The organism is Tabrizicola oligotrophica, assembly GCF_011008935.1.
Lineage (GTDB): Bacteria > Pseudomonadota > Alphaproteobacteria > Rhodobacterales > Rhodobacteraceae > Tabrizicola_A > Tabrizicola_A oligotrophica.
Genome location: NZ_JAAIVJ010000007.1, coordinates 1 through 54,783, shown reverse-complemented (window position 1 = coordinate 54,783; position 54,783 = coordinate 1). Strand labels below are relative to the sequence as shown.

Here is a 54,783-nt window from a genome sequence, read left to right as displayed (position 1 = left end):
TGATCGCTCCGGCCTTTTCGGCCGATTGCATCGAAACGCTGGAAGAGATCAACGGCGAGATTCGGGAAGCGTTTGAACACGCGGGCGGCGAGGAATTCACCTATATCCCCTGCCTGAACGACGACGCGGCGCATATCGCGGCGCTGGCTCAGGTGATCGAGGCCAATCTGGCAGGCTGGGTCTGACCCGGCCTTTCCCTGGCACAAAAGAAAAGAGCGGCAGGAAACCCTGCCGCCCCTATCTTGAACAATCCCGAAAGGATTAGTTCGACGCCACAGCGGCGGCAACAACCACCAGCAGCAGCAGCGGGAGCAGGATGCCGCCCGACGACGAGGTGCCAGCTTCGACAACAGCCGGCTCCATCACGGGCTCAGCCATGCCGCCAGCGAAAGCGGTGGTAGCAGCAACCGACAGAGCGGCAGCGAGAGCGATCTTTTTCATAGTGACCTCCAGATTTCGCATGGCGCCGAATTTTTCAGAGGCGACGCCACACACCCAAGATTATTCCTCATGCCGCCTTCCTAAACAGCTTGCCGGGTGATTTGCAATGCACCCCAAAGCTACCGGCGCGGCGAGACCAGCGGTGTCGTCAAATAAGCAACACTTGCGTGCCAACTTGCGCCATATCGAACAACTCTTGAATGTGTTCGTTGTAAAGGCCGACACAACCGTTTGACGATCGGCGCCCGATCTTGCGGGTGTCATGGGTGCCATGGATGCGGTAATAGGTCCAGCTGAGGTAAAGCGCGCGGGTGCCAAGCGGATTGTCCGGCGCACCGCCTTCGACCACCTCCGGCCATTCCGGGTTGCGCTCGCGCATCGACGGCGTGGGCCGCCAGCTCGGGTTCACCACCTTTTCGACAACCTCGGTCCGGCCCCGGCGGGTAAGTTCCTCGGACAGCGGCACCGAAGTCGGGTAAAGCCGATAGATCGACTGGTCTTCCGACCAGAAATGCAGGGCCCGCGAGGTGATGTCGACCAGGATCGCGCCCTTCTTGGTGTTTTCGAAGTAGCTCTGCCAGTCCAGCATACGGAAGCTGGAAATGTTGTTGCGCACCTGATCGCCCGCCGCGGGCAACATCTCGGTGCTGCCTTCGACGGTCTGGGCAAGGGCCGGCATGGCCGCGGCGCTGCCGAGGACGGCTGCTCCGGTCAGGAACAGGCGGCGGTTCAGCGGCTTGGAATATTCGGCGGTCATCCGCAGATCTCCACGAGGTTGGAATTTCGCGCCCTTCTACATCCAAGCGGTCAAAGGCGCAAATCAAAGGCCCGTCATTGTGGCGGGGATCGGCGCAGTCACGCAGAGTTGGGTTTGATCCCCGCCGTGACATTGGATAAAGACGGGTCCGATGCGGGCCGCCAGGCGGCCTTTTGGTGGTGGAAGATCATGAACAGACGGACAGTGTTTCTGATGGGCGGAACGGCAGCCATGCTGGCGGCCTGCGGTGTCGGCGCCAGCCAGCCCAGAGTCGGCGCCGATGGCAAGCCCCTGCCGCGCGTCTATCGCATCAATGAGGCGACCGCCGAGAAGATTCCCTATCGTGTGCTGGATTCGATCAACACCCTGCGTTCCGCTGGCGGCTCGGTGCCTCTGGTGCTGAACGCCGAACTGACGGCCGCGGCCCTGACCCATTCGCGCGACATGTCGGTGCAGAACCGGCCCTGGCACTTCGGCTCCGACGGCTCTTCGCCGCTGCTGCGGGTGCAGCGCGTGGGCTATGCCGGCAAGTTTCTGGGGGAACTGATTTCGGAAACCTACGAAACCGAAATGGAGACGCTCGCCGCCTGGATGGCGCAGCCCGACACCCGCGATGTGGTGCTTGATCCGGCGGCCCGCAACCTTGGCCTGTCCTGGTATCAGGAAGAAGGCGGCAAGATCTGGTGGACGCTGCTGACCGGCGCCTGAACCGGCAACGCTTTGTCCTGAAAGGAAAACGGGGGCCGCGGCCCCCTTTTTCATATCCTCAGGGCTGAATCTGGACCGGGGTCCCGGGCTTCACCATTGCATAGACCATTTCCATCTGCCGGTCGGTCACGGCGATGCAGCCCGCCGTCCAATCCTGTTTGGTCACTTTCCGGTTTGGCCCGCCATGAATGAAGATGTCTCCTCCCGGCGGCTTGCCATTTTCGGCGGCAAAGGCACGGTCGGCGTCATTGGGATAGCTGATGCCCAGAGACAGGTGGAACTCGGACTTCGGGTTGCGGTGGCTGATGGTATAATTACCCTCGGGCGTCTTGCCGTCGCCTTCGAACTGCTTGTGGCCTTCGGGCGCAAAGCCAAGGCCGATGTCGTATTCCTTCAGCACCTTGTCATTGTGGAAGAGATACATCTTGCGGTCAGACTTGCTGACCAGAACCTGGGTCACTTCCGGGCCGCGATAGGTCCTGAACTTGCTGCCGCAAGCCGTGACGCCAAAGCCGATGGCAATCAGAAGAAGAACCCGAAGGAAGGCCATGTGCCGCAACTGCCCCAGTCTTGCGCGCGATGCGCCGCGCGGTGGTTTTCTGTGGCGCATAGCGGATTTCCGCCGACCTTGCCAGAGAGGATCAGCCCCAAGCGCCCCGATCACAGGATTTTCAACCCGGCCTCAGCGCGAGAATCGCGCGGCGAGTTCGACATGGGCAGACCAGCGGAACTGGTCGACCACCTGCACCCAATCCAGCCTGTAACCCGCGGCGACCAGCACCTTTGCATCGCGGGCAAAGGTGACCGGGTTGCAAGAGACATAGGCGATGACCGGCACCTTCGCGGCGGCCAGCCGGTCAACCTGCGCTTCCGCCCCGGCGCGGGGCGGGTCGATGACGACAGCCTCCACCCCCTTGAACTCGTCAGGTTCCAGAGGGCGGCGGAACAGGTCGCGGGTTTCCACCGTCACCCGCTTCAGCCCTTCGGCATTGCGCGCACCCTTTTCCAGAGCGGCGGTCATCGTCGCCTCGCCTTCGACCGCATGAACCTCGGCCCGCTCGGCGAGCGGCAGGCTGAAGGTGCCGCAGCCGGCGAAAAGATCGGCCACCTTGCGGGCCGGGCCGATGGCCAGCGCCACGGCCTGCAGCAGAGCTCTTTCGCCCTCGGCGGTGGCTTGCAGGAAGGCCCCCGGCGGCGGGGCGACCAGCGCACGGCCAAAACGCTGCATGGGCGCGGCGCGCAGCGCGACGGTTTCGCCGTTCCATGTCAGCCGCGCGATCTTCTGTGCCTCGCAGAGCCGCGCCATCTCCATCTGCAACTGGGCATCGAGCGGCTTGCCGCCGGTCACAGCGACATCGGCCCCGGCAAGGCTGCGGGTGATGGTCAGCTGCACCTCGGTCGTGCGCGAGCCGCCCATCTTGACGAGTTCCTCCAACGCCGGGAAAGCGGCAACCAGATCGGGGTGCAGCAGCTGGCAGTTCGGCACGTCGACGATGGTGTCGCTGGCGCGGGCGTGAAAACCCATCAGCGCGCCGCCCTTGGTCTTGCGCCCGGTCAGAGTGGCGCGGCGGCGCGAGCGGGCGGGCGAGGTGGCCATCGGGCGGAAGGTCGCCTCCAGCCCCTGCCCGGCCAGAGCGCCGCGCACGATGCCTTCTTTCCAATGCGCCACAAAGTCATCGCCGGCGTGCTGCATCAGGCACCCGCCGCAGGTGCGGGCATGCGGGCAGGGCGGCTTCACCCGATCGGCCGAGGGCGTGACGATCTTGCCGCCGGTCAGCGTGTCCTTGACCAGTTCGCCCTCGACCACCTCGCCCGGCAGGAAACCCGGTGCGTAGATCGGTCCTGCTTCGCCGATGGCAATGCCGTCGCCCAGATGTCCCAGCCTGTCGATGGTGATCTTCACGCCTGTTCGTCCTCGTCCGTGCCCAGAAACCCGCCGGACTGGCGGTTCCAATAGCGCGCATAAACCCCGCCTTGCGCCAAAAGGCCAGCGTGATCGCCCATCTCGACGATGCGGCCCTGTTCCATCACGATGATCCGGTCCATGGCGGCAATCGTGGACAGCCGGTGGGCGATGGCCAGAACGGTCTTGCCCTCCATCACCCGCCCCAGCGCGGCCTGAATGTTGGCCTCAACTTCGCTGTCCAACGCGCTTGTCGCCTCGTCCAGCACCAGAATCGGCGCATCCTTCAGGAAAGCCCGGGCCAGCGCGATGCGCTGCCGCTGCCCGCCCGACAGCTTCACCCCGCGTTCGCCAAGGAAGGCGTCATAGCCGCGCCGGCCCTGATGATCGAGCATGCCGTCAATGAACTCATGCGCTTCCGCCGCCTTCGACGCTGCGATGATTTCCGCCTCACTCGCCTCGGGCCGGCCATAGGCGATGTTGTCGCGGGCCGAGCGGTTGAACATCGCGGTTTCCTGCGTGACCATGCCGATCTGACGGCGCAAGGATTCCTGCGTCACATCGCGCACGTCATGGCCGTCCACCACAACCCGCCCGGCCTCGCAGTCGTAAAGCCTGAGCAGCAGCGCCACGAGGCTGGATTTTCCCGCGCCCGAAGCGCCCACAATCCCCAACTTCTCGCCGGCCCGGATCGACAGGTTGATGTCTGCCACCCCGCCCCGCTGGCGGCCATAGGCAAAGGTCACGCCCTGAAGCGCGATTTCCCCCCGGACACGCGGCAGGACCACGGCCCCCGGCGCGTCGGCCAGCGAATGCGGCGCGGCCAGCGTATGCATGCCGTCCTCGACCTCGCCGACCGAGGTGTAGATCGTCATCAGGGTAAAGCTGACCCAGCCGGTCATCTGCGCGATCCGCATGGAAATCGCACCCGCCGCGGCAATATCACCCGGCGTCGCCACGCCCTCTTGCCAAAGCAGGATGGTGCCGCCGATCAGGATCACCGGCAGGATGCCCGCAAGCGTCATCAGGGCCAGACGGAACCATGCGGCGATGACGCCATATTCCAGCGACCGGTCGCGGAACACCTCCATCGCCTTCAGCGCCACCCGGTCCTCAAAGGCCGAATGGGCAAACAGCTTCACCGTCTTGATATTGGTGATGGTGTCGACCACCTGCCCCGTCACCATCGCCCGGCTGGAGGCCCGCGCGGCCGAGTTTTCCCGCACCATGGGAATGAAGATGCGGATCAACACCAGATAGCCGCCCAGCCAGACCGCCAGCGCCACGCCGATCCAGATATCCACGGCGAACAGATACAGCACCGAGGCCACCACCGAAGCCAGCGCGAAGAATACCGTGTTGATGGTTTCCGTCGTGACATCCGTCACCGCCCGCGCCGCCTGCATCTGCTTTTGCGCGATGCGGCCGGCGAAATCATTGTCGAAGAAGGTCAGCGCCTGCCCCAACGTCCAGCGGTGCAGGCGCGAAAGAACGAGGGGCAGGAGGTTCGGCCCCAGCGTGATCTGGATGGTGGCGCTTGACGCAGCATAGGAGAGCGGCCGCAGGATCAGGTAAAACGCCATCGACCAGAAGATGAGCGCCCCGTGGTCGGTAAAGAACGAGGCCGGATTGCCGGTGATGGTCGCGTCGATCACCCAGCCCAGAACCAGAGCCGAGACCACCTCGGTCACCCCCGCAAGCGAGGACAGGAGCGCGGCCAGCCAAAGCTGGGCCCATGACCCCGACAGGCTCCATTTGAAGAACGCGCCAAGGGTCTGCGGCGGGGCTTGATGGGTGGGGCGGAAGGCGTCGATCCAGTCGCCCATGCGCAAAAGGCTCATGCGTCTTCCTCCAGCCCGATGAAGCCTCCTGATTGGCGCGCCCAGAAGCGGGCGTAAAGCCCGTTCGCGGTCAAAAGTTCGGCATGGCTGCCTTCTTCGGCGATGTGGCCATCCTCCAGCACGACAATGCGATCCATCGCGGCGATGGTCGAAAGCCGGTGGGCGATGGCGATGACCGTCTTGCCCTGCATCACGCCATAAAGCGCCGCCTGAATGGCGGCCTCGGCCTCGGAATCCAGCGCGCTGGTCGCCTCGTCCAGAATGAGGATCGGCGCGTCCTTCAGGATCACGCGGGCCAGCGCCACGCGCTGCCGCTGCCCGCCGGACAGCTTGACGCCGCGCTCGCCGACATGGGCGTCATAGCCCTTGCGGCCTTGCGGGTCTTCCAGCGTCAGGATGAAGTCATGTGCCTCGGCCTGTCTGGCGGCGGCGATCATCTGGGCTTCGGTCGCCTCGGGACGGCCATACAGGATGTTGTCGCGCACCGAGCGGTGAAGCAGGGACGAGTCCTGCTGCACCATGCCGATATGGGCGCGCAGGCTGTCCTGTGTGACGGTGGCAATGTCCTGATCGTCGATCCGGATGCGCCCGCTTTCCGTGTCGTAGAACCGCAGCATCAGCTTGACGAGCGTTGACTTGCCCGCCCCCGACCGCCCCACCACGCCGATCTTTTCTCCCGGCCGGATGGTCAGCGACAGGTTCTGCAACCCGCCCGAGCCCCGTCCGTAATGGTGGCTGACGCCATCGATCTCGATCCGGCCTTCGCGGAACGCCAGCGGCTTGGCTCCGGCGGCATCGACCAGCCCGATGGGATGGGTGATGGTCTCCATCCCCTCCTGCACCACGCCCAAAGCCTGCACCAGTGCGGTGAAGGCCCACATGATCCAATAGGTCATGTTGTTCAGCCGCAGCACCAGCGCCGAGGCCGCAGCCACAGTGCCGACGCTTGCCGCGCCCTGATACCACAGCAGGATCGCCCAGCCGGTGACCGCCACGATCAGCCCGCCGTTCAGCGTGGTCAGCGCCAGATCCATTCTGGTGATGATCCGCATTTCCTGCTTGAAGGTCGCGCGGGCGTGTTCGATGCTTTCCTTGGCATAGGCCATCTCGGCCTCATGCCGGGCGAAAAGCTTGACCGAATGGATGTTGGTATAGGCATCCACCACCCGCCCCGTAACCGCAGAACGGGCATCGGAACTTGCCTTCGAGGCGGGCCCCGCCCGGCGCACGGTCCAGTTGACCAGCGCCAGATAAAGCGCGAACCAGATCACCAGCGGCAGCACAAGGCGCGGGTCGGCCTCGGCCAGCATGATCCCGGCGCCAACGATGGTGACAGAGGCGAAGGCCATGGCGTCAAAGGTCTGGAACACCGCGTCGCCCGCCGCCGGCGGTGTCTGCATGATGCGGTTGGCGATGCGGCCCGCGAAATCGCTTTCGAACCAGCCGACCGGCTGGCGGATCACATGGGCATGCGCGCGCCACCGGATCATGGTGCCGAAATTCGGCAGGATGGCGTTGTGCAGCAGTGCGACATTGCCGACCAGGAGCAGCGGTCGCAGGACCAGCACGGCCAGCGCAACGGCGATCAGTTCGGTCCCATGATCCGCCCAAAACGCTGCCGGACCAGCGCTCGCCAACTGGTCCACCAGCCGCCCGACATACCAGATCAGCGCCACATCGGCGAAGGCGGTCAGCACTGACAAAAGCGCGGTGGCGGCAAAGACCTTGCGGAACGGGCGGATGTAGTCGGCAAGGAACGGCCACAGCCGGCGCGGCGGCGTGTCGGTTTGCGGATAAGGGGCGTAGGGATCGACCAGATTTTCGAAGAAACGGAACATGAGAAAGGCCTTTTGGGCAAGACGCGCGGACTGGGGCAGCGGGGCCCCGACGGGACCGCCAACGGGATCGGTCCTGTCAGATCAGGTGCCAGATCTTCCCGTAGCCCATGCCGTCCTCCTCTGGTTCGGTCTGCGAAGGCTACCGCGGGGTATCCGGCCTGTCACGCCCGTTTTCACCGAGCAGCGCGTCGCGTTTGAGCCGCAGGTCGCTTTGCAGCCAAAGCGTTTCAAGCCGCTTCAGCTCTTGGCCAAGGGCGGGCCCGGTGAAGGCGGGGATCAGATCGGCGGCACTGATCGGGAACCGCGCGGCGGCCCCCCGGGCCACCTCGGCCTGCCAACCCGCAGGCACCGGGCCTTCCATAAGGGCCGCACGGACAAGGACCGCATCGGCACCCGTGGCCTCGCCAAGTTTCCAGCCCAGCGCCGCAGGGGTCAGCAGACGACCCGCCGCTTCACGCAGGGCAGCGACAGTGCCGGCATCGGCGCGCGACAGGCGCAGGACCTCGGCCACCTCTTGCCCGCCGATCACGGCAAGGCGGCGCTGCCAGCGGACCGGCAAACCCGCCTCCAGATGGATCAGCGGGGCAAGCGCGCGCGGGTCCGCCCCCGGCAGGGCGTAGACCAGCACCCCGGCCCTTGCCATCGCGGCAAGCGAGGGCGCCGGATCGGGCGCGGCGAGCAGCTTGCGCATCTCGGCCCCGATGCGTTCGCGCGACAATCCGTCAATGCCCGCCGCCAGCTCGGCGCAGGCGGCCAGACCCTCGGGGTCGATGCCCTGCGCCGGATCGCCGTAATGGGCGTGAAAGCGGAAGAATCGCAGAATGCGCAGGTAATCCTCGCGGATGCGCAGATGCGCATCGCCAACGAACCGCAGGCGCCGGGCCACAAGGTCCGGCAGGCCGCCCAAGGGGTCGATCACCCTGCCCCGTGCATCGGCATAAAGCGCGTTCATGGTAAAATCGCGCCGCGCGGCATCCTCGGCCACTTCCGAGGCAAAGGCGACGACGGCGCGGCGGCCGTCGGTTTCCACATCACGGCGGAAGGTCGTCACCTCATGCGCACAGCCCCCGGAGATCACCGTCACCGTGCCGTGGTCGATGCCGGTTGGCACCACGCGCAGACTGGCAGCTTCTGCCAGCCGGCTGACTTCTGAGGGCAAGGCGTCGGTCGCAATGTCGACATCGGCAACCGGCACGCCCAGCAGCGCATTGCGCACGCAACCGCCGACGAACAGCGCCTTGTGGCCGGCAGTTTCCAGCACGGCGCACAGGGCCTGCGTGCCGGGATGGCTCAGCCAGTCGCCCGTCACCTTCATGCCGCGACCCTTTCGGCCAGCCCGCGCAGGATGCGGGCCGTTGCCCCCCAGATGTAATAAGGGCCGAACGGCACGGCGTAATAGCGCCGCCACTCGCCACGCCACAGGCGGCGCTCGATCCCGTACCGGCTGCGGTCCAGCACATGCGACAACGGCACGGTGAACACCTCGTCCACTTCGCCAACCTCGGGCGCCGGCGTGAAATCCCCGGTAACACGGGCGAGGATGGGCGTCACGGCAAAGCCGGTCACGGTCTCATGCGGCGGCAGGCGACCCCAGATCTCGACAGCGGCTTCGGGCAGGCCGATCTCCTCGCGCGATTCCCGCAGCGCCGCAGCCTCAAGGCTGGCATCGGTCGGATCGAGCTTGCCACCGGGAAAGGCGATCTGGCCGGGGTGGTGCTTCAGATGCGAGGCGCGTTTGGTCAGGATCAGCCGGTCGCCCCAGACCGCCACCAGCACCGCAGCCGGGCGCAAGACCCGGCCGGTCGGCAACTGGACGGCCGGGTTCAGATCGAAATCGGACGATTCGCCTCCGGGGCGCGCAAGGGCGTCGCGAAGGCGAAAGGCGTCAGGCATTCCTGGCCTCAAAGCCCAGGGTGGCCGGGTCCAGCTCATAATGCGCGCTGCAGAACTGGCAATCGGCCGTCACCACGCCCGCCTCGGTGGTCATCTTCTGGATGTCCTTGGCGGAATAGATCGACATCGCCTGCCGCACCTTGTCTTCCGAGCAGGAGCAACCGAACCGCACCGGCTGCACCTCAAAGACCCGCGGCACTTCTTCGTGGAAAAGCCGTACCAGCAGCTCCGTCGGCGACACCGAAGGGCCGACAAGCTCCAGCTCCTCGACTGTATCGAGAAGCGTGTTCGCCCGCGTCCAGTTCTCGCTGTCGACGCCCGACAGGATATCGACATGGCTGAGCAGCCCGCCCTCGCCCGAGCCCGCCTCGGCCGCGACTGCGCGGCTGCTTCCCGCCTGCGGCATGTGTTGCAGCATCACGCCGCCCGCGCGCCAGTGCAGCTTGTTGCCGGGGACCTGGCTTTGGCCAAAGGTCAGCATGAAGCGGGTCGGCAGCTGTTCGGACTGGGCAAAATAGGTTTCGGCGCAGGCCGAAAGCGAGCCGCCCGCGATGGGCGTAAAGCCCTGATAGGGGATCATCCCTTCGCCCTGGTCGATCATGACCGCGAAATACCCTTCGCCGATCTGGCTGAAAGGATCGGCAGCATGATCCAGCCGCTCGGCGTCATAGCTGGCATAGGCCCGGATGCGGGCGGGTTCGCCCTCGGTCGCCGGGCCATAGTAATCGGTGGCGATCAGCCGCGCCGGCCCCTTGCCGCGCACCTGCAACGACAGCTTCCAGCGCAGTTTCACCGACTGGCCGATCAGCGCGGTCAGAAGCGCCATCTCGGCCACCAGCGCCTCGATCACCGGCGGGTAGCTGTGTTGCTTCAAGACCTGGTCCAGCACGCCGTCCAGACGGGCAACGCGGCCGCGGATGTCGGCACGGTCAAGCTGAAAGGGCAGGACGGTATCGTCCCAGGCGATGTTCTGCGCGGTCATGTGGGGTTTCCTAAGGCTGCCGTTCTTGGCATATCGCGCCTATATAGTCAGGGCAACCGCCGGACCAAGGGGGGACGCATGATCAGACGCTATGGCGAGGCGGTGAAGCCGGGGCAGTCCTATCGCCGCCGTCCCGGGGTCTACGCCATTCTTCTGCGGGGCGATGACATCCTGCTGACCCATCAGGCCGAACCCGATGACGAATTCCAGTTGCCGGGCGGCGGCATTGATCCGGGAGAAAATCCCCTGCCCGCCCTGCACCGCGAGGTGATGGAGGAAACCGGCTGGCACATCACCGGGGCGCAGCGCTTCGGCGCCTTCCGGCGGTTCTGCTACATGCCGGACTACGGGTTCTGGGCGGAAAAGCTTTGCACCGTCTATGTCGCCCGCCCGACGCTGCGCATGGGACCACCCGGCGAGCCGGGCCACTCCGCCCATTGGATGCCGGCATATGAGGCCTTGGGCCTTTTGGGCAATGCGGGCGACCGGGCAATGCTGGCGCAGGTGCTGATGCGGCGTCAGGCGCCGCGATAGTCGAAGATCAGCGCCGAGACGTCATCGGGAAACTCGCTGCCCCCGGCGTGATGGGCCAGATCCCAGACCAGCGCCTCCAGCAGATCGGCGCTGGGCAAGCCCGCATTCAGCGCCAGAAGTTGGCGCAGCCCCTCGCTGCCAAGTTCGGTGCCCGCCGGGTCGGGACATTCGGTCAGGCCGTCTGAAACCAGAATCAGCCGGTCGCCTGCGCGGAGCTGGCCCCGAGTCTGGCCGTGAATCGCCCCGTCAAAAAGTCCGATCGGCAACCCGCCTTCGCCCAGCATCTCGACCCGCCCGCCCTTGCGCAGAACCATCGGATGCGGGTGGCCGGCCTGCGTCAGCGCGAAGGCGCCGGTGGCCATGTTCACCTCGGCATAGGCGAGGGTGAAATACTGATCGACCCGCAATTCCTCCAGCATCAGGCGGTTCAGCCGTTCGGCCACCAGTGCGGGCGGATAGGCATCGCGCCGGCCCTGCGCACCGGCTTTCAGGGCAATGTTCTGATCGGGCGAGCCACCGGACAAAAGCCCCGCCAGACGAGCCGTCATCATGGCCGAGGCCACGCCATGCCCCGAGACGTCGACCGAAAACACGCCCACGCGCTGCGAATCGATGGCAAAACTGCCCACCAGATCACCGCCGACATGGCCCGAGGGCTTCAGCAAAAGGGACACCGTGCCCCCGCCATAATCGCGGAACCGGTCGCGCATCAGCCCGTCTTGCAGCTTGCGCGCCTCGATCAGGTCACGATCGAGCGAATCGTAAAGTTTTTGCAATTCATCCAGCGTGGCGCCGATCAGGCGGTTCTTTTGCACCAGTTCCCGCTGCATGCCGAGAATCCGCTCCCCCGCGCGCAGCCGCGCGCGCAGTTCGTCAAAGCTGACAGGTTTCGACAGGAAATCGTCCGCTCCGACCTCCAGCCCGTCGGCAACCTCGGTCTTTTCCGATTTCGAGGTGAGCAGCACGAAATAGCCATAACCTTCACGCGGCAGGTCCTTGAACTTGCGGCAGAACTCCAGCCCTGTCATGCCCGGCATCATCCAGTCGGACAGGACCATTTCAAAAGGCACGGCGCGGCAGGCCTCAAGCGCCTCTTCGCCCGAAGCGGCCTCCGTCACCTGATAGCCCCAGCGCTGCAATTGCAGCGCCAGTACCCGGCGCTGTGCCTTGCTGTCATCGACCACCAACACGGGCAGCGGCGCAACCCCGCCCGCCGATGCGCCAGCCTTCTGTTCGATCAATCCCACGCCAACCCCCGAAACCACCGGAAACCCCACCCGGCAGCCCCTGTCTGCGCCCAACCGCTTAAGGGAAGGTGAAGGCTAAAATTCGAGACACGGCCCCGGAACAGCTAAAGGTTTCTTAAGCAGTTCCCGGCAAAGTCGGCAGCCAGTGGCAGGAGGCGCGCATGATCGACTGGACCCGGGTTGCCGAACTTCGCACCGAAATCGGCGACGAAGATTTCGCTGAGGTGGTGACTCTTTTCCTGGAAGAGGCTGACGAAGCCGTGCAGGGGCTTGCAGGTTGTCAGGCGGCGAGGGCGCTGGAATCCACATTGCATTTTCTCAAGGGCTCGGCCCTAAATCTGGGGTTCCAGACGCTGGCGCGGCTGTGCCAGGACGGGGAAAGGCGGGCTGCCGCCGGCGAAGCCGGCATCGACGTCGGCGCCATTGCTTCTGCCTACGAAAGCTCGAAGATCAGCCTGGCTGCCGGCCGCGCTGCGCCGGGTGACAGCCGCGCCGCCTGATCTCCCCTTGCGCCCGGCAGCAGTGGCGCTATGTTCCTTCGCACCTCGGGGTGCCTGAAAAGGCTGAGATGCAGCAATGCGGACCCGTTGAACCTGAACCGGCTCATACCGGCGGAGGGAAGGTGCATGGAAGCCCTCCATCCCGACCTCGACCGTCGCAACTGGAGGAACCCATGAAGACCATCCCTCTCGCTGCGGGTTTTGTTTGCCTTGCCAGCATGGCAATGGCCGAGACGCCCGTGCTTGACGTTTACACCTATGACAGCTTCGCCTCGGAATGGGGCCCCGGCCCTGCGATCGAAAAGGGCTTCGAAACCACCTGCGCCTGCGATCTGCGCTTCGTGACCGCTGGCGACGGCGCCGCCCTTCTGGCGCGCGTGCAGCTTGAAGGCCCTGCCAGCGCCGCCGACGTGGTGGTGGGGATTGATACCAACCTGACTGCGCAGGCCGCGGCGACCGGCCTCTTTGCGCCCCATGGCCAGCCCGCCGTGACCGGGTTGCCGACCCCTTACGAGGACGCGAATTTCCTGCCGTTCGACTGGGGCTGGTTCGCGTTTGTCCACAACAAGACCCTGGCCAACCCGCCGAAATCCTTCGAGGAACTGGCCGCCTCCGACCTGAAGATCGTCATCCAGGACCCGCGTTCCTCGACCCCGGGCCTTGGTCTGGTGATGTGGGTCAAGTCGGCCTATGGCGACCGCGCGGCCGAAATCTGGACGGGACTGAAGGACAACATCGTCACCGTCACCCCCGGCTGGTCCGAGGCCTACGGGATGTTCCTTGAAGGCGAGGCCGACCTGGTTCTGTCCTACACCACCTCGCCCGCCTATCACCTGATTGCCGAAAGCGATGACGGCAAGGCGGCTGCGGCCTTTGGCGAGGGCCATTACCTGCAGATCGAAGTCGCGGCAAAGCTGGCGGCCAGTGACCAGCCCGCGCTGGCCGATGCCTTCCTTGCCTATCTGGTGTCCGAAGAGGCGCAGGGCGTGATCCCGACGACGAACTGGATGTACCCGGCGAACCCGCTGGCGGCGGGCTTGCCCAAGGGGTTTGAAACCCTGATCCAGCCGGGCACGTCGCTGCTTCTGCCGCAGGACGAGGCCGGCGCAATGCGCGAGGCCGCGGTGGCGGAATGGCAAGCCGCGCTGGCGCAATAAGCGCCGCCCTTCTGGGGCTGGCCGTTGCCGCGCTGACCCTTGGCAGCGCCGCGCTGACGGCAGGCCACGCGACCGATTGGTCGCTTGGCCCAGCCGACGGCGCGGCCTTGCGCTTTACGCTGCTGCAGGCGGCACTTTCGGCCCTGGTCTCCTGCCTTCTCGCCATCCCGCTGGCTCGCGCGCTGGCCCGCAGGCGGTTTCCCGGCCGGCTGGCCCTGATCCGGCTGCTGGCGGCGCCGTTCCTTTTGCCGGTTGTGGTCGCGGTGCTGGGCCTTCTGGCCATTTTTGGACGCGCGGGCCCGGTGAACGCGGCGATAAGCGCGCTCGGGCTGCCCACCCTGTCGATCTTCGGCCTGCACGGCGTCGTGCTGGCCCATGTCTTTCTGAACCTGCCGCTTGTGGCCCGCATCCTGCTGCAAGGCTGGCAGGCGATCCCGGCCGAGCGCTTCCGCCTGGCCGAAGCCTTGTCGATGCCGCCTGTGGCGCAGTTTCGCCATCTGGAAGCGCCGATGCTGCGCAGCCTCTTGCCGGGGGCGCTTGCGACCGTCTTTCTCCTCTGCCTGACCAGTTTCGCCGTGGCCCTGACCCTTGGCGGCGGCCCAAAGGCCTCGACCCTTGAGCTGGCAATCTACCAGGCCCTGCGTTTCGAGTTCGACCTCGGTCGCGCCGCCCTGCTGGCCGCGCTGCAATTCGGGCTTTGTGCGGCGATAACGCTGGCCAGCTTCCGGCTGACCACAGCGGCGGTTTTCGGCCCCGGTCTGGGACGTGACATCGCCATTCCCGCCCCCAAGGGCTGGCGGCGCGGCGCGGACGGGGTGACAATCGGCCTTGCCATCGCCTTTCTGATGGGTCCGCTTCTGGCGATCCTCCTCCGTGGGCTGCCCGGCCTGACAGATCTGCCAGCAGGGTTATGGCCGGCGCTCGGGCGATCCTTCGGGCTTGCGGTGCTGTCAGCGGCGCTGGCCAGCGGCATCGCGCTGACGCTCGCGCTTGCGGTTGCCCGCGGACAAGGCTGGCTGGAACTGACCGCGATGCTGCCGCTTTCCGCTTCGGGTCTGGTGATGGGGACCGGGCTTTTTCTTGCTATCCATCCCCAGATGTCGCCCGAGATGCTGGCGCTTCCAGTCACGCTGGCGGTCAACGCCGCAATGGCCCTGCCCTATCTCTTCCGCCTGCTGCTGCCCGAGACCCGCGCCCTGCTGGCCGATTACGGACGACTTTGCGACAGCCTTGGCCTTTCGGGTCCGGCCCGGCTTCGCCTTGTCATCCTGCCGCGTCTGGCCCGGCCGCTTGGTTTTGGCGCAGGCCTTGCGGCAGCCCTGTCGATGGGCGACCTTGGGGTTATCGCGCTGTTCGCCGGCGCGCGAACCGAGACGCTGCCGCTCTTGATCCAGCGCCTGATGGGGGCCTATCGGATGGAAGCGGCCGCCGGAGCATCGCTGGTGCTGGTTGGCGCAAGTTTTGCCCTGTTCTGGGCCTTTGACCGATGGGGGGCGACCCGTGCTGCGGCTTGACAGGCTGGATATCCGGCAGGAGGATTTTCACCTGACCGCCGACTGGCAGGTGCCCGCGGGGGCGCGCGTCGCCGTGATCGGGCCATCCGGAGCGGGAAAATCCACGCTTCTCATGGCCTTGGCGGGATTTGTGCCCTACGGTGGGCGGATGTTGTGGCAAGGCGCTGACCTTGGACCGATGCCACCGGGCGAACGGCCGCTGTCGATCCTGTTTCAGGATCAGAACCTGTTTCCGCATCTGACTTTGGCACAGAATCTGGGCCTTGGAATTTCGCCCCGGCTGCGACTGACCGAAGCCGATCATGCCCGGATCGACGCCACCCTGACCCGGGTCGGTCTCGCCGGGTTGGGCGCGCGCAAACCCGGTCAGCTTTCCGGCGGCCAGATCGGCCGGGCGGCGCTGGCCCGTGCCTTGTTGCGCGCACGCCCAGTGCTTCTGCTGGATGAGCCCTTCGCTGCGCTTGGTCCCGCGCTCAAGGCCGAGATGCTGGATCTGGTTTCGGAAACCGCCGCCGAAACCGGCGCGACGGTGCTGATGGTCACCCATGACCCCGCCGACGCGCGGCGCTTCGCCGGGCTCACCGTGCTGGTGGCCGATGGGGTGGCAGATGCCCCGCGGCCGACGGCAGAGATTTTCGCCAACCCGCCCCTGGCTCTGCAAACCTATCTTGGAAAATGAAAACCCCCGCCGTTGGCGGGGGTTTTCAAGGTCAGATCCTGGCAGGATCAGACGTGCTTCTTGCCCTTGACGCCGGCCCAGAGCCGCTTGTTCGTCAGGTAGAGCAGCGACGTCAGGAGGACGAGGAAGATCACCGCCACAAAGCCGGTCTGCTTGCGTGCCATCATGTGCGGCTCGGCTGCCCACATCAGGAAGGCGGCAACGTCTTCGGCCATGTGGTGCAGGCTCGACGGGTGGCCATCGGCAAAGGTCACCTGATCATCCGACAAGGGCGGAGCCATCTTGATCCAGCCGCCGGGGAAGGCGTGGTTTTCGTAGAAGGTCTCGCCAGCTTCGGTCTTTTCCTCGCCGGTGTAGCCGGTCAGGATCGAGACGATATGCTCCGGCCCGCCAATGCCCCGGAACATCTGGTTGATGCCAAGGCCATAGGGACCGTGGAACCCGGCCCGCGCCTTCGCCATCAGCGACAGGTCGGGGGCGCCAGCGCCGGTGTTGGCCGGGAAGTTGTCCGACGCCAGCGCCTCGCGCTCTTCGCCGGTCTCTTTGTCGATCACGGTGAAGTTCTTGGCATAGGCGCGCACCTGATCTTCCGGCAGGTGGGGGCCGCCCTCATCCGCAAGCGTGCGGATGGGGACGTATTTCAGGCCGTGGCAGCCCGAGCAGACCTCGGTGAACACCTGAAGGCCGCGCTGCAGCTGGTGTTCGTCGAAGGCGCCGAACGGGCCTTCAAAGCTGAAGGCGACGTCGTGGGTTTCCGCTTCGGCCCCGGCGGCAAAAGCCGCGCCCGTGGTCAGGGCAAGGGCGGAAACGGCGCTGATTGCGATTTTGCGAAACATCTTGGTCAGTTCCTTTCCGTCACTCACTCGGCCGCGCCGGGATAGTGGGCCTTGAAGTCTTCCTCGATCGTCGCCGGGATCGGCAGCGGCTTTTCCAGCACGCCCAGAAGCGGCAGGATCACGAGGAAATAGGCGAACCAGTAGGTCGCCGCGATCAGCGAGATGTAGGGGTAGATCCCGTCGGTCGGCATGGCGCCCACCCACATCAGCACCACGAAGTCGATGACCAGCAGCCAGAACCAGGCCTTGAACTTGGGCCGGAACTTGCCCGAGCGCACCGACGAGGTGTCAAGCCACGGAACGATCGCCAGAACGGCAATCGCACCGAACATCGCCAGCACGCCGAAGAACTTGGCATCGACGATGCCGAAGGACAGGAAGTTCACCAGCTGCACCACCCAGACGTCGGCGGTGAAGGCGCGCAGGATGGCGTAGAACGGCAGGAAGTACCATTCCGGCACGATATGCGCCGGCGTCGCCAGCGGGTTGGCTTCAAGGTAGTTGTCGGGGTGGCCAAGGTAGTTCGGCATGAAGCCGACCACGGCAAAGAAGATCACCAGCACGATGCCAAGGGCGAAGAGGTCCTTGATGACATAGTAGGGCCAGAACGGCACGGTGTCTTTCGCGGCTTCTTCCTTCGAGCCACGGCGCACTTCAACACCCGTCGGGTTGTTGTTGCCGGTGGTGTGGAAGGCCCAGATGTGAACGGCCACCAGGGCGGCGATCACGAAGGGCAGCAGGTAGTGCAGCGAGAAGAAGCGGTTCAGCGTGGCATTGTCCACCGCCGGCCCGCCCAGAAGCCATTCCTGGATGGTCGGGCCAACGCCGGGGATCGCGCCGAAAAGGCCGGTGATCACCGTGGCGCCCCAGAACGACATCTGGCCCCAGGGCAGAACGTAGCCCATGAACGCCGTCGCCATCATGGCAAGATAGATCAGCATGCCGACGATCCAGGTCACTTCGCGCGGCGCCTTGTACGAGCCGTAGTAGAGGCCGCGGAAGATGTGGGTGTAGACGGCAAAGAAGAACAGCGAGGCGCCGTTGGCGTGCAGGTAGCGCAGCATGTGCCCACCGTTCACGTCGCGCATGATGTGCTCGACCGAGGCGAAGGCCATGTCGACATGCGGGGTGTAATGCATCACCAGAACGATGCCGGTGACGATCTGCAGCGCCAGGCAGAACGCCAGCACGATGCCCCAGATCCACATCCAGTTCAGGTTCTTCGGCGTCGGGATCATCAGCGTGTCATAGACAAGCCCGACGATCGGCAGACGCTTGTGCAGCCAGGTCTCGATGCCCGGCTTGGGTTCGTAATGGTCGTGCGGAATACCGGCCATTTGTCTTGCTCCTTAGCCCAGCTTGATGGTGGTTGCGTCGTCGAACACGGCAACCGGAACGTCCAGGTTGCGCGGGGCCGGTCCTTTGCGGATACGACCGGAGGTGTCGTAATGCGAGCCGTGGCAGGGGCAGAACCAGCCGCCGAAATCACCCGAGGCATTGCCGATCGGCACGCAACCAAGGTGGGTGCAGACGCCGATCATCACCAGCCATTCACCGGCTTCATCCAGCGCGCGGTTGGCATCGCTCGCATCCGCGCCGGGCTTGTTGGCATTTTCGGCCGCAGCGTCGATCAATTCTTCCAGCGTGACGGCGCGGGCCGCCTCGATCTCTTCGGGCGAGCGGCGGCGGATGAACACCGGCTTGCCGCGCCATTTCACCGTCAGCTGGGTGCCCACGTCGACGCCGGAGACGTCGACGAAGATCGACGCCAGCGCGCGGGTGTCCGCCGAGGGGTTCATCTGATTGACCAGCGGCCAAACGGCCGCCCCGGTCGCAACAGCGCCGGCTCCGGCGGTTGCGTAATACAGGAAATCCCTGCGGGTGCCTGCGTCATTGTCTGCGTGGGACACGAGATCTTCTCCCTTCCAAGGCCGCGCGATGCGACCCATATGCCAACGGGGCCGCGGTCCCCCGCAGCCTTGCCGGGCGGGTTTTAGACAAGGAAACCCGCGGCGTCCAGCGGTCAAAGGCGCACAGGGGGTGCAGTTTTTTGCTTTTGTGGCTTGCAGGTCTTGCAAAGCCGGCTGGCTGCCCTACCGCCCCGTCACGCCGGCCGGGTTTCGACCATGGCCGGGCGCTCGGCAAAGACCTTTTCCCATGCCGCCAGCTGCGGTCGTCCCTGCCGCCAGTCGCGGACGGCGTGACGGAAATCAAGATAGCCGAGTGCCGCCCCGACGGCGACATGGGCCATGGTCAGAGGTCCATTCAGCACCGCCATCCAGCGCGCCTCGACCGCGTCAAGGGCGCGGGCGATCTTCTGCCACTGCCCTTCGACCCAGGGTTCATAGCGCAAGTCAGCCGGACGCAGGCGGCCTTCGTAGACCATCAGCAGGGCGGCCTCCAGAATGCCGTCCGCCGTCGCCTCCAGCGTCAGGACCGGCCACAGCTCCGCCCCTTGCGGATAAAGCCCGGCCCCCGCGAGATCGTCGAGATAGCGGCAGATTACCCGGCTGTCATAGATCGCCGCGCCGCCGCCCGCCGGAACCAGCGCCGGGATCTTGCCCAAGGGGTTCTGCTCCAGCGGCAAGCTGCCCGGATCAAGTGGACTGCCGGAGACGGTGATTTCCTCGACCCGGTCCCGCAATCCCGATTCGCGGATGAGAACCATGACCTTGCGGCCAAAGGGCGTGGTGGGCGAGGTGTAAAGCAGCATGGCTGTCCTGCGGGTGTGAATGCACGCCCACCATGCCCAGCGCATGCCCGTGATTCAATAGCCAGTGCGCTCAGCTGTCGCGCCGGTCGGCAGATCCGGACATCAGGCGGCTCAGGTGTCCGGCCAGAACATCGACCTTGCCGGGTTCCAGAATCGACAGATGGGTTCCCGGCAGATCGAAGCGCTGCAAGCCCCCGCGCGCCACCGAGGCCCAGCCCAGGCCCGTCGCCAGCGCCTCGGGGCTGTCCCAGAAACTGTGATCGGCGCGAAAGACCGCAAGCGGGCCATCGTAGGGCTGCGGCCGGTAGAACTCGACCGCGCAGACATTGGCGGCGATCAGGCTAATGGGGTTGATCTGGTCGGGCGCGCTGTGCAGCGCCTCGCGCCGCTCGCGGTAGCGGTCGATCTTGTTCTTGAGGACACGGGCGAAATGCCCAATCCCGTGCTGGCGGATCTGCAGGAGATGCGCCTTCAGCTTTGCCGTCCCGGAAAGCGCGGGCCGGCCGTCGGGACCCATGGCATCCAGCACCGCCAGGACCCGCACCTCGCGCCCCGCCGCGCGCAAGAGCTGGGCCAGTTCAAAGGCGAAATAGGCCGCCATCGACACCGCGCCAAGCCCGACCGGGCCTTCGGGGTAGAAAGTCTGGATTTCTTCGAAGTAAAGCCGGGCGGTACGTTCGACATTGATGTCGTCGAGGTTGCGCGGAATACCGACCGACAGGCCATAAACCGGCTGATCCGGGCCAAGGGCGGCAGCAAGCGGGCGGAACAGGTCTTCATTGCGCCCCAGCACATGGACGGCAAAGAACGCCGGTCGGGTGCCCCCCGGCTGGATCGGAATGATGTAATGCGGCTTCGACGACCCGCCCTGCAACATCTGCGCCAGCGCGGCGGCACTGCCATTGTTGTGCAGGTCCGAGGTTTGCAGCACATGGCCGGTGCGCTGTTCGATCAGGCTGACCAGCCGCAGGGCGAGCAGGGAATCCCCGCCAAGATCACTGAAGCTTGCGTCTGAGGACACGGCATCGCGCTCCAGCACTTCGGCCATGCAGGCCGCGATCCTGCGTGTCAGGGCGTCATCTGCTGGGGCTTTGGTCGGTGGCGCCTCGGCCGGAGGCATCGGCAGCGCGCGGGTGTCGATCTTGCCATTGGCACCGACCGGGAACCGATCGACGGCGATCAGCCGGGGCACCATGACGCGCGGCAGGCGTCGATTGGCCTGACGCACAAGGCTGCGCAGCTCGACACCGGGGTCGGTCACGACCCAGCCAAGCAGGCGATCCGTGCCGCCGACCGCCGACAGGGCAACATGGGCCTGCCTGACCCCGTCCAGACCGGCCAACAGCTGCTCGACCTGATGCAGGTCGATCCGGTGCCCGCGCAGCTTGACCTGCCGGTCGCCACGCCCCAGAAAATCAAGCGTGCCATCATTTCGCCACCGCGCCTGATCGCCAGTGCAATAAAGACGCCCGCCCGGATGGTACGGATCGGGCTGAAACACCGCCTCGGTGCGGGGCGCATCGCCCAGATAGCCCCCTGTCACGGCCGGCCCGCCGATCCACAGCACGCCCCGACCGCCCCGGGGGGTGAGGCTGCCATCAGGCGCCCGCAGGATGGCACGCGCATGGGCCAGCGGGCGCCCGATCGGCACTTCGGCCATGTCAGGCGGCAGCGCGGCACCTTTCGGCAAGACAAGGGCCGTCGCGGTGATGGTCGTTTCGGTCGGGCCATAGCCGTTGATCCAGTCGACATCCGGTGCGATCACGCGCCACCGGCGCAGCGATTGCGGACGGATGCGCTCGCTTCCCGTCACCATCAGGCGCAAGGCCCCCGGCAGGCGCTGGCCCGTCGCGGCCAGGTCATCCACCAGGACATGCCAGAAGCTGGCCGGCAGGTTCGCCACCGTGACGCCGTGCTGCTGCATCAGGTCCAGACAGGCCCGAACCGATCCGGCGGCGGCCTCGTTCCGCACCACGACGGTCGCGCCGGCCAGCAGCGTCGGGAAGATTTCCTCCAGCGCAACGTCAAAGCCAAGGCCGGCGAACTGCATCACCCGGTCCGCAGGGCCAAGCCCAAAGGCCGCGATGGTCGCAGAGGCATGGGCCGACAGCGCCCCTGTCACCCCCCGCACCGCCTTGGGTTCCCCGGTCGAGCCCGAGGTGAACAGCACATAGGCCATGCGGTCTGCCTGAACCGGGGGCCGGGCGGGCGGATGTTCCGCCCGTTCGGCGGGGTCGGCAACCAGTTCCACCGGCGCCCCCAGCGAGCGCCCGTCAAGGCCGACCACCGCCTTGGCCCCGGCGCGGTGCACCAGCCCCGAAAGCCAGACCTCCGGCAAATCGGGATCAAGCGGCAGGAAGGCCGCCCCCAGCTTGAGCGTGGCGAACAGGGCCGCGATATGGGCCGCCCCGCGCGACAGGCGGATGCCTACCACGTCGCCGGGCGCAACGCCCGCCTCTTGCAGCCGCAGCGCCAGCGCATTCGCGCATCGGTCAAGGTCACGAAAGCTGAATACAAGCCCTGTTTCCGCCTCGATGATCGCTGTGGCGTCGGGCCGGGCCAGCGCCACCGCCTCGAAGCGGCGGGCAACGCAGGACTGGGTCTCCGGCAAGGTCGACTGCGGCTCGCCCAGGGCAAGCAGCTCTGCCCGCTCCTGCGCGGAAATCATCTCCAACTCGCCAAGGCGGTCCTGCCCCGCTGCAGAGGCCATGCCGGCCAGAAGCCGCGCGACCTGCGCCAGCAGCGCCCGCGCCCGGTCATGCCCGATCCGCGACGGATCATGTTCCAGCAGGATCTGGATTTCGGGATCGTCGGTCACGGCCAAAGTCGCGGCGGCGGTGCCTTCTTCGACCAGCCGCACCGACCAATCGGCCCAGACCCCACCCACCTGCCGCATCCGCCGGTCCAGCGAGGCATGGGCATGCATCACGATCGTGTCGAACAGCACGGCGCCGCCCGGCAATCCGACCCAGCGCCGAACCTCGGTGGAACTGGCATGGGCATGCTGCCGCATTTCGACGGTCAGCTTGCGCAGGGACGACAGGAAACCGGCGACCGTCTGGGTCCCGTCAATCGGCAACCGCATCGGCAAGGTCGAGATCAGGCACCCCACCGTCCCGTCCAGCCCGTCGATGACCCTTCGACCGGAATCAACCAGACCAAAGCAGGCTTCCGGCTGCCCGGTCCAACGCGACAGCACCAGCGCCCAGGCTCCCTGAACCGCGTTCAGGGTGGTGGCTCCGGCAGCGCGGACCGCAGCCCGCAAGGCATCGCTTTCACCGCGCGGCAAGGCCTGCGTCAGAACCGCCATGCGACCGGGTTGCGCGACGCTGACCGGAACGAAGCCCGGCGCGGCGGTCCGGTCGCCAAACATCCCGGCGAAAAAGACCTTTGCCGCCGTCTTGTCCTGGCGCGACAGGATCGTGGAATATTCGGCAAAGTGCAGTGGCGGGACGGGACCGGTGTCCTGGCCTTGCAGGATCTGGCCCAGCTCTTCCAGCACGATCGCCATCGAGGTGCCATCGATCAGCGCGTGGTGGATGGTCCAGACCATGACCGAACGGGGCGGCCCGGCCAAGAGGGTCACACGCCATCCCGGACCGGCTTCCGGATCAACCCCGGCGAGGCGGTCGGCGGCCAGAAACGCCTCCAGATCGGCCGGCCCGCCTTTGGCCACTGCAAAGGTCAGCTCTGGTTCAGGGCGCACCCGTTGCAGGATATGGCCCTGCCCATCCTGTTCAAACTGCATGCGCAGCGCATCGTGACGCGCCGCAAGCGTGAGCCAGGCCGCGCTTAACCGAGCGGGATCGAACGCGGCCCTCGGTCCCTCGACAATGATCTGTTCAAGATTTGCCCAAGGGCGACCGGCATGGCTGCTTTCCAGAAGCAAGCCCTGCTGCATGGCCGTCGCCAGACCGGAGCCCGGCGTTGCTTGCTTTGCCTGTATCGTCACTGACCCTCGAGGTTGCGTGTCTTCTTCGGCCAATTCCCACCCGCCGAAACAATGATCCCATTTTCAAATGGCCTCGCTGGCTGTTTCAGCTTTCGAGGCCCATCCTGTGGCGTGAAACTGGCGTTTTCTAGACCCGGTACAATTCGGCCACTATAGATCGAGGCTTCGCTTTTCTCAAACCCCGCGCTAGATGAAACGCAAAGAGGTGCCAGACATGTTGAATGATCCACTTTTCATTGTCGCCGCCATCGCCAGCCTTGTCGTACTGGTGATCCTGATGCTCGGCATCGGCAGCTTCGCCAAGGGCGGGGAGTTCAACCGCAAGCACGCCAACCGCATCATGCGCTGGCGGCTGGGCGCGCAGTTCGTGGCGGTGGTGCTGATCGTGAGCTTCGCCTATCTGCGCAGTCAGGGGGGCAACTGATGGTCGTTCTGTCGAAGATCTACACCAGAACCGGAGATGCCGGCGAGACCGCCTTGGGCAACGGGACACGGGTGGCCAAGCATTCGCCGCGCGTGTCGGCCTATGGAACGGTGGACGAGACGAACGCGACCGTCGGGCTGGCCCGCCTGCATGCGACGGGCGAGATGGATGTCGCCCTTGCCCGCATTTCGAACGACCTTTTCGATCTCGGGGCCGATCTTTGCACCCCCGACATGCATTTGGACCGCACGCTGCCCTATACCCCCCTTCGCATGATCGCCGCGCAGGTGGACCGGCTGGAGCGGGAAATCGACGCGATGAACGCCGGGCTCACGCCCTTGCGCAGCTTCATCCTGCCGGGCGGCAGCGCCTTGGCCGCGCAATTGCACCTGTGCCGCACCGTTTGCCGTCGGGCCGAGCGGCTGGTGGTGGAACTCGCCGGCGCGGAAGAGGTCAACACCGAAGCCGTCAGATACCTCAACCGGCTGTCCGACTGGTTTTTTGTCGCCGGACGCATCGCCAACAACAACGGCGCGGACGACGTCTTGTGGGTGCCCGGCCTGACGCGCTGACGATTCGCGCGACAAACTCGACACACATGTCGAGATTTGTTCAAACGCGGCGTCTCGCCGCCCTCACCTGTCGTATTTGCACTGTTACCCCGCGCCGGGAATCGGTATGAGGCCTGCGAGAGCTTGGATTGGCCCTTCGGGGCCGCTGTTGGGAGATTCTGCCGATGAAGGTCTTGGTGCCTGTCAAACGTGTGATCGACTATAACGTGAAAGTTCGCGTCAAGGCGGATGGCAGCGGGGTTGATCTTGCGAACGTGAAGATGTCGATGAACCCGTTCGACGAGATTGCCGTCGAAGAGGCGATCCGGCTGAAGGAAAAGGGCGTCGCGACCGAAGTGGTCGTGGTGTCGATCGGCGTGAAGCAGGCGCAGGAAACCCTGCGCACCGCCTTGGCCATGGGTGCTGACCGCGCGATTCTGATCGAGGCCACCGCCGACGTGCATACCGACATCGAGCCGCTGGCCGTTGCCAAACTTCTGGCCGGCGTCATCAAGGAAGAGGCCCCCGGTCTGGTGCTGGCCGGCAAGCAGGCGATCGACAATGACATGAACGCCACCGGCCAGATGCTGTCGGCGCTTCTGGGCTGGTCGCAGGCCACCTTCGTTTCCGAACTGGCCATCGACGGCGACAAGGCCGTCGTGACCCGCGAAGTGGACGGCGGCTTGCAGACCATCTCGGTCAAGATGCCGACCATCGTCACGGTCGACCTGCGTCTGAACGAGCCGCGCTATGCCTCGCTGCCGAACATCATGAAGGCCAAGGCCAAGCCGCTGGCGATCAAGACCCCCGCCGATTACGGCGTGGATGTCGCGCCGCGCCTGACGGTCGTGAAGACCACCGAACCGGCGGGCCGCAAGGCCGGCGTCAAGGTGGCCTCGGTCGAGGAACTGATTGCGAAACTCAAAGACGAAGCGGGGGTGATCTGATGGCCGTTCTTCTTCTTGCCGATGTGAATGGCGCGCAGCTGGCAACCGATGCGGTGGCCAAGGCGCTGACCGCTGTCAAAGGCCTGGGCGAGGTTCACCTGCTGGTCGCCGGCCCGGCTTCGGCCGCCGCTGAAGCTGCCAAGCTGGAAGGTGCCGCCAAGGTGCTGCACGCCGAGGACGCGGGCCATGGCCTTGCCGAATCGCTCGCCGACCTGATCGTCGGTCTGGCCGGTGGCTACAGCCACATCGCCGCGCCCGCGACCGCGTTTTCCAAGAACGTGCTGCCGCGCGTCGCCGCGCTGCTGGACGTGATGGTGCTGTCGGACGTGACCGCCGTGGTCGATGCCGACACCTTCGAGCGGCCGATCTATGCCGGCAACGCGATTCAGACCGTGAAATCGGGCGACGCGAAAAAGGTCTTCACCGTGCGCACCGCGGCCTTCGCTGCGGCTGGCAATGGTGGCTCGGCCGGCGTTGAAGCGGTTGCTGCCAAGTCGTCGGATCTGTCGACCTGGGTTGAGGACCGCGTGGCGGCTTCGGACCGTCCGGAACTGACCTCGGCCAAGGTTGTGGTCTCGGGTGGCCGTGGCGTCGGTTCGAAAGAGTCCTTCGACCTGATCGAAAAGCTGGCCGACAAGCTGGGCGCCGCCGTCGGCGCCTCGCGCGCGGCGGTCGACAGTGGCTATGCCCCGAACGACTGGCAGGTCGGCCAGACCGGCAAGGTCGTGGCGCCGCAGCTTTACGTCGCCATCGGCATCTCGGGCGCCATCCAGCACCTTGCCGGGATGAAGGACAGCAAGATCATCGTCGCCATCAACAAGGACGAAGAAGCCCCGATCTTCCAGGTCGCGGACTATGGCCTTGTCGCGGACCTGTTTGCCGCTGTGCCGGAAATGACCGGCAAGCTGTAAGCAAGGTGGGTTGAAAACCCGCACGGCTATATGGGGGCGCCTTTCGGGGCGCCCCTTTTCATTTTGGCGCAGGCATCGTCAGCCCCGGCACGCTCGCATCGGTCACCGCCGCGCGGCAATGGTCGACAAAGGCCGAAACCGTCAGCACCGAATCCGCCGCCTTGGCCATCACGATCCCCAGCATCATCGGCTTGACCGGCCCGACCATCGGCACATAGCGCAGCCTGCGGCCATCCGGGGCCAGATCGTTCAAGGGGCGGATATTGGCGATGGAATAGCCATAGCCGTTCGCCACAAGGCTGCGCATCACCGCCATGTCGCGCGTGCGCTCGGCAATCAGCGGCTTCAGCCCTGACAGGCGGAAGAAGGACAGGAAGTAATCTGAACTCAGCGGCAGGTCGAGAAGCACCATCGGGTGATCCTGCAACATCTCGGCCGTCACCTGCGGCTGATCGGCGAGCGGGTGGTCCTCGGGGAACAGCACATAGGGCGGCAAACTGACGAGCGGGACAAAGACCAGATCGTCCGGGATCGCAAGATCATAGGTCAGCGCCACGTCGATCTCGCCCGCGCGCAGGGCATCGAAGATCTGCTGCTGGTGCATCTCGTACTGGCGAATCTGCACCATCGGATGGGCATCTTCGAACCCCCGGCGCAGCTGCGGCACAAGGATCTGCGCAAAGGTCAACAGGCAGCCGATCGCAAGGCTGCCCCGGACATTGCCCGCAATCTCGCCCACCAGCCGGTTCATCGCTTCGGCCTCGGCCAGAACCTGACCGGCCTTGGCCCGCAACTGCCGCCCCGCCTGCGTCAGCGCCAACCCGCGCGCATGCTGCCGTACAAAGAGTTGCAGGCCGAATTCGGCCTCAAGCTGCGCAATCGCCGCCGAAATAGTCGGTGACGAAACATGCAGCTTTTCCGAGGCCAGCGCGATGGACCCCGTTTCGCCGACCGCGACGAAGTATTCCAGCTGCCGAAGGGTGAAACGCAGCGGCATCGCGCGTCATTCGTCGCCCGGCACGCCGTAGGACGGCGCCTCGCGCGGGTCGAGCGCGCGCTGGACATAGGCCCCAAGCTGCGGCTTGTAGATATCCCACAGCCGGGCAAGCGCCTCGATCGGATCGTCGTCAGACCAGTCGACCCGCAGGTCCGCCACCGGCCAGTCGACGGCATCGACAAGCCGCATCCCGGCGGAATGCACCGGGCCGGCTTCGCCCCCCGCAGCCACGCCGGCCCGCATCGCGGCGATGAGACGGTCGCCGAGATGGCCTTTGGCGGCCCGGAAGCCATCGACAATCGCCTGCGGCACAGCCGGATCGGCCAGCAGGTTGCCGCCCGAGGCCACATCCGGCCCCTGCGCCTCGGACCAGATGCCAAGCGCCTTCGGGCCGGAATGGATCGCCGTACCCCCTCTGGCATCGACCACCAGAACCTGCCGATAGTCGATGAATGTGCCCTGCTTGCGGATTTCCGCAATGGTTTCCGCCGCCGAAAGACCCTTTTGCATCAGGTCCAACCCCATCGGCCCAAGCCGGGGATCGGTGATATTCTGGCTCGCCACCGCCCCCACTCCGGCGCGCGCATAGGCGCAGCGCGCCGCCACGGCAGGGGAGGAGGAGGAAATCGCCACTCCGAACATGCCGGTTTCCGCGCAGCGGGCGACAAGCGAGAAGGTCATGGGATCAATCCGGAATGACGGCGGTGCCGTCGATTTCCACCAGCCAGTTCGGCCGGGCCAGCGCATTGACCACAAGCCCGGTTGAAACCGGATGCACGCCTTTCAGGTATTCGCCCATGGTGCGGTAAACCGCCTCGCGATGGCGCACGTCTGTGATGTAGACCACGACCTTGACCAGATGCTCCATCTTGCCGCCGCATTCCTCGATCAGCTGGCGGATGTTCTGCATGACCTTGTGGGTCTGCTCCACCGGATCGTGGCTGCCGATGTCCTTGGCATCATCCAGATTTTGCGGGCACTGGCCACGCAGATAGATCGTGCGCCCGCCTGCAGTGACGACGGCCTGACAGAGATCGTTGTCGAGCTTCTGTTCGGGATAGGTGTCCTTGGTGTTGAACTTGCGGTGGCGGTAATGCGCCATGGTCGTCTCCTGTTCGTCCTGTTCGGGGAAGCCTGCCCGCGTGGGCAGGCAAAGGCAACGGGCCTCAGCCCTTGCGATACTCCAGATACTTGCGCTGGGTGGCGATATGGTCGGCCACATGGCGGGCATCGTGCCAGACCCCCCAGATGAAGGTGGACCCCCGGCGCGACAGCCAGGGCAGGCCGACGAAATACACCCCCGGCTCGGCCGAAACGCCGCGTTGGTGCCGGGGCTTGCCCTTGGCATCCAGTGCGCCGGACGGCAGCCAGCTGAAGTCCGTGGCATAGCCCGTGGCCCAGATGATCGCGGTGACACCCGCCGCCGCCAGATCCAGTTCAAGGACCGGGTTCTTCATGCAGTCGGGGTCCGCCAGAACGCGCCGCGCCGCGGGTTCTTCCGGCAGGTCGGCGCCGTTGCGCATTACCCAGGCGTCGGCGGCATCGAGAAGACCCATGAGGTTCTCATCGCCGCGGCGGATGTTGTCGTTCAGGGTGTTGGCAAAATGCGCCTTGCCGTTGCCGAAGGCTTCGGTCAGGCCGACGAGCGTGATGCCTTGATGTGCCAACTCACGGAAATCAATGGTCTTTCCACCATAGGCACCGCTGACCGCAATCGTCACATGTTCGGTGCCCGGCGCCATCGCCTCCAGATCCCAAAGGCCCAGCACCCCCAGCCACCAGACGAAATCCCGGCCGCGATAGGCGCGCGGCGGGCGGTCATGGGCGCCAACCGAGAGGTAGACCTTGCGGCCTGCGCGGTTCAGCTCATCGGCGATCTGCACACCGGACGACCCGGCACCAACGACCAGAACCGCGCCGTCGGGCAGTTGTTCCGGGTTGTGGTAGCCGGCAGAATGGATCTGGTAGAGACCCGCGTCCCTGGGGGCGACCGGCGGGATCACCGGCTTCTGGAACGGCCCGGTGGCCGACACCACCCGATTGGCCTCGATCACACCATCGGAGGTTTCGACGATGAAGCCCGGCCCGCCCTCGCGCCGGGTGACCTTCTTCACTTCCACCCCGCAGCGGATCGGCGCGTCAAATTTCTTCGCATAAGCCTCGAAATACTCGGCGACCTTGTCCTTCGGCACGAACTCGTCCGGGCCGAAGCCTTCGAACTCCAGCCCCGGAAAGCGGTCGTGCCAGGCCGGGCCGTTGGCGACCAGCGAATCCCAGCGCTCCGAGCGCCACCGCTCGGCGATGCGCGCACGTTCCAGAACCAGATGCGGCACACCCGCGCGGCCCAGATGCTCGCTCATCGCGACCCCGGCCTGACCGGCCCCCACCACCAGCGTATCGATCATTTCCCGTCCCATCCGAGTTTCCTTTCGCGCCGTTCTGGCGGGCAGGGATGCGGGAAAACTTAGCAAGTTAAAAGAAAGAAATCCAGAGGCATTGATTAGTTTAAGACTAACCAATGCCTCTGCCTCAAGGATGTTCGCATGGCGGATGCCCTCGTCAGATCAACTGCCGCAGCACCGGCACCAGCCGCTTGGCCAGATCGTAATGCACGACGGGACCGGGCAGGCTGGCGGCCGCATGGGCCTCAAGCGGGCCAAAGGCCATGCCTTCCGCCCCTTTGGCCCGTGCCTGCGGACTGGGCAGCATTTCGACATAGGCCGTGGCCAAGGGCCGGATCGCCGCGACCATTTCGGCATCGACCAGCATGGGATCGCGGGCCAGATCGGCCCGCCTGCCGGGCGCGGGGGGGGCGGCATCGGCCAGCCAGAGCAGCACTGTCGGGCACCTGATCTGCCCCAGCAGATCCTTCATCCGCGCCACCCAGGCCGCCCGCAATTCCTCGACCAGCACTTCGAACCGATCCGCCGAATGGGTTTGCAAGACGTGCATCAGGTGGCGGGTAAAGCTGAACTCGGTGAAATCCACCTGCCGGAACAGCGACCGAAGCAGGGGCGTCGGCCCGGTGAAACGGTCATTGCGGCGCGGATGCACCGAGTAATAGCGGTTCGACAGGTTCTGCGCCCCGGTGATCTGCACCACGCAGGCCAGGCCGCCGGACAGCGCCTGCATCAGGGCGCGCTCCTGCACGAAAACCTCCGGCCCCGCATTCACGCAGCCCAGATTGGCCACCTGCACTTCCAGCATTTCCTCCAGAATGTCGGGATAGGGCGTCGGGATGAACTTGCCATAGGTCTCCGTCCCCCCGATGCAACTGATGAAAGGCTCCCTCAGATCGGCCCTCGGGCCGCGAAAGGTCAGCCCCGATGCAGCATAGCTGCACGGCGAATAGTCGAGCGCCCCCGCGCCCGGAAAGGCATAGGCCATCACACACCCATAGATTTCACACCCAAAGCCAGAGTGCCCGATTCCCCTTACCAAGCCGCTAATGTTTGCATTTGCTCGAATTCCCATGAGTTTTGCTGCCCTTGCCCCCGCCTGCGCGCCCGGCCTATGTTGGGCAGAGAAAACCAAGGGGGCAGCATGGATATCCGGTCGGTCGGGATTGTGGGCGCGGGCCAGATGGGCAACGGGATCGCCCATGTCTTTGCGCTTTCAGGCTATGACGTTCTCTTGAACGACATTTCCGAGGACGGGCTGAAAAAGGCCGTCGCCACCATCGACAAGAATCTGGAACGCCAGGCCTCGCGCGGGAAGATCTCCGAAGAGGACCGCGCCGGCGCGATGGGGCGCATCAAGACCACGCTTGCCCTGCCCGAGCTTGGCCCCTGCGACCTGATCATCGAGGCCGCGACCGAACGCGAGCCGATCAAGAACCAGATCTTCGAGACGCTCGCACCGCATCTCGGGGCGCAGACGATCCTGACTTCCAACACCTCGTCGATTTCGATCACCCGGCTGGCGTCAAGGACCGACCGGCCGGAACGGTTCATGGGCTTTCACTTCATGAACCCGGTGCCGGTGATGCAACTGGTGGAGCTGATCCGCGGCATTGCCACCAATACCGACACCTATGACACCTTGCTGGCCGTCGTGGGCAAGCTGGGCAAGACCGCCGCCAGCGCCGAGGATTACCCCGCCTTCATCGTCAACCGCATCCTGATCCCGATGATCAACGAGGCGGTCTATGCGCTTTATGAAGGCGTCGGCAATGTGCGCTCCATCGACCAGGCGCTGAAGCTTGGGGCCAATCACCCGATGGGGCCGCTGGAACTGGCCGATTTCATCGGGCTCGACACCTGTCTTGCCATCATGAACGTGCTGCACGAAGGGCTGGCCGACACCAAATACCGGCCCTGCCCGCTGCTGACCAAATATGTCGAGGCGGGCTGGCTTGGCCGCAAGACCCAGCGCGGCTTCTACGATTATCGCGGCGAAGTTCCGGTTCCGACCCGCTGAGCCAGAGGGCAGGCCGACCAGCGTCTGCAAGACGTCGAGGAGGCCGGGTTACTTGCCCAGATCCAGCGTGTGCTGGCGCAGCCAAGCGAGGAACCCGCGCGGGTTGCCTTCCCATTTGGCAAGTTCGCTCGCCGGAATCGGCTCGCCGATGAAGGGGCGCTGCGGCTTGAACAGCGCCCGCTTGATTTCATACAGAAGCAAGCCCTGCCGCAACGTGTCCGACAGCTTGTTGGCAATCAGGAACGTGCGGCTGTTCTGGCCGGCAAAGAACATCGGCACGATGGTCGCGCCCGAGGACCGCACGATCTTGTGGGTAAAGACATTCCATTCCGCCTCGATCGCCGGCCCCCACCAGCCTTCGGACATCGCCACCTTGCCGGCCGGAAACAGGATGATGACCCCACCCGCCTTGAGGTGCCTCATCGTTTCGTCCCGCATCTGCAGGCCCAGCTCACGCGCGTTGTCCTCATGCGGGAAAGGCACGGGGATCATGAATTCCTCGACCTCGGGGATTCCGGTCAGAAGGCTGCGCGTCAGGATCTTGAAGTCCGACCGCACGCGGTTGACCATTTCGGCCATGATCATGCCATCCACCAGTCCCGACGGGTGGTTGGCCACCACGACCACCGCCCCGGTCTTGGGGATGCGGGCAATCTCCTCGGGCGGGGTGTCGATGCGGATGCCCATGTGGCGGATCGCCTTGGGCCAGAACGGCGCCCCGAACGGCGCCCCGGATTTTTCGAAACTGCGGATCAGCCGCAGCAGCGTGACCTTTGCGGTCAGCCATTCCAGCGTGCGGATCGCATTGGCCTTGACGGGGTTCTTGAAGGTGCCGGCGTAGGACAGCCGCCGCATGTCATAGGTGCGCTCGACCTTGGCGCTTGTCCCGGCCAGCGGGGTCTCTTCCAGTTGCGGCGTGTCGATCACGAACCCAAGCCTTCCCGTCGGTCCACCGTGTCAGCGGTCCTCGCCAAAGCGGTTGGCCACCAGGGCCTCAAGCGCGCCAGCCAGTTCGACCGCCTGCGCCCCGCTTGTCCGGACCTCAATAGAGGTTCCGCGCGAGGCTGCCAACATCAAAAGCCCCATGATCGAGTCGCCCGACACTGTCATGCCGTCCTTGCTGACCTCGGCCATGGCGTCATGGGCCTCGACAAGCTCCACGAACTTGGCCGATGCGCGGGCGTGCAGGCCCTTTTCGTTGACGATTCTCAGGACTTGCGCGGTCATGCGGCGTCCCCCCCACCCAGATCGAGACTGTTGATGTATTTGCGACCGGCTTCCAGCGCCGCCGCGACGGCATCGGCAACCGGCAGGTCGCGGGATTTTGCCAGTTTGATGAGCATGGGCAGGTTGGCCCCGTAAAGGATGCGCCGGCCGGCTCCGGCACAGGCCATCAGCGACAGATTGGACGGCGAGCCGCCGAACATGTCGGTCACCAGCACGACGCCAGAGCCCTCATCGACCTCATCCGTGGCCGCGCAGATTTCGGCCTGCTTCTCGCCGCGATCGTGGTCATCCTCGATCGTGATGGCGCGGATGGCCGTCTGCGGTCCCACGACATGTTCGATGGCGGCGAGATATTCCCGCGCCAAGCCACCATGTGCCACGATCACGATGCCGATCACGCGCCAATCACCCCGATTTCCCCGACGTGGCCTCTGTGCCCCGCCGTTCCAGTTCCCGATGCCGTTTTGACACCGGCCAGCCTGCATCTGCAAGCACCTTGCTCAATTTTTCTGCGACTGCAACAGAGCGGTGCTGCCCGCCTGTGCAACCAAAGCCGATCGAAAGATGTGCCTTGCCTTCTGCCAGATGCGCCGGCAGCAGCATCAGCAGCAGCCCGGACACCCGTTCGATGAAGTCAACGAAGCGCGGATCCTCGGCGATATGGGCCGCAACCTGCGGAGCACGCCCGTCCCTTTGCCGCAAATCCGGGTCCCAGTAGGGATTGCGCAGGAAGCGGCAGTCGAACACCATGTCGAGCCCGCGCGGCAGGCCCCGCTTGTAGCTGAAGCTTTGCACCGAAACCGCCATGGGCTTTGCCGCCCCCCGACTGAACCAGCCCTGAATCTCGGCTTTCAGGTCATGGGGCGACATTTCGGTGGTGTCGATCAGGTGGTCCGCCCGCACGCGGATCGGTGCCAGAAGGTCCAGTTCGCGGGAGATCCCTTCGCTCGGGGTCTCTGCCGAAGCGAGCGGGTGGCGGCGCCTGGTCTGGCTGTAGCGGTTGATCAGCGTGTTCGGGGCGCAGTCGAGATAGAGCAGCTCAAGCCCCACGCGCGGATCGCGGGTCAGCGTGTCGATCAGCTCGATCAGCGCCGTCGCGCTGAAGTCACGGTTGCGCACGTCAAGTCCCAGCGCAATCGGATGGCCCAAGGACGGCCCGTCGATCAGATGCGGGATCAGCGTCAGGGGCAGGTTGTCGATGACCTCATAGCCCAGATCCTCCAGCGCATGAATCGCGGTCGACCGTCCGGCCCCCGAGGGTCCGGTCACAAGGATCAGCCGGTGTTCCGTCTGCTGGTGGTCAGTTCGTTCCGGCACGCGCATCGTCCCTCAGGCCCGCCGCCCATGCGCAAGCCAGCACATGAGCGAAGATGGAAGATGGGGCGCGGCGCTGGAATAGGCAAGGGCACAGGTGATGCCGGCAATGGCAATTTCCCGAAAGGGCGGCAGTCGGTCGGTCTCAAGCCGGGCAAGGTCGATCACCAGGGCGATCTCGGTTTCTGGCAGATGCGGCGCATTGAGCAGGCCGAGAAAGCGGGCCTCGATCAGACCAGCGGTCGGCGTCGGCGCAAAGGCGATCAGCTTGCCTGCCCTCGGGCGCATCATAGTCTGGTCGTCCGCCACCAGATCGGCGCCCAGTGCCATCATCTGCAGCGCCAGCGTCGATTTTCCCGCGCCGGAAGGCCCGGTTATCAGCAACCCCCGCCCCTTCACCGCCACGCAGCTTGCATGCAGCAAGAGCGGCTCGGCGGTCAAATCGGCAGACCTACCACGAAGCGCGCGCCCAACGGGTCGGAGGTCGGGTCGGCATTGGTCGGGCGGATGTTTTCGGCCCAGATCACCCCGCCATGCGCCTCGACGATCTGCTTCGAGATCGACAGGCCAAGGCCCGAGTTGTTGCCGAAATGCGTGGCCGGACGATCGGAGTAGAACCGCTTGAACACCTTGGCCAGGGCCTGTTCCGGAATGCCGGGGCCGGTATCCTCGACCACGATCAGCACGCGGTTTTCCCGCCGCCGCGCCCAGACCCGCACCGCGTCGCCATCCTCGCAAAACGAAATCGCATTGCTGATGAGGTTGACGAAGACCTGCGCCAGACGCCCCTCCAGCCCGCGGATCAGGATCGGATCGGCCGGGAAATCGGTGATGAACTCCACCCCCTTTTCCCCCGCCTGCTGCCCGAGAAATTCCGCCAGATTGGTCAGGGTGATGACGAGGTTGAATTCCTCTTCCTCTTCCTTGACCAGTTCGCTGTCCAGCCGCGAGGCATTCGAGATGTCGCTGACAAGGCGATCAAGCCGGCGCACGTCATGATCGATCACATCGAGAAGCTTCTCGCGGTGTTCTTCCTTCTTCACCATGCGCAGGGACCCGACAGCCGAGCGCAAGGAGGCCAGCGGGTTCTTGATTTCATGGCTCACGTCGGCGGCGAACTGTTCGTTGGCCTCGATCCGGTCATAGAGTGCGGCCACCATGCCGCGCATCGCAATCGAGAGCCGCCCGATTTCGTCGGGCCGTGCGGCCAGATCGGGAATGCGGATGCGGCCCGGCGACAGCTTGCGCGAATCGCGGTCCCGCCCGAGTTCGGCGGCGGCGGCCAGATCGGACAGCGGATTGGCAATGGTCGAGGCCAGGACAAGGCTCAGGCCGATCGACACCAGAAGCGCAATCACGAACATCTGAAGGATCTGCTCGCGCTCATAACGGACCAGACGGTCAATCTCACCCTCGGCCGAAGCAAGGGCGACGACGCCGAGCAGAGTTCCATTCTGGACAACCGGTGTCGCAACCGAAAAGATCACCCCGCCGCCCGCGCCGCGCCCGGTTGCAACGGCGGTTTCACCCAGCACCGCCTTGGCAAAGAGATCCCCGGCAAGGGCGGTTCCCGAGACCGGCGGGGATACGGTATTGCTGCCGCCGACCACGCCGGAAACCCCGCTCCAGATCGTGTTCAGAAAATCGGTGATGACCGTCGAGCGCGGCTTTTCCTGCGTCTGGCCCGGCCGCGCCTTGCCCCGCCCCTGCGCGATCAAGGCGCCGGACGGATCAAACAGGAACACCTCAAGCCCCGGCCCGACGGCGATATCCCCGACGCTGCGCGGCAAGGCCCCGCCGGCGGCCTGGCTGGCGCTGACGACATTGGCCACAAGCTGGGCTTCGGTGACGAGCGCCTTTTCGCGCTGAACCACAAGGCTGTCACGGAACGGGTTCAGGAACAGCACACCCGAAACCAGCACAATCAGCGCCAGAAGGTTGAAGACAATGATCTTGCGGGCCAGGGGCGAGCGGTTGAGCGAGATCAGGCTGCGCCGTGCCCGGCCCTCGGTGATGGCCGGATCAAGGCTGGCTTCGGCGGTTTCCCAATCCTCGCCCAAAAGAAGATCCCCCGCCTTGGCGGGTCTTGCCCTGGCCATGTCGATCTTGCCGGCGGCTGTCATTCTTCGTTGTAACGATAACCAATGCCGTAAAGCGTCTCAATGGCGGAAAACTCTTCGTCAACCGAACGCATCTTCTTGCGCAGCCGCTTGATGTGGCTGTCGATGGTACGGTCATCGACATAGACCTGATCGTCATAGGCCACGTCCATCAGCTGATCGCGCGACTTCACAAAGCCCGGCCGCTGCGCCAGCGCCTGCAAAAGCATGAATTCCGTGACAGTCAGCGACACGTCCTTGCCCTTCCAGGCGACCGCGTGGCGCAGCGGGTCCATGCGCAGATGCCCGCGTTCGATCAGCTTGGTCTCTTCGGTGACGGCGACCTCGCCGGTGACAATGGCATCCTGCCGCCGCAGAAGCGACCGGATACGCTCTACCAAGAGCCGTTGACTGAAGGGCTTCTTCACATAGTCGTCGGCCCCCATGCGCAGGCCCAGAACCTCGTCGATCTCGTCGTCCTTCGAGGTCAGGAAGATCACCGGCATCGTGGTTTTCTGCCGCAGGCGTTGCAGCAGGTCCATCCCGTCCATCCGCGGCATCTTGATGTCAAGGACTGCCATGTCCGGCAGGCGACGGTTGAACGCGTCCAGCGCGGACTGGCCATCGTTGTAGGTTTCCACTTCGAAACCTTCGGCCTCAAGAGTCATCGCTACCGACGTCAGGATGTTCCTGTCGTCGTCCACAAGGGCGATCCTTGCCATGATTTGGGCTTCCCTATTCTGCTCGGCTTGCCTGAAATTTTTTCACATGATCCATTTTCCGGGCCTCGGAATCAACCAATATGTGCGAATCACCCCGCACATGGCCTCTATTGAGCCATGGAAATTCCCAAGGAATGACTAATTTGCCGCAGTTGTTTCCGATGGTGTCCATTGGTAGCGCTAATCGACAGGTGGTTGCGCTAACTGTGCGAATGCGTCCTATTCCGCCCAAAATCACCATGTTATAGGGCGCGCATCGGGGGCAGCCCCCGATCAACAGGGGCAGGCCATGGCCCGGCCGCCCGATCTCTGATCACCCCGCCCGATTTCGGCGGTAACTGGAGCATGCAGGATGACAAATGGACGTGTGAACCCCAAGGCGACGCTTGAGGCGCAAGGCATCACGGGACTGGGTAACGTCTATTACAACCTTATCGAGCCCGCTCTGGTCGAAGCCGCCGTCGCGCGCGGCGAGGGTCGTCTGGGCAAGGGTGGCGCGTTCCTGTGCAGCACCGGCCAGTTCACCGGCCGCTCGCCGAAAGACAAATTCGTCGTCCGTACTGCGTCGGTCGAAAACACCATCTGGTGGGAAAACAACGCGCCGATGGCGCCGGAGGCCTTTGACCGCCTGCATGCCGACATGCTGTCCCACATGAAGGGCGGCGACTATTTCGTGCAGGACCTCTTTGGCGGCGCCGATCCGGCGCACCGTCTGGACGTGCGGGTTGTGACGGAACTGGCCTGGCACGGCCTCTTCATCCGCCATATGCTGCGCCGCCCCGACCGGGCGGAGCTCGACAGCTTCACCCCGGACTGGACGATCATCAACTGCCCGACCTTCAAGGCCGACCCGGCCAAGCACGGCTGCCGCACCGAGACGGTGATCGCGCTCAACTTCGACAAGAAGCTGATCCTGATCGGCAACACCGCCTACGCGGGCGAGAACAAGAAGTCGGTCTTCACGCTTCTGAACTACATCCTGCCGGAAAAGGGCGTGATGCCGATGCACTGCTCGGCCAACCACGCGCCGGGCAATCTGGATGAAACCGCGATCTTCTTCGGCCTTTCCGGCACCGGCAAGACCACGCTTTCGGCCGCGCCCGACCGCACGCTGATCGGCGACGATGAACACGGCTGGTCTGACAATGGCACCTTCAACTTCGAAGGCGGTTGCTATGCCAAGACCATCAATCTCTCGGCCGAGGCCGAGCCGGAAATTTACGCCACCACCCACAAGTTCGCGACCGTGGTGGAGAACATGGTCTACGACCCCGAAACGCTGGAGCTGGACTTCGCCGACAAGTCGCTGACGGAAAACACCCGCTGCGCCTATCCGCTGGAGTATATCTCCAACGCCTCCGCGACGGGTCTGGGCGGCATGCCGAAGAACGTCATCATGCTGACCTGCGATGCCTATGGCGTGCTGCCCCCGATCGCCCGGCTGACCCCGGCGCAGGCGATGTATCACTTCCTGTCGGGTTTCACCTCCAAGACTCCGGGGACTGAACGTGGCGTGGTCGAACCCACCCCCACCTTCTCGACCTGCTTTGGTGCGCCCTTCATGCCGCGCCGGCCTGAGGTTTACGGCAAGCTCTTGCAGGAAAAGATCGCCAAGACCGGCGCGACCTGCTGGCTGGTCAACACCGGCTGGTCGGGCGGGGCTTTCGGCACCGGGCGGCGCATGCCGATCAAGGCCACCCGCGCGCTGCTGTCTGCCGCGCTGGATGGCTCGCTCAACAAGGTGAAGTTCCGCAAGGATGCCAACTTTGGCTTTGAAGTACCGGTCGAGGTTCCGGGCGTCGATGCCACGCTGCTGGATCCGCGCGCGACCTGGGCCGACAAGGCGGCCTATGACGCGCAGGCCGCCAAGCTGGTGAAGATGTTCTCAGAGAACTTCGGCCAGTATCTGCCGCACATCGACGCCGATGTAAAAGCGGCCGCCATCGGCTGAGGCTGAAGGCCTTTCCGTGCAAAGGCCCCGCCACGCGCGGGGCCTTTGTCATTTGGCCCTTCCCCTCCCCCTCCGTGGGGAGGGGAGAGCGGTGGGGATGTCACAGCATCAGCGCCCGCCAGACCAGATTGACCCCGGTCAGCACCAAAAGCCCCTGCGTCCAGCGCCGGAATCGGGCCTGATCCATCCGGTCCTGCACCCTCTGCCCGAACACCTGTCCCGCCATTGCCGGCAGCACCAGCGCAGCCGAGAACCAGAGGTTCGGCCCGGCCATCAGCCCGGTCTGCAGATGCGCGCCGAACAACACCAGCGCGCCAAGGAAGAATACCACCCCCTGCACCCGAACGGTTTCCACCTTCTCGGCCCCGATCGACAACAGATAGACGATCAGCGGCGGCCCCCAGACCCCGGACACCCCGCCGTAAAGCCCGCCGATCCCGCCCATGATCCACTCGGCGCGGTCCCGATGCTCCAGCCGAAGCGCCAGCTTGCGGCCGCTGATCTGGGCCAGCGCGAACGCGGTGATCGGCAGACCCAGAAGCATCAGGAACGCCGCCTGCGGGATGACGCGCACGAATTGCGCCGAGACGACGATCATTACCAGCGTGGCAATCAGAAACCGGCGGTAGGCCAGAACGCTGTCCCAGGCTGCCGCCACGCCCTGTCGCGTCGCCTGGCTGACATTGGTCACCAGCGTCGGCAGGATCAGCCCGGCCAGCGCCTGCTCGGGCGGCAGGAAGGCTGAGAACGACGAGATCATGATGAGCGGCATGGCGAACCCCGCCACACCCTTCACGAAACCCGCGAACAGCGTGACGGCACAGGCGGCCCAGAAGGCCGGATCGCCCGTCAGGTGCAACAATGACTCCAAGGTCAATCTCCCGGTTTCAGGTGGCATAGCCGCTTGTGCGCCAGACCGCATCCCCGAAAATCTGTGCGACATATTCCATCAGCTCATGCCCCGTTTCACGAAAGGATATTGCGCTGCGCCTGCAAAGTGACTAACTCTTTCGCATCCGCAGAATCCCTAAAGGACTTGCCATGGCTCTCGATGCCCGCACCCCCACCGCGCCGCTTCTGGACGATCTCCTGACGCTGACCGCCGAGGCCCTGCCCGAAGTCGAGGCACTGTTTGCCGAGGCGCGCGAGGCGCTGCGCGGCATGGTGACGGTTGGTGGCAAGATTTCCGGCGCTGCACTGGAGGAGCATCAGTTCGCGGCGCATAGCCTGTCGTGGCTGGCCACCTATACCGAGGCGCTGCGCCAGATGCGTGCCTGGGCCGGGCGGCTGCAAGAGGCGGGCAGCTTTGGCGAGATGGAAGGCCTGTTGCTGCAGATCGCCTATGGCGAATACCTGAGCCAGATCCGCGGCGGCATCCCGATGAGCCAGGGCGAAATGGCCCGGCTGCAAGACCTCGGGGTGGCCCTGCCCGCGCCCGGCGCAGCAGCAGCGCGGCTGATGGCCGAAGGCAACACCCCCGCCGCCCGTGCCCGGCTGGTGGCGCTGATGCGCGACAACCACGGCCGCGCCACCTTTGGCGCGACGGGGCTGGACGAGGAACTGGAAATGATCCGCGACCAGTTCCGCCGCTATGCCGAAGAAAAGGTCATTCCCTTTGCCCATCAATGGCACCTCAACGACGAGTTGATCCCGATGGGGATCATTCAGGAGTTGGCGGAAATGGGCGTGTTCGGCCTGACCATTCCCGAGGAATTCGGCGGGTTCGGCCTGTCCAAGGCTTCGATGGTGGTGGTCTCCGAAGAACTCTCGCGCGGCTATATCGGCGTCGGCTCGCTCGGCACCCGCTCGGAAATCGCCGCCGAACTGATCCTATGCGGCGGCACGCCGGAACAGAAGGCGAAATGGCTGCCGCGTCTGGCCAGCGGCGAAACCCTGCCCACCGCTGTCTTTACCGAACCGAATACCGGCTCCGACCTCGGCTCCCTGCGCACCCGCGCCGTGCGCACCGACGAAGGCTGGGAAGTGACCGGCAACAAGACCTGGATCACCCACGCCGCCCGGACCCATGTCATGACGCTTCTGGCGCGCACCGATCCCGAGACCTCCGATTACCGCGGCCTTTCCATGTTCCTTGCCGAAAAGACCCCCGGCACCGACGCGGCCCCCTTCCCCACCCCCGGCATGACCGGCGGCGAGATCGAGGTCTTGGGCTACCGCGGCATGAAGGAATACGAGCTGGGCTTTGACGGGTTCAAGGTGGCGGCCGACAACCTTCTCGGCGGGGTTCCCGGCCAAGGCTTCAAGCAGCTGATGCAGACCTTCGAATCCGCCCGCATCCAGACCGGCGCGCGGGCGATCGGCGTGGCGCAATCGGCGCTGGAAACCGGCATGAAATATGCCCAGGACCGCAAGCAATTCGGCAAATCACTGATCGAGTTTCCGCGCATCGCCTCGAAACTCGCGATGATGGCAGTGGAAATCATGGTCGCCCGGCAGTTGACCTATTTCAGCGCCTGGCAGAAAGACCACGACAAGCGCTGCGACCTTGAGGCGGGGATGGCCAAGCTTCTCGGCGCCCGCGTGGCCTGGGCATCGGCCGACAACGCGCTGCAGATCCACGGCGGCAACGGCTTTGCGCTGGAATACCAGATCAGCCGCATCCTCTGCGACGCCCGCATCCTGAACATCTTCGAAGGCGCGGCCGAAATTCAGGCGCAGGTCATCGCCCGGCGGCTGCTGGACTGAGCCCCGGCCCCGACCAAAGCCCTTACGCCCCGCCCCGCGACGGGCGCGGCGTGCCAAGCCGGGGATGCAGGTTCTGCGCCAGCCACCAGGACAGGCCGAAGGCCACCCCGCTGGCGGCAAAGATGCCTGAAAGCGGAAACACCAGCAGCACCAGCCAGGCCGCCCCCGGCGTCAGGATGCCCGAAACATCGCGGAAGCTGGAATAGACCGCAGCCATCTCGGCCCGCTCCGACGGCTTGACCGACATCAGGAAGGGCAGGCCGCCGGTCACGTCCAGCATCACCAGCCCGAAAGAGGACAGGAACAGCAGCGCCAGCGCGACATGGGGGAAGGCGGAAAACACCGTCGCCCCGGTGAACAGCAGCGTGCAATAGGCAAGCGTCCACAGCATGGTGCGCCGCACGGTCAGCCGCCGCGCCATCCCAGCCAGCAAAGGCGAGATCAGAAGCGTCGCATTGCTGACCGACAGCATCACCCCGCCCAGCTTGTCCCCCAGCCCACTCTCGATGCAAAAGACCGGCACATAGACGACATAGACCCACCAGCCACAGCTGCGGAACACTGCAAAAAGCCAGCCGATGATGAGGCGCGGCTGCTGGAAGAACCGCCCCAGATAGGCCAGCGGATTGACCGCCGGCCCCCTGGCGCGGGCAATCTGCTTGCCGTTGCCCAGCCGCAGATACCAGAACACCGCCAGCAGCAGCGCCGCAAAGCCCCCCGCCACCAGAAACGGCAGCGGCGCCCAAAGCCCGCGCAGCCAGACCCCGGTCAAAGGCCCCACCGCCCAGGGCACGGCGGCATAGACCATCTGCTGGCCTTGGGTTCTTCCCAGATCGGCGCGGGCGACATAATCCAGCACATAGGCGTTCAGGCAGACAAAGGTCGTCACCGTCGCCATGGCCGAAATCAGGATCGCCAGCTGCACTGACAGCGCCGTGCCCAGAATGAACAGCGCCATCGCCACCAGATAGAGCCCGCATCCCGCCGAATAGACCCAGCGGCGCGGAAAGATCTGGGTCAGTCTAGGCACCATCAGGCCCCAGAACAGCGTGATGACCCCGGCCACCAGATAAACCGTTGACAAATTGCTGGCCGAGCCGAAGGCATCATAGACCGCAATCGGCACGGTCGAGATCAGCGTGCCGCGCACCGCCGCCTCAAGGCCGGACAAGATTGCAAAATCGGTGATCTTCGGAGTCGCCGGGTGCTTCAGATGCAGGGGGATGTAACGCAATGCCATGCGCGCAACTTATCCGGTTCCGGCGGCAAGGCCGGCTCTGTCTGCGACCTCAAAGCGTCGCCAACAGATCCAGGAGCCGGGCGCGCGCGGCGGGCAACGGGCGGCCCTGCAACACCGGCTCCAGCCCTCTGGCCAGGAAATGCCCGGTCACGGCAAAGCCTTGCGCCAACTCCTCCGCGCTCGCACGCCCCTGCCCCAAAAGCACTGCCGGCAAGGGCAAGAGCCGCGCCGCCCAGTCCCCGGCGCCTGCGGCACTGACCGCCCGCCCGGTTTTCGGACTGACATAGACCAGACCCTCGCGCGCGCCCGTCACCGCGCAGCGCCCGAGATCCATACCAAAGCCCAGCTCTTCCAGTAACATCGCCTCCCAGCGCAGGTACTCCTCCGGCCAGCCCGGCCCATACTCCAGAGCCGCGAGAAGCGCCATCGTCGAGCGCCACAGCAACGGATGCGCGACCCGTTCCGGCAGGGCCACATGCAAGAGTGCGCAAATCGCGTTCAACCCCGCCAAAGCCAGCCGATCCGCCATCAACCCCGAACGCAGGTGCAGGGGCTCGACCGAGAACACGCCCATATGCTCCGACAGTCGCGCCTGCCAGGCCACCGCCACCTGCGAGCCTGGCTGCAACACAGCCGCCATCCGCCGCGACGCGCCACCGCGCACCACACCGGCATGGCGGCCATGTACCGCCGTGAACACCTCGATGATCGCCGCACTCTCGCCATGCGCCCGCACGGCGATGATGCAGCCCTCGTCCCGCCAATCCATGCCCCGACTATCGGCCCGAGACGGGGCAAATGGCAAGGCTCAGCCCGCGCTCAGACCCTCGGCATCCAGCAGGCCCATGCCGTCCGCATCCTCGACATCAATCAGCCAGAGATCCGGGTCGCGTCCCCGCTCGCGCGCCAGCATCGCATCCACCTCGCGCTCGTCACCCTCGGCCAGCACCCGCCACAGCCGCGCGCCGCTGCCGAAATCGAACTGCCGCGCCATGGCCTTGGCCCGCCCCCCGGCGCGCACCAGCTTGACCACCACCGCGCCGGCCGTCGGATCGCCCTTGGCCACGACATAGGCCGCAAGCCCCGCCACCCGCAGCCGCGCCAGATAGGCCGCCACCCAGACCCCGGTCGCCAGACGCACGCTCATGCTTTCACACTGGACCAAATATCCCCGCCGGAGGCTCCGACGTCTGCCAGGCGCGCAACCCCGGCCGAATGGCCCGGAATTTGCGCAAATTCCGTCTGCGGCTCAGGCATCGCCGTCCTTGAAATCCAGCCCCATCTCGGAATAGCGCTCGGCCTCTTCCTGCCAGTTCTCACGCACCTTCACCTGCAGGAACAGGTGCACCTTGCGGTCAAGGAAGGCCGAAATCTCGGCCCGCGCCGCCACACCGATGGCCTTGATCGTTTCGCCGCCATTGCCCAGCACGATACCCTTGTGCCCATCGCGCGAGACATAGACGATCTGGTCGATCCGGGTCGATCCGTCGGGCTTGTCCTCCCATTTCTCGGTCTCGACGGTCAGCTGATAGGGCAATTCCTCATGCAGGCGCAGCGTCAGCTTTTCGCGGGTCATCTCGGCCGCGATCATCCGCATCGGCAGATCGGCGATCTGGTCCTCGGGATAGAACCACGGACCCTCTGGCACCTCGGCCGCCAGCCACTCGCGCAGATCGTCAACGCCATGGCCGCGCTCGGCCGAAATCATGAAGGTCTTGGCAAAGGGGAAGGCCTCGTTCACCTGCTGCGCCAAGGCGAGCAGCGCTTCGGCCTTCACCCGGTCGATCTTGTTGATCGCCAGCGCCACCGGCTTGCCGCGCGGCATCTCGTCGCGCAGCCGGTCGATGATGGCCTGCGCCCCTTCGGTCAGCCCGCGATGCGCCTCGATCAAGAGCACGACGATATCGGCATCCGAAGCCCCGCCCCAGGCCGCCTTGACCATCGAGCGGTCCAGCCGTCGCCGCGGGCGGAAGATGCCGGGGGTGTCGACAAACACGATCTGGCTTTGCCCCTCGATGCAGATGCCGCGAATCCGGGCGCGGGTGGTCTGCACCTTGTGGGTGACGATCGACACCTTGGCCCCGACCATGCGGTTCAGAAGCGTCGATTTCCCGGCATTCGGCTCGCCGATCAGGGCAACAAATCCGGCGCGGGTGCCCAGGTTCGCTTCAGTCATTTCTGCTCTCCATCCGGGCCAGAAGCGCCCGGGCTGCGGCCTGTTCGGCGGCGCGTTTCGTTCCGGCGCGGGCGCGTTCCGCCTCGCCGTTTTCGAGTTTTACTTCCACGGTGAATTGTGGCGCATGATCGGGCCCGTCGCGGCCAAGTTCGCTGTAGCTCGGCGGCGGCATGGCGCGTCCCTGCGCCCATTCCTGCAGGCTGGTCTTGGGGTCGCGGGCGTCAGGTTCGACCGCGCCGATGCGGTTGCCCCAAAGCCGCAGCACCAGCGCCTTTGCCGCCTCGAACCCGGCGTCCAGATAGGCCGCGGCAATCACCGCCTCCAGCGCGTCGCCAAGCAGCGCCTCCTTGCGCCGCCCGCCCGAGAGCATCTCGGACCGACCCAGCTTCAGCACCTCGCCCAAGCCCAACTCGCGCGCCACCTCGGCGCAGGTTTCCTTGCGCACCAGCGCGTTGAAGCGCGGCGCGAGCTGGCCTTCGGTCGCCTTGGTATCGGCTGCCAGAAGCGCCTCGGACATCACCAGCCCCAGCACCCGGTCGCCCAGAAACTCCAGCCGCTGGTTGTCGGGCCGCGTCGGCGAGGAGATCGACGAATGCGTCACCGCCCGCACCAAGAGCGCGGGCTGGCGGAACTGGTGCCCGATGCGGCCCTGAAAGGCCAGAAGATCTGCCGAAAGCCTCATTCCACCGCCTTGAAGATCCGGTCACCGCGCCAATCCCAGACCGCCCAGAGTTGTGCCCCCGAGGCAGAGAACAGCACGCGTGTCACCCGTCCTATCACATTTTCCGCCGGCACAAAGCCCAGGCCACCGGTGCCTTGGGCAAATCGGCTGTCAAAGGAATTGTCGCGGTTGTCGCCAAGGAAGAACAGATGCCCCGCCGGCACGGTGAAGGCCTCGGTCCGATCGGCAAAGGCCCCGTCCTCGATGTTGCCGACCAGATAGGTCCGGCCTTCGGCCAGCGTTTCGCGCCGCGTCGCCAGATCGCAGGTCCCGCCCAGCCCGACGACCGCATTGGTGCAGCGGGGCAGGATACCAGCCGGCCCCTGCGGGGCAAAGGGCTCGCTCAGGCGATCTGCCTCGGTCTGGGCCAGCGCCGTTCCGTTCAGCATCACCACGCCGCCCTGCATCTGCACCCGGTCGCCGGGCAGGCCAATCAGGCGCTTGACCATGGCATGGCCGCCGACCGGGTGGCGGAACACCACGACATCCCCGCGCGACAGGCTTTCGGCGCCAGCATAGCGGGTGACGTAATAGTCGCCCACCAGAAGCGTCGGCTTCATCGATTCCGTCGGGCTCCAATACGGCGTCCAGAGCCCGCGTGACAGCCAGTAAAGCGCCATCAGCACCAGGCCGACCGAACCCGCCGCCCGCAGGCCGGCATGGCTGTTGTTGAAGGGCCGGTCCGCGCGCAGCATGAGCGCGGCCAGCGCCACCAGCACTCCGAGATAAGGCACCAGCATCAGTGCCGCCCAGGCCCCGCTGTGTCCGGCATCGTGAAAGCGCCGCACCACGGTCGCCCACCACCAGACCAGAACCAGCCCCAGCACCGGATAGACCAGCCGCTCATAGGCGGGCGCAAGCGACTGGACGGCCAGCAGAACGGCAATCCCGGCCAGCAGCACAAGGAAAACCCGCAAGGCCTGCTTGCGGGTTGTGGTGCCGTTCAGGTCGAAAAGCGCCGTCAGGAAGGGCATGCTTACTCGATCGCCTTGAAATAGCGATCCGAGCGCCAGGTCCAGAAATACAGCATCCGGCTGCCCGCCGAAGAGAACATCACCCGGTCCGCCCGGCCGATCAGATATTCTTCCGACACGAAACCCACCCCGCCTGCGGTTTGCGGATAGCGGCTGTCGGTGGAATTGTCGCGGTTGTCGCCCATGAAGAAGTAGTGCCTTTCCGGCACGGTGAAGACATCGGTATTGTCGGGCAGCCCGGTGGACTCGCCGATGTTCAGCACCGTATGCTCGATCCCGTTCGGCAGCGTCTCGCGGAAGCGCGGCTTTTCGCAGATCTCGCCCATCGACGGCGCATTGGCGCAGCCGGGGCGGTTGCCCATCGGGCCCTGCGGCTCGAAAACCTCCTCGAACACCCCGTCCGGCACCTGCGGCGCGGCGGCGCCATTGATGTACAGCACGCCCTGTTTCACCTGGATCTGGTCGCCCGGCAGACCGATCAGCCGCTTGATCATGTCCGAGCCATTGACCGGATGGCGGAACACCACCACATCGCCGCGCTCGGGTTCCGAGGCCAGAATCCGGCCGGTGAAGGGGCAGATGCCGAAGGGGCAGGAGTAGCGCGAATAGCCATAGGCCATCTTGTTGACGAAGATGAAATCGCCGATCAGCAGGGTCGATTTCATCGATTCCGACGGAATCCAGAACGGCTGGAAGAACAGTGTGCGGAACGCCCCCGCGATCAGAAGCGCCCAGACCACCGTCTTGATGGTCTCGCCAATGCCGCCTTCGGATTTTGCCATGTCTTACGCCTTCTTTCAGGTTCGGCGCTACATGCGCGCCGGGCGGCGGGGAGTCAAGTTCAGCCCCGGTGCGGACGCGCCTGATCCATCCGCCGCCGCATTTCTTCGATCGCCGGACCAAGCCCCATGAAGACCGCCTCGCCGATCAGGAAATGGCCGATGTTCAACTCCCGCACCTCGGGGATGGCGGCGATTGGGGCAACGTTGTCATAGGTCAGACCGTGGCCGGCGTGGACCTCCAGCCCCAGCGAATGCGCCAGCGCCGCGCCTTGGCGCAGGGCCGCCAATTCGGCCTCGGCCGCATCAATGCGGCCCTCGGCGTGCAGGTCGGAATAATGGCCGGTGTGCAGTTCGACCACCGCCGCACCGATGCGGGCCGAAGCTTCGATCTGCGCCGGCGTGTGGCCGATGAACATGGACACCCGGCAGCCGGCGTCCCGCAGGGGCGCAATATACTTCGCCAGCCGGCTTTCATCTCCGGCCACGTCCAGCCCGCCCTCGGTCGTACGTTCCTCGCGGCGTTCGGGAACAAGGCAAACCGCGTGCGGCTTCAGCCGCAGGACGATCGCCGCCATCTCCTCGGTCGCGGCGCATTCGAAGTTCAGCGGAATGCCGATGCCCGCCCGCAACGCCTCCATATCGGCATCGCGAATGTGGCGGCGGTCTTCGCGCAGGTGGGCGGTGATGCCGTCAGCCCCGGCGGCTTCGGCCAGCAGGGCTGCGCGCAGGGGGTCAGGCCAGACTGAACCGCGGGCGTTGCGGACAGTGGCCACATGGTCGATGTTCACACCCAGTCGCAGCTTGTCCATGGCCCATTCCTTCGGCGGTCATTGATCGTCGGGCTTGTGCCCATCCGTCTCTTTTTTGTCGAGTTTGTCGCCATCGCGGTGCGGGCGCAAGCGGGCGGCGGCATCGGCAAGGGTTGCCTTCAGCTTGCGGCGCTTTTCCTTGCGGTCGTCGGCCTTGGCGGCGCGGGCCTTCTGATAGGCCTCGACCAGCGGGATGGTGATGTAATAGCCGATCAGGCTGAGAAGGATGCCCGGCCCCAGCGCCCCGATGAAATAGGGCAGGTAGATTTCATGCCAGAACTGGATCAACCCGTCCCAGCGCGGCACGTCGCTGTTGAAGATCGCCAGCGTGTTGAACCACAGGTCAGATGCCGCCTGTTCGGTCGCGCCGCTGATATAGTCCCAGGACAGCGGCTTTTCGATGCCCAGTATCCAGTGGCCCAGCGTCATCGCCAGAACGGCGAAGAACGGCGTGGTGACGGGGTTGGTGTTGAAGGTCGCCAGCAGCGCGGCAAGCAGGTTGCCGTTGATCGCCCTGCTGGCCAGCCATGCCGCGATGAACTGCATCCCCGGCAAGGGCAGGAACCCGATCAGCGAGCCGGCGAAGACCCCGCGCGCGATGCGGTGGGGCTGGTCGGGCAGGCGGCGCATGCGATGCAGGACATAGCGCGTCGCCCGGCGGAAGCCTGAACGCGGATAGACCTGCTCACGCAGCCACGCGCCCCAGGACAAGGGATCTCTGCGCTTGAAGACCAACCCGTTTCCTTCCCTTCGGGCCTGCCGCCCGAGCCTTGCCCCGCCTTAGGGCTTTCGCGTCACATCCCGATGACGGGCGACTTGCGCCACGTCCGTCTCGGCCTCAAGCGCGGTCATGACCATGTGAAGATGCTCCACATCGCGCAAGTCAACATCAACGATCAAACGGTAAAAATCCGGTTTGCGTTCGGTGAACCGCAGGTCCGAGATATTGGCCTTCTGTTCGCCAATCAAGGTGCAGATGCGCCCCAGGACCCCGGCATCATTCGCAATCGTGATTTCAAGACTGACAGAGTGTATCGGCTTGTGGCGCCCGGCATTCCAGTGCAGGTCAACCCAGCGGTTCGGCTGCTCTTCGAACTCCTCAAGCGCCGGACAGTCGATGGCATGCACCACGACACCCTGACCGCGATAGGTGATGCCGACGATGCGTTCGCCCGGCAGGGGCTGGCAGCACTGGGCGCGGCGGAAGGTCTGCTCGTCGGTCAGACCGACGACCGGGCGCGCAGTGTCCACCTCCTCGGCCGCCGAGAGCGAAAGCTCGGGGTAAAGCGTTTCCACCACCTTGCGGGCGGTCAGCTCGGCCGACCCAAGCCGCGCCAGAAGCTCGGCCTCGTCGGGAACGCCCAACATCTTGGCGGCGGTGCGCAGGGCCTTGTCGGTGGCCTTCTTGCCGACATGTTCAAAGGCGGCGCGCGCCAGTTCATGACCCAAGCGCACGAAGCGCCCGCGGTCCTCTTCCCGCAACGACCGGCGGATTGCGGCCTTGGCCCGGCCTGTGGTGACAATGTCGATCCAGCTGGCCTGCGGGCGCTGGCCTTCGGCGGTGATGATTTCCACCGACTGACCGTTCTTCAGCCGGGTCCAGAGCGGCACGCGGATGCCGTCCACCTTGGCCGAAACGCAGGAGTTGCCGATGCGGGTGTGGATGGCATAGGCGTAATCCAGGGGCGTCGCCCCGCGCGGCAGCTGCACCACGTCACCCTTGGGCGTGAAGCAGAACACCTGGTCGGAGTACATCTCGAGCTTCACATGTTCGAGAAACTCGTCGTGATCCTCCTCGTCCAGCCGTTCGGTCAGGCTGGCGATCCACTTCGCCGGGTCGACCGCAAAGGGGTTCTTCGCCCGTACGCCTTCGCGATAGGACCAGTGCGCCGCCACGCCGGCTTCGGCCACCTCGTGCATCTCGCGGGTGCGGATCTGCACTTCGACCCGCTTGCCGTCCCGACCCGACACAGTGGTGTGGATCGAACGATAGCCGTTGTTCTTGGGCTGGCTGATATAATCCTTGAACCGGCCCGGCACCGCGCGCCAGCGTTGGTGGATCACCCCAAGGATGCGATAACAATCGGCAACCGAGCCGCAGATCACCCGGAAGCCGTAGATGTCGGACAGGCGCGAAAAGGCCAGATCCTTTTCCTGCATCTTGCGCCAGATCGAATAGGGCTTCTTGGCGCGACCAAAGACATCGGCCTCGATCTGCATCTTTTCCAGTTCGGTCCGGATATCGCCGGTGATCTGATGCACCACATCGCCGGCTTCCTTTTGCAGGGTCAGGAACCGGCGGATGATCGAATTGCGCGCCTCGGGGTTGAGAACCTTGAAGGACAGGTCCTCCAGCTCCTCGCGCATCCACTGCATCCCCATGCGGCCTGCGAGCGGCGCATAGATCTCCATGGTTTCACGCGCCTTCTGCGCCTGCTTTTCCGGCTTCATGCTGCGGATGGTGCGCATGTTGTGCAGCCGGTCGGCGAGCTTGACCAGAATGACCCGCAGATCCTTGGACATCGCCATGAACAGCTTGCGGAAGTTCTCGGCCTGCTGCGATTCGGTCGAGGACAGTTGCAGGTTGGTCAGTTTGGTGACGCCATCCACCAGTTCGGCAACCTCGGGGCCGAACAGGCGGTCCACCTCGGAATAGGTGGACTTGGTGTCTTCGATGGTATCGTGCAACAGCGCGGTGACGATGGTCGCATCGTCCAGCTGTTGCTCGGTCAGGATGGCCGCGACGGCGACCGGATGGGTGAAATAGGGCTCGCCCGATTTACGGAACTGGCCCTCATGCATCTGCATGCCATAGGCATAGGCCCGGCGGATCAGGTCGGCGTTGGAGCGGGGGTTATAGTTCCGAACAAGGGCGATGAGGTCTTCAACGTCGATCATCACCGCCCTACCCGGCCTTACGGCCTTGATTCACACTCAGTTTTCGCCCTGGGCTTCCATGAGCATGCGCAGCATGCGCTCTTCCGACATGTCATCGGCCATCGGGCGGTCGATCTCGCCCGACATCAGAAGCGCCATCTGGTCTTCCTCCGGCTCGTCCACCTCGATCTGGGTCTGGTGGCTTTCGATCATGCGCTCGCGCAGCGACCCGGCCGACTGGGTTTCGTCGGCGATCTCGCGCAGGGCGACTACCGGGTTCTTGTCGTTGTCGCGGTCCACCGTCGGGGCCGAGCCGGACTGAATCTCGCGCGCCCGGTGGGCGGCCAGCATCACCAGTTCGAACCGGTTCGGAACCTTGTCAACGCAATCTTCGACCGTCACGCGGGCCATGGGATGCTCCAGTAGGGCTGGGAAAATTGAAGGGCCTATTTAGGCGCGAAACGGGGGCTTGACAAGCGCATAATCAATCGGATGCGGCCGGGGTCAGCCGGACAACCTCCTGCCGGTCAGACTGCGGCAAGGCGGCCAGCATCTCGGCCACGCTCCGGCCAAGCACCGGATGGCGCCAGTCTGCGGCGACATCGGCCAGCGGCACAAGAACAAAGGCGCGATCCTGCAACCGCGGATGCGGCAGGATCAGCCGGTCGGGGGTTTGCCGCGCCTGCTCCTCGGCGGGCAGGCGGCGCCAATGGCCCTGCGTCTCGGCATCGGGCAGCACCATGCCGCCCATCGCCAAGAGATCAACGTCCAGCGTCCGCGACGCCCAGCGCGCCCCGCGCTCCCTGCCGAATCGCGCCTCGACCCGATGCAGCCCCGCTAGCACCGCATCAGGCGCCATCACCTGACGCAACGTCACAAGCGCCGCCGCGTTCACATAATCCGGTCCGGCCCCCGCCGGGAAACACGGCGTCTGGAAAAGCCCGCTGAGGCGCATTTCAGCGCCAAGCTCGGCGGCAACGCCACGCGCGGCTTCGAAAATCAGCTCTGCCGGCGAGAAGGCGCCGAAACGCTGATTGGTGCCAAATGCAACCAGAAGTTGCTTTTCACTCAGGAACACAGGTGCTACCCTATCCGTTAGTTGGTCTTGCCGCAGGGGCGGCGTGCCTGCTACCCAATATCGTTCGCCAATCGAATTGCTACATTACGTAGTTCACTCACGGAAGTTCGATCGGTGCGCTTTTTTTCGAGGGGACGACTGAATGTTTTACAAGGACGAACGGCTCGCGCTGTTCATTGATGGCTCGAACCTTTACGCGGCCGCCAAGTCGCTGGGCTTCGACATCGACTACAAGCTTCTTCGGCAAGAGTTCCTGCGTCGGGGCAAGCTTCTGCGTGCCTTCTACTACACGGCGCTTCTGGAGAATGACGATTATTCGCCGATCCGTCCGCTGGTGGACTGGCTGCACTACAACGGCTTCACCATGCGCACGAAGCCCGCGAAGGAATACACCGACAGCCAGGGCCGCCGGAAGGTCAAGGGCAACATGGACATCGAACTCACGGTCGATGCGATGGAGCTTGCCAGCCGGGTTGACCATGTCGTGTTGTTCTCGGGTGACGGCGATTTTCGTCCGCTGGTGGAAAGCCTGCAACGGCAGGGTGTGCGGGTTTCGGTGGTTTCGACCATCCGCAGCCAGCCGCCGATGATCGCCGATGAACTCCGCCGCCAATGCGACAATTTCATCGAGCTGGACGAACTGCGCGATGTGATCGGTCGGCCGCCGCGCGAGCCGCGCCCGATCGAACGGGAAGACACCGCGGTTGGGGCGAAGTGACCTCCCTTGACCGCAAGGGGCCGGGCGGCGGGTGCCGCCCGGTCTTTCCATGATCTGGACGGAGTTTGCCGCACAGCTTGCGGCCATGGGCGGCATGTTCCTTGCGGCCCTTCTGGCGGCAACACCGGTTCCCATGCAATCCGAACTGACATTTGTCGCCCTCGCGGCAAGCGGCTGGGCCTTGCCGGCCCTGGTCGTGGTGGCAAGCCTTGGCAATGTGCTGGGCTCCTGCCTGACCTACGCCGCCGGGCGCGGCTTTGGCGAGGCCGGCATCTGGCGCTGGTTCCGCCTGCCGCCCGAAAAGCTGGCCCGCGCCGAAAACTGGTTCGCGCGCTGGGGCCGCTGGTCGCTTTTGCTGTCATGGGCGCCCGGGGGCGATGTGGTGGTGGCGCTGGCAGGCGCCTTGCGGATGCCGCTGACGAGTTTCCTGACCCTGCTCACTCTGGCCAAGACTGGCCGCTACATCGCGCTTGCGCTGGTCACTTCCGCCACGCTTTGACGGTTTCCCCTCTGGACCAAAGCCGCCGCAGCCCTTACCTCTCGCCTGCCCCATCCCATAGGTGACAAGATGAGCCTGCCGCCCCTGACCCTTTACCTCGCCGCCCCGCGCGGCTTTTGCGCAGGCGTTGACCGGGCGATCAAGATCGTCGAGATGGCGATCGAGAAATGGGGGGCACCGGTCTATGTGCGCCACGAGATCGTGCACAACAAATTCGTCGTCGATGGCCTGCGCGCCAAAGGGGCGGTCTTCGTCGAGGAGCTGGACGAGTGCCCGACCGACCGGCCAGTGATCTTTTCCGCCCATGGCGTGCCGAAATCGGTTCCCGCCGAGGCCGCACACCGCAACATGATCGCCGTCGACGCCACCTGCCCGCTGGTGACCAAGGTCCATAACGAGGCCGCCCGGCACCATGAGAGCGGCTTGCAGATGATCATGATCGGCCATGAGGGCCACCCCGAAGTGATCGGCACCATGGGCCAGCTGCCACTAGGCGAGGTGCTGCTGGTCGAGACGGTTGCCGATGTGGCGGACCTCAAGGTGCGCGATGCGGCCAAGCTGGCCTTCATCACCCAGACCACGCTGTCGGTGGACGACACCGCCGAAATCGCGGCAGCGCTTCAGGCCCGCTTCCCGGCCATTCTCGCGCCGGCGCATGAGGACATCTGTTACGCCACCACCAACCGTCAGGTGGCGGTCAAGGCCGTCGCGCCGCGGATCGACGCGCTTCTGGTGATCGGTGCGCCGAATTCGTCGAACTCCAAGCGGCTGGTCGAGGTGGGGCGCGCGGCGGGCTGCGCCTACAGCCAGCTGATCCAGCGCGCCTCCGACATTGACTGGCGGGCGCTCGCGGGCATCCGGGCGGTCGGCGTCACCGCCGGGGCTTCTGCGCCGGAAGTGCTGGTGAACGAAGTGATCGACGCTTTCCGCGCCCGCTTCGACACCTCGGTCGAACTGGTGGAAACTGCGCAGGAGAACATCGAATTCAAGGTGCCGCGCGTGTTGCGGACCGAGGAAGCCTAGGTGTGAGTTCTTAGGAGGTCATTCACCCTTGAGAAGGGTGATAGGCCGTTAAGGGCTGAGTGTGGTCTTGATTTGTTGAACCAGTCAAGCCAACGCGGCAGGTCGGCGTTTCGTGCGGTTGAG

Annotated in this window: 58 protein-coding genes and 1 riboswitch (1 of these 59 only partly in view); of the genes, 17 read left to right on the top strand and 41 right to left on the bottom strand. The window is 65.1% G+C overall.

Annotated elements, in window-relative coordinates; all coding sequences use genetic code 11:
* Nucleotides 1-185, top strand: partial view of a ferrochelatase gene (gene hemH / locus G4Z14_RS12440; protein WP_164626204.1) — the 3' end only. The gene continues 874 nt to the left of window position 1, outside the view; the window shows 185 of its 1,059 coding nt (coding positions 875-1,059); the start codon falls outside the window, past its left edge; its stop codon occupies nt 183-185.
* 76 nt (nt 186-261) lie between these two features.
* On the opposite strand, the gene G4Z14_RS12435 is transcribed toward hemH, so the two are convergent.
* Nucleotides 262-441, bottom strand: a complete 180-nt coding sequence (locus G4Z14_RS12435) for a hypothetical protein (RefSeq protein WP_164625710.1) — start codon at nt 439-441, stop codon at nt 262-264.
* A gap of 148 nt (nt 442-589) precedes the next feature.
* Entirely contained in the window at nt 590-1,198 is a 609-nt protein-coding gene (locus G4Z14_RS12430; protein ID WP_164626202.1) for a L,D-transpeptidase, read from the bottom strand.
* Nucleotides 1,199-1,387: 189 nt separating this feature from the next.
* Between G4Z14_RS12430 and dalA the strand changes: the two genes are divergently transcribed.
* Nucleotides 1,388-1,906, top strand: coding sequence for a divisome-associated lipoprotein DalA (dalA, locus tag G4Z14_RS12425; protein ID WP_164626200.1), 519 nt, complete (start codon nt 1,388-1,390; stop codon nt 1,904-1,906).
* Between the two features lie 58 nt (nt 1,907-1,964).
* Here the strand turns inward: dalA and G4Z14_RS12420 are convergent, their stop codons facing one another.
* The 7 genes from G4Z14_RS12420 to hslO form a co-directional block, all read right to left on the bottom strand.
* Entirely contained in the window at nt 1,965-2,456 is a 492-nt protein-coding gene (locus G4Z14_RS12420; RefSeq protein WP_164626198.1) for a L,D-transpeptidase family protein, read from the bottom strand.
* A 132-nt stretch (nt 2,457-2,588) separates the two neighbouring features.
* A complete protein-coding gene (locus G4Z14_RS12415) occupies nt 2,589-3,809 on the bottom strand; it encodes a class I SAM-dependent RNA methyltransferase (RefSeq protein WP_164626196.1) in 1,221 nt (406 codons plus the stop codon).
* Nucleotides 3,806-5,650: an ABC transporter ATP-binding protein gene (locus G4Z14_RS12410; protein ID WP_164626194.1), complete on the bottom strand. Its 1,845-nt coding sequence runs from the start codon at nt 5,648-5,650 to the stop codon at nt 3,806-3,808. The genes G4Z14_RS12415 and G4Z14_RS12410 overlap by 4 nt, the downstream gene beginning before the upstream one ends.
* Nucleotides 5,647-7,488 (bottom strand): ABC transporter ATP-binding protein, encoded by a 1,842-nt coding sequence (locus tag G4Z14_RS12405; RefSeq protein ID WP_164626192.1) that lies wholly within the window; start codon nt 7,486-7,488, stop codon nt 5,647-5,649. The genes G4Z14_RS12410 and G4Z14_RS12405 overlap by 4 nt, the downstream gene beginning before the upstream one ends.
* A 139-nt stretch (nt 7,489-7,627) precedes the next feature.
* Nucleotides 7,628-8,803 carry a CCA tRNA nucleotidyltransferase gene (locus G4Z14_RS12400; RefSeq protein WP_164626190.1) on the bottom strand — a complete coding sequence of 392 codons (1,176 nt, stop codon included), beginning with the start codon at nt 8,801-8,803 and terminating at the stop codon, nt 7,628-7,630.
* Nucleotides 8,800-9,381 (bottom strand): CoA pyrophosphatase, encoded by a 582-nt coding sequence (locus G4Z14_RS12395; protein ID WP_164626188.1) that lies wholly within the window; start codon nt 9,379-9,381, stop codon nt 8,800-8,802. Before G4Z14_RS12395 ends, G4Z14_RS12400 begins: the two co-directional genes overlap by 4 nt.
* Entirely contained in the window at nt 9,374-10,363 is a 990-nt protein-coding gene (gene hslO, locus G4Z14_RS12390) for an Hsp33 family molecular chaperone HslO (RefSeq protein ID WP_164626186.1), read from the bottom strand. Before hslO ends, G4Z14_RS12395 begins: the two co-directional genes overlap by 8 nt.
* Nucleotides 10,364-10,441: 78 nt before the next feature.
* Between hslO and G4Z14_RS12385 the strand changes: the two genes are divergently transcribed.
* Entirely contained in the window at nt 10,442-10,897 is a 456-nt protein-coding gene (locus G4Z14_RS12385) for an NUDIX domain-containing protein (protein ID WP_164626184.1), read from the top strand.
* On the opposite strand, the gene G4Z14_RS12380 is transcribed toward G4Z14_RS12385, so the two are convergent.
* Nucleotides 10,882-12,135 (bottom strand): PP2C family protein-serine/threonine phosphatase, encoded by a 1,254-nt coding sequence (locus tag G4Z14_RS12380; RefSeq protein ID WP_407703832.1) that lies wholly within the window; start codon nt 12,133-12,135, stop codon nt 10,882-10,884. The genes G4Z14_RS12385 and G4Z14_RS12380 overlap by 16 nt on opposite strands.
* A 170-nt stretch (nt 12,136-12,305) precedes the next feature.
* On the opposite strand from G4Z14_RS12380, the gene G4Z14_RS12375 reads away from it, so the two are divergent.
* From G4Z14_RS12375 to G4Z14_RS12360, 4 genes are all read left to right on the top strand, one after another.
* Entirely contained in the window at nt 12,306-12,644 is a 339-nt protein-coding gene (locus G4Z14_RS12375; protein ID WP_164626182.1) for an Hpt domain-containing protein, read from the top strand.
* A gap of 36 nt (nt 12,645-12,680) precedes the next feature.
* A riboswitch (TPP riboswitch) is annotated at nt 12,681-12,781 on the top strand.
* 36 nt (nt 12,782-12,817) lie between these two features.
* Nucleotides 12,818-13,801: a thiamine ABC transporter substrate binding subunit gene (gene thiB / locus G4Z14_RS12370; RefSeq protein WP_164626180.1), complete on the top strand. Its 984-nt coding sequence runs from the start codon at nt 12,818-12,820 to the stop codon at nt 13,799-13,801.
* Nucleotides 13,777-15,315, top strand: a complete 1,539-nt coding sequence (locus G4Z14_RS12365; RefSeq protein ID WP_164626178.1) for a thiamine/thiamine pyrophosphate ABC transporter permease ThiP — start codon at nt 13,777-13,779, stop codon at nt 15,313-15,315. The genes thiB and G4Z14_RS12365 overlap by 25 nt, the downstream gene beginning before the upstream one ends.
* Nucleotides 15,302-15,994 (top strand): thiamine ABC transporter ATP-binding protein, encoded by a 693-nt coding sequence (locus G4Z14_RS12360; RefSeq protein WP_164626176.1) that lies wholly within the window; start codon nt 15,302-15,304, stop codon nt 15,992-15,994. The genes G4Z14_RS12365 and G4Z14_RS12360 overlap by 14 nt, the downstream gene beginning before the upstream one ends.
* 47 nt (nt 15,995-16,041) lie before the next feature.
* On the opposite strand, the gene G4Z14_RS12355 is transcribed toward G4Z14_RS12360, so the two are convergent.
* From G4Z14_RS12355 to G4Z14_RS12335, 5 genes are all read right to left on the bottom strand, one after another.
* The gene (locus G4Z14_RS12355) at nt 16,042-16,830 is read right to left on the bottom strand and encodes a cytochrome c1 (protein WP_164626174.1); all 789 of its coding nucleotides are present in this window, start codon (nt 16,828-16,830) and stop codon (nt 16,042-16,044) included.
* A 23-nt stretch (nt 16,831-16,853) separates the two neighbouring features.
* Nucleotides 16,854-18,167 carry a cytochrome b gene (petB, locus tag G4Z14_RS12350; RefSeq protein WP_164626172.1) on the bottom strand — a complete coding sequence of 438 codons (1,314 nt, stop codon included), beginning with the start codon at nt 18,165-18,167 and terminating at the stop codon, nt 16,854-16,856.
* A gap of 12 nt (nt 18,168-18,179) precedes the next feature.
* On the bottom strand, nt 18,180-18,740 hold the full coding sequence (gene petA, locus G4Z14_RS12345) for a ubiquinol-cytochrome c reductase iron-sulfur subunit (protein WP_164626170.1): 561 nt from the start codon (nt 18,738-18,740) through the stop codon (nt 18,180-18,182).
* A 194-nt stretch (nt 18,741-18,934) separates the two neighbouring features.
* The gene (locus G4Z14_RS12340; RefSeq protein WP_164626168.1) at nt 18,935-19,543 is read right to left on the bottom strand and encodes a glutathione S-transferase family protein; all 609 of its coding nucleotides are present in this window, start codon (nt 19,541-19,543) and stop codon (nt 18,935-18,937) included.
* Between the two features lie 70 nt (nt 19,544-19,613).
* Nucleotides 19,614-23,444, bottom strand: coding sequence for a non-ribosomal peptide synthetase (locus tag G4Z14_RS12335; protein ID WP_164626166.1), 3,831 nt, complete (start codon nt 23,442-23,444; stop codon nt 19,614-19,616).
* A 265-nt stretch (nt 23,445-23,709) separates the two neighbouring features.
* On the opposite strand from G4Z14_RS12335, the gene G4Z14_RS12330 reads away from it, so the two are divergent.
* The 4 genes from G4Z14_RS12330 to G4Z14_RS12315 all read left to right on the top strand — a co-directional run bounded on the left by G4Z14_RS12330 (nt 23,710) and on the right by G4Z14_RS12315 (nt 26,328).
* The gene (locus G4Z14_RS12330) at nt 23,710-23,919 is read left to right on the top strand and encodes a twin transmembrane helix small protein (protein WP_164626476.1); all 210 of its coding nucleotides are present in this window, start codon (nt 23,710-23,712) and stop codon (nt 23,917-23,919) included.
* Entirely contained in the window at nt 23,919-24,491 is a 573-nt protein-coding gene (locus tag G4Z14_RS12325) for a cob(I)yrinic acid a,c-diamide adenosyltransferase (RefSeq protein ID WP_164626164.1), read from the top strand. The genes G4Z14_RS12330 and G4Z14_RS12325 overlap by 1 nt, the downstream gene beginning before the upstream one ends.
* 164 nt (nt 24,492-24,655) lie before the next feature.
* Complete coding sequence (locus tag G4Z14_RS12320; protein ID WP_164626162.1) at nt 24,656-25,417, top strand: electron transfer flavoprotein subunit beta/FixA family protein; 762 nt, start codon at nt 24,656-24,658, stop codon at nt 25,415-25,417.
* Nucleotides 25,417-26,328 carry an electron transfer flavoprotein subunit alpha/FixB family protein gene (locus tag G4Z14_RS12315; protein ID WP_164626160.1) on the top strand — a complete coding sequence of 304 codons (912 nt, stop codon included), beginning with the start codon at nt 25,417-25,419 and terminating at the stop codon, nt 26,326-26,328. Before G4Z14_RS12320 ends, G4Z14_RS12315 begins: the two co-directional genes overlap by 1 nt.
* A gap of 58 nt (nt 26,329-26,386) precedes the next feature.
* On the opposite strand, the gene G4Z14_RS12310 is transcribed toward G4Z14_RS12315, so the two are convergent.
* The 5 genes from G4Z14_RS12310 to G4Z14_RS12290 form a co-directional block, all read right to left on the bottom strand.
* A complete protein-coding gene (locus G4Z14_RS12310) occupies nt 26,387-27,325 on the bottom strand; it encodes a LysR family transcriptional regulator (RefSeq protein ID WP_164626158.1) in 939 nt (312 codons plus the stop codon).
* A 6-nt stretch (nt 27,326-27,331) separates the two neighbouring features.
* Nucleotides 27,332-28,006 (bottom strand): DUF1028 domain-containing protein, encoded by a 675-nt coding sequence (locus tag G4Z14_RS12305; protein ID WP_164626156.1) that lies wholly within the window; start codon nt 28,004-28,006, stop codon nt 27,332-27,334.
* A 4-nt stretch (nt 28,007-28,010) separates the two neighbouring features.
* Nucleotides 28,011-28,427, bottom strand: coding sequence for a RidA family protein (locus G4Z14_RS12300; RefSeq protein ID WP_164626154.1), 417 nt, complete (start codon nt 28,425-28,427; stop codon nt 28,011-28,013).
* 64 nt (nt 28,428-28,491) lie between these two features.
* Nucleotides 28,492-29,742, bottom strand: a complete 1,251-nt coding sequence (locus G4Z14_RS12295; protein WP_164626152.1) for a flavin-containing monooxygenase — start codon at nt 29,740-29,742, stop codon at nt 28,492-28,494.
* Nucleotides 29,743-29,884: 142 nt separating this feature from the next.
* Entirely contained in the window at nt 29,885-30,712 is an 828-nt protein-coding gene (locus G4Z14_RS12290) for a DUF6473 family protein (protein ID WP_164626151.1), read from the bottom strand.
* Nucleotides 30,713-30,868: 156 nt separating this feature from the next.
* On the opposite strand from G4Z14_RS12290, the gene G4Z14_RS12285 reads away from it, so the two are divergent.
* On the top strand, nt 30,869-31,744 hold the full coding sequence (locus G4Z14_RS12285; protein WP_164626149.1) for a 3-hydroxybutyryl-CoA dehydrogenase: 876 nt from the start codon (nt 30,869-30,871) through the stop codon (nt 31,742-31,744).
* A 48-nt stretch (nt 31,745-31,792) separates the two neighbouring features.
* Here the strand turns inward: G4Z14_RS12285 and G4Z14_RS12280 are convergent, their stop codons facing one another.
* Genes G4Z14_RS12280 through G4Z14_RS12250 form a run of 7 tightly spaced genes read right to left on the bottom strand, consistent with a single transcriptional unit; the run spans nt 31,793 to nt 37,106 of the window.
* The gene (locus G4Z14_RS12280) at nt 31,793-32,671 is read right to left on the bottom strand and encodes a lysophospholipid acyltransferase family protein (protein WP_321573038.1); all 879 of its coding nucleotides are present in this window, start codon (nt 32,669-32,671) and stop codon (nt 31,793-31,795) included.
* A gap of 30 nt (nt 32,672-32,701) precedes the next feature.
* Nucleotides 32,702-32,971, bottom strand: coding sequence for an HPr family phosphocarrier protein (locus G4Z14_RS12275; protein ID WP_164626147.1), 270 nt, complete (start codon nt 32,969-32,971; stop codon nt 32,702-32,704).
* On the bottom strand, nt 32,968-33,369 hold the full coding sequence (locus G4Z14_RS12270; RefSeq protein WP_164626145.1) for a PTS sugar transporter subunit IIA: 402 nt from the start codon (nt 33,367-33,369) through the stop codon (nt 32,968-32,970). The genes G4Z14_RS12275 and G4Z14_RS12270 overlap by 4 nt, the downstream gene beginning before the upstream one ends.
* A 7-nt stretch (nt 33,370-33,376) precedes the next feature.
* Nucleotides 33,377-34,294 carry an RNase adapter RapZ gene (gene rapZ / locus G4Z14_RS12265; protein WP_164626143.1) on the bottom strand — a complete coding sequence of 306 codons (918 nt, stop codon included), beginning with the start codon at nt 34,292-34,294 and terminating at the stop codon, nt 33,377-33,379.
* Between the two features lie 6 nt (nt 34,295-34,300).
* Nucleotides 34,301-34,708, bottom strand: a complete 408-nt coding sequence (locus G4Z14_RS12260) for an HPr kinase/phosphorylase (protein WP_164626141.1) — start codon at nt 34,706-34,708, stop codon at nt 34,301-34,303.
* A gap of 14 nt (nt 34,709-34,722) precedes the next feature.
* A complete protein-coding gene (locus G4Z14_RS12255; RefSeq protein ID WP_164626139.1) occupies nt 34,723-36,408 on the bottom strand; it encodes a sensor histidine kinase in 1,686 nt (561 codons plus the stop codon).
* On the bottom strand, nt 36,405-37,106 hold the full coding sequence (locus G4Z14_RS12250; protein WP_164626137.1) for a response regulator transcription factor: 702 nt from the start codon (nt 37,104-37,106) through the stop codon (nt 36,405-36,407). The genes G4Z14_RS12255 and G4Z14_RS12250 overlap by 4 nt, the downstream gene beginning before the upstream one ends.
* Nucleotides 37,107-37,458: 352 nt before the next feature.
* Between G4Z14_RS12250 and G4Z14_RS12245 the strand changes: the two genes are divergently transcribed.
* Entirely contained in the window at nt 37,459-39,057 is a 1,599-nt protein-coding gene (locus G4Z14_RS12245) for a phosphoenolpyruvate carboxykinase (protein WP_164626135.1), read from the top strand.
* Nucleotides 39,058-39,157: 100 nt separating this feature from the next.
* Here the strand turns inward: G4Z14_RS12245 and G4Z14_RS12240 are convergent, their stop codons facing one another.
* A complete protein-coding gene (locus G4Z14_RS12240; RefSeq protein ID WP_227751710.1) occupies nt 39,158-39,928 on the bottom strand; it encodes a sulfite exporter TauE/SafE family protein in 771 nt (256 codons plus the stop codon).
* A 170-nt stretch (nt 39,929-40,098) separates the two neighbouring features.
* On the opposite strand from G4Z14_RS12240, the gene G4Z14_RS12235 reads away from it, so the two are divergent.
* Nucleotides 40,099-41,763 carry an acyl-CoA dehydrogenase family protein gene (locus G4Z14_RS12235; RefSeq protein WP_164626131.1) on the top strand — a complete coding sequence of 555 codons (1,665 nt, stop codon included), beginning with the start codon at nt 40,099-40,101 and terminating at the stop codon, nt 41,761-41,763.
* Between the two features lie 22 nt (nt 41,764-41,785).
* On the opposite strand, the gene G4Z14_RS12230 is transcribed toward G4Z14_RS12235, so the two are convergent.
* The 12 genes from G4Z14_RS12230 to folK form a co-directional block, all read right to left on the bottom strand.
* Nucleotides 41,786-43,003 carry an MFS transporter gene (locus G4Z14_RS12230; RefSeq protein WP_164626129.1) on the bottom strand — a complete coding sequence of 406 codons (1,218 nt, stop codon included), beginning with the start codon at nt 43,001-43,003 and terminating at the stop codon, nt 41,786-41,788.
* A 49-nt stretch (nt 43,004-43,052) separates the two neighbouring features.
* Nucleotides 43,053-43,772, bottom strand: a complete 720-nt coding sequence (gene recO, locus G4Z14_RS12225; protein WP_164626127.1) for a DNA repair protein RecO — start codon at nt 43,770-43,772, stop codon at nt 43,053-43,055.
* 39 nt (nt 43,773-43,811) lie between these two features.
* Nucleotides 43,812-44,150, bottom strand: coding sequence for a DUF1491 family protein (locus G4Z14_RS12220; RefSeq protein WP_164626125.1), 339 nt, complete (start codon nt 44,148-44,150; stop codon nt 43,812-43,814).
* Between the two features lie 102 nt (nt 44,151-44,252).
* The gene (era, locus tag G4Z14_RS12215; protein ID WP_164626123.1) at nt 44,253-45,179 is read right to left on the bottom strand and encodes a GTPase Era; all 927 of its coding nucleotides are present in this window, start codon (nt 45,177-45,179) and stop codon (nt 44,253-44,255) included.
* Nucleotides 45,172-45,861 carry a ribonuclease III gene (gene rnc / locus G4Z14_RS12210; protein ID WP_164626121.1) on the bottom strand — a complete coding sequence of 230 codons (690 nt, stop codon included), beginning with the start codon at nt 45,859-45,861 and terminating at the stop codon, nt 45,172-45,174. The genes era and rnc overlap by 8 nt, the downstream gene beginning before the upstream one ends.
* Nucleotides 45,858-46,874, bottom strand: a complete 1,017-nt coding sequence (gene lepB / locus G4Z14_RS12205; protein ID WP_164626119.1) for a signal peptidase I — start codon at nt 46,872-46,874, stop codon at nt 45,858-45,860. Before lepB (G4Z14_RS12205) ends, rnc begins: the two co-directional genes overlap by 4 nt.
* A gap of 2 nt (nt 46,875-46,876) precedes the next feature.
* Nucleotides 46,877-47,656, bottom strand: coding sequence for a signal peptidase I (gene lepB / locus G4Z14_RS12200; RefSeq protein ID WP_164626117.1), 780 nt, complete (start codon nt 47,654-47,656; stop codon nt 46,877-46,879).
* 59 nt (nt 47,657-47,715) lie between these two features.
* The gene (locus G4Z14_RS12195) at nt 47,716-48,465 is read right to left on the bottom strand and encodes a pyridoxine 5'-phosphate synthase (protein WP_164626115.1); all 750 of its coding nucleotides are present in this window, start codon (nt 48,463-48,465) and stop codon (nt 47,716-47,718) included.
* A gap of 18 nt (nt 48,466-48,483) precedes the next feature.
* Entirely contained in the window at nt 48,484-49,176 is a 693-nt protein-coding gene (locus G4Z14_RS12190) for a DUF2062 domain-containing protein (protein ID WP_227751709.1), read from the bottom strand.
* 69 nt (nt 49,177-49,245) lie between these two features.
* A complete protein-coding gene (locus tag G4Z14_RS12185; RefSeq protein WP_164626112.1) occupies nt 49,246-51,363 on the bottom strand; it encodes a RelA/SpoT family protein in 2,118 nt (705 codons plus the stop codon).
* Between the two features lie 36 nt (nt 51,364-51,399).
* Complete coding sequence (gene rpoZ / locus G4Z14_RS12180) at nt 51,400-51,753, bottom strand: DNA-directed RNA polymerase subunit omega (protein ID WP_164626111.1); 354 nt, start codon at nt 51,751-51,753, stop codon at nt 51,400-51,402.
* Between the two features lie 73 nt (nt 51,754-51,826).
* Nucleotides 51,827-52,420, bottom strand: a complete 594-nt coding sequence (gene folK, locus G4Z14_RS12175) for a 2-amino-4-hydroxy-6-hydroxymethyldihydropteridine diphosphokinase (protein ID WP_321573036.1) — start codon at nt 52,418-52,420, stop codon at nt 51,827-51,829.
* Between the two features lie 142 nt (nt 52,421-52,562).
* Here folK and G4Z14_RS12170 point away from each other — a divergent pair, with 142 nt between their 5' ends.
* The 3 genes from G4Z14_RS12170 (at nt 52,563) to ispH (ending at nt 54,660) form a co-directional block, all read left to right on the top strand.
* Nucleotides 52,563-53,138, top strand: a complete 576-nt coding sequence (locus tag G4Z14_RS12170) for a LabA-like NYN domain-containing protein (protein ID WP_164626109.1) — start codon at nt 52,563-52,565, stop codon at nt 53,136-53,138.
* Nucleotides 53,139-53,187: 49 nt separating this feature from the next.
* Complete coding sequence (locus tag G4Z14_RS12165; protein ID WP_227751708.1) at nt 53,188-53,637, top strand: YqaA family protein; 450 nt, start codon at nt 53,188-53,190, stop codon at nt 53,635-53,637.
* A gap of 69 nt (nt 53,638-53,706) precedes the next feature.
* The gene (ispH, locus tag G4Z14_RS12160) at nt 53,707-54,660 is read left to right on the top strand and encodes a 4-hydroxy-3-methylbut-2-enyl diphosphate reductase (protein WP_164626107.1); all 954 of its coding nucleotides are present in this window, start codon (nt 53,707-53,709) and stop codon (nt 54,658-54,660) included.
* Here the strand turns inward: ispH and G4Z14_RS19230 are convergent.
* The gene (locus G4Z14_RS19230) at nt 54,657-54,761 is read right to left on the bottom strand and encodes an integrase core domain-containing protein (protein WP_227751721.1); all 105 of its coding nucleotides are present in this window, start codon (nt 54,759-54,761) and stop codon (nt 54,657-54,659) included. The two genes, ispH and G4Z14_RS19230, sit on opposite strands and share 4 nt — an antisense overlap.
* Nucleotides 54,762-54,783 lie beyond the last annotated feature (22 nt).

Excerpts from the sequence above, each read along its gene's own strand:
- G4Z14_RS12320 (WP_164626162.1), top strand. The coding sequence starts at position 24,656 with ATGAAGGTCTTGGTGCCTGTCAAACGTGTGATCGACTATAACGTGAAA.
- ispH (WP_164626107.1), top strand. The coding sequence starts at position 53,707 with ATGAGCCTGCCGCCCCTGACCCTTTACCTCGCCGCCCCGCGCGGCTTT.
- G4Z14_RS12395 (WP_164626188.1), bottom strand. The coding sequence starts at position 9,381 with ATGCCTGACGCCTTTCGCCTTCGCGACGCCCTTGCGCGCCCCGGAGGC.
- recO (WP_164626127.1), bottom strand. The coding sequence starts at position 43,772 with ATGGATTGGCGGGACGAGGGCTGCATCATCGCCGTGCGGGCGCATGGC.
- G4Z14_RS12325 (WP_164626164.1), top strand. The coding sequence starts at position 23,919 with ATGGTCGTTCTGTCGAAGATCTACACCAGAACCGGAGATGCCGGCGAG.
- G4Z14_RS12170 (WP_164626109.1), top strand. The coding sequence starts at position 52,563 with ATGTTTTACAAGGACGAACGGCTCGCGCTGTTCATTGATGGCTCGAAC.
- G4Z14_RS12400 (WP_164626190.1), bottom strand. The coding sequence starts at position 8,803 with ATGAAGGTGACGGGCGACTGGCTGAGCCATCCCGGCACGCAGGCCCTG.
- G4Z14_RS12355 (WP_164626174.1), bottom strand. The coding sequence starts at position 16,830 with ATGTTTCGCAAAATCGCAATCAGCGCCGTTTCCGCCCTTGCCCTGACC.
- G4Z14_RS12165 (WP_227751708.1), top strand. The coding sequence starts at position 53,188 with ATGATCTGGACGGAGTTTGCCGCACAGCTTGCGGCCATGGGCGGCATG.
- G4Z14_RS12195 (WP_164626115.1), bottom strand. The coding sequence starts at position 48,465 with ATGGACAAGCTGCGACTGGGTGTGAACATCGACCATGTGGCCACTGTC.
- G4Z14_RS12185 (WP_164626112.1), bottom strand. The coding sequence starts at position 51,363 with ATGATCGACGTTGAAGACCTCATCGCCCTTGTTCGGAACTATAACCCC.
- thiB (WP_164626180.1), top strand. The coding sequence starts at position 12,818 with ATGAAGACCATCCCTCTCGCTGCGGGTTTTGTTTGCCTTGCCAGCATG.
- G4Z14_RS12250 (WP_164626137.1), bottom strand. The coding sequence starts at position 37,106 with ATGGCAAGGATCGCCCTTGTGGACGACGACAGGAACATCCTGACGTCG.
- hslO (WP_164626186.1), bottom strand. The coding sequence starts at position 10,363 with ATGACCGCGCAGAACATCGCCTGGGACGATACCGTCCTGCCCTTTCAG.
- G4Z14_RS12385 (WP_164626184.1), top strand. The coding sequence starts at position 10,442 with ATGATCAGACGCTATGGCGAGGCGGTGAAGCCGGGGCAGTCCTATCGC.
- G4Z14_RS12375 (WP_164626182.1), top strand. The coding sequence starts at position 12,306 with ATGATCGACTGGACCCGGGTTGCCGAACTTCGCACCGAAATCGGCGAC.
- G4Z14_RS12365 (WP_164626178.1), top strand. The coding sequence starts at position 13,777 with ATGGCAAGCCGCGCTGGCGCAATAAGCGCCGCCCTTCTGGGGCTGGCC.
- rpoZ (WP_164626111.1), bottom strand. The coding sequence starts at position 51,753 with ATGGCCCGCGTGACGGTCGAAGATTGCGTTGACAAGGTTCCGAACCGG.
- rapZ (WP_164626143.1), bottom strand. The coding sequence starts at position 34,294 with ATGCGCGTGCCGGAACGAACTGACCACCAGCAGACGGAACACCGGCTG.
- petB (WP_164626172.1), bottom strand. The coding sequence starts at position 18,167 with ATGGCCGGTATTCCGCACGACCATTACGAACCCAAGCCGGGCATCGAG.
- G4Z14_RS12315 (WP_164626160.1), top strand. The coding sequence starts at position 25,417 with ATGGCCGTTCTTCTTCTTGCCGATGTGAATGGCGCGCAGCTGGCAACC.
- lepB (WP_164626119.1), bottom strand. The coding sequence starts at position 46,874 with ATGCCCTTCCTGACGGCGCTTTTCGACCTGAACGGCACCACAACCCGC.
- G4Z14_RS12405 (WP_164626192.1), bottom strand. The coding sequence starts at position 7,488 with ATGTTCCGTTTCTTCGAAAATCTGGTCGATCCCTACGCCCCTTATCCG.
- era (WP_164626123.1), bottom strand. The coding sequence starts at position 45,179 with ATGACTGAAGCGAACCTGGGCACCCGCGCCGGATTTGTTGCCCTGATC.
- G4Z14_RS12335 (WP_164626166.1), bottom strand. The coding sequence starts at position 23,444 with ATGCAGCAGGGCTTGCTTCTGGAAAGCAGCCATGCCGGTCGCCCTTGG.
- dalA (WP_164626200.1), top strand. The coding sequence starts at position 1,388 with ATGAACAGACGGACAGTGTTTCTGATGGGCGGAACGGCAGCCATGCTG.
- G4Z14_RS12245 (WP_164626135.1), top strand. The coding sequence starts at position 37,459 with ATGACAAATGGACGTGTGAACCCCAAGGCGACGCTTGAGGCGCAAGGC.
- lepB (WP_164626117.1), bottom strand. The coding sequence starts at position 47,656 with ATGGCAAAATCCGAAGGCGGCATTGGCGAGACCATCAAGACGGTGGTC.
- G4Z14_RS12220 (WP_164626125.1), bottom strand. The coding sequence starts at position 44,150 with ATGAGCGTGCGTCTGGCGACCGGGGTCTGGGTGGCGGCCTATCTGGCG.
- G4Z14_RS12275 (WP_164626147.1), bottom strand. The coding sequence starts at position 32,971 with ATGACCGCGCAAGTCCTGAGAATCGTCAACGAAAAGGGCCTGCACGCC.
- G4Z14_RS12330 (WP_164626476.1), top strand. The coding sequence starts at position 23,710 with ATGTTGAATGATCCACTTTTCATTGTCGCCGCCATCGCCAGCCTTGTC.
- G4Z14_RS12435 (WP_164625710.1), bottom strand. The coding sequence starts at position 441 with ATGAAAAAGATCGCTCTCGCTGCCGCTCTGTCGGTTGCTGCTACCACC.
- G4Z14_RS12410 (WP_164626194.1), bottom strand. The coding sequence starts at position 5,650 with ATGAGCCTTTTGCGCATGGGCGACTGGATCGACGCCTTCCGCCCCACC.
- G4Z14_RS12255 (WP_164626139.1), bottom strand. The coding sequence starts at position 36,408 with ATGACAGCCGCCGGCAAGATCGACATGGCCAGGGCAAGACCCGCCAAG.
- G4Z14_RS12430 (WP_164626202.1), bottom strand. The coding sequence starts at position 1,198 with ATGACCGCCGAATATTCCAAGCCGCTGAACCGCCGCCTGTTCCTGACC.
- G4Z14_RS12340 (WP_164626168.1), bottom strand. The coding sequence starts at position 19,543 with ATGCTGCTTTACACCTCGCCCACCACGCCCTTTGGCCGCAAGGTCATG.
- G4Z14_RS12230 (WP_164626129.1), bottom strand. The coding sequence starts at position 43,003 with ATGGCATTGCGTTACATCCCCCTGCATCTGAAGCACCCGGCGACTCCG.
- G4Z14_RS12235 (WP_164626131.1), top strand. The coding sequence starts at position 40,099 with ATGGCTCTCGATGCCCGCACCCCCACCGCGCCGCTTCTGGACGATCTC.
- G4Z14_RS12290 (WP_164626151.1), bottom strand. The coding sequence starts at position 30,712 with ATGGCCTATGCCTTTCCGGGCGCGGGGGCGCTCGACTATTCGCCGTGC.
- G4Z14_RS12285 (WP_164626149.1), top strand. The coding sequence starts at position 30,869 with ATGGATATCCGGTCGGTCGGGATTGTGGGCGCGGGCCAGATGGGCAAC.
- G4Z14_RS12305 (WP_164626156.1), bottom strand. The coding sequence starts at position 28,006 with ATGACCTTCTCGCTTGTCGCCCGCTGCGCGGAAACCGGCATGTTCGGA.
- G4Z14_RS12420 (WP_164626198.1), bottom strand. The coding sequence starts at position 2,456 with ATGGCCTTCCTTCGGGTTCTTCTTCTGATTGCCATCGGCTTTGGCGTC.
- G4Z14_RS12310 (WP_164626158.1), bottom strand. The coding sequence starts at position 27,325 with ATGCCGCTGCGTTTCACCCTTCGGCAGCTGGAATACTTCGTCGCGGTC.
- G4Z14_RS12295 (WP_164626152.1), bottom strand. The coding sequence starts at position 29,742 with ATGGGACGGGAAATGATCGATACGCTGGTGGTGGGGGCCGGTCAGGCC.
- rnc (WP_164626121.1), bottom strand. The coding sequence starts at position 45,861 with ATGAGGCTTTCGGCAGATCTTCTGGCCTTTCAGGGCCGCATCGGGCAC.
- G4Z14_RS12300 (WP_164626154.1), bottom strand. The coding sequence starts at position 28,427 with ATGGCGCATTACCGCCACCGCAAGTTCAACACCAAGGACACCTATCCC.